Source organism: Myxococcus sp. CA051A (assembly GCF_013336705.1).
Lineage (GTDB): Bacteria > Myxococcota > Myxococcia > Myxococcales > Myxococcaceae > Myxococcus > Myxococcus llanfairpwllgwyngyllgogerychwyrndrobwllllantysiliogogogochensis.
The window spans coordinates 1-57,284 of sequence record NZ_JABUMS010000030.1 but is presented as its reverse complement, the minus strand read 5'-3'; the positions used below and the strand labels follow the sequence as shown (position 1 = coordinate 57,284).

General features: G+C 68.2%; 49 protein-coding genes and 1 pseudogene (1 of these 50 running past the window's edge). 30 read left to right on the top strand and 20 right to left on the bottom strand.

What is annotated here, in order from left to right; genetic code table 11:
- The 3 genes from HUA74_RS42880 to HUA74_RS42870 form a co-directional block, all read left to right on the top strand.
- A protein-coding gene (locus tag HUA74_RS42880) for a helix-turn-helix domain-containing protein (protein WP_174459197.1) crosses the window boundary here: on the top strand, positions 1-411 show its final stretch. It extends 1,308 nt beyond the left edge of the window; 411 of the gene's 1,719 nt are visible here — the last part of the coding sequence; the start codon falls outside the window, past its left edge; its stop codon occupies positions 409-411.
- Positions 412-495: 84 nt separating this feature from the next.
- Positions 496-759 (top strand): hypothetical protein, encoded by a 264-nt coding sequence (locus tag HUA74_RS42875; RefSeq protein ID WP_141647231.1) that lies wholly within the window; start codon positions 496-498, stop codon positions 757-759.
- Positions 760-769: 10 nt separating this feature from the next.
- Positions 770-1,810: an RluA family pseudouridine synthase gene (locus tag HUA74_RS42870; RefSeq protein ID WP_174459196.1), complete on the top strand. Its 1,041-nt coding sequence runs from the start codon at positions 770-772 to the stop codon at positions 1,808-1,810.
- On the opposite strand, the gene HUA74_RS42865 is transcribed toward HUA74_RS42870, so the two are convergent.
- Together HUA74_RS42865 and HUA74_RS42860 are read right to left on the bottom strand one after the other, a co-directional pair.
- Entirely contained in the window at positions 1,791-3,101 is a 1,311-nt protein-coding gene (locus tag HUA74_RS42865; RefSeq protein WP_141647229.1) for an HD-GYP domain-containing protein, read from the bottom strand. The two genes, HUA74_RS42870 and HUA74_RS42865, sit on opposite strands and share 20 nt — an antisense overlap.
- Positions 3,102-3,105: 4 nt before the next feature.
- Positions 3,106-4,869, bottom strand: coding sequence for a HEAT repeat domain-containing protein (locus HUA74_RS42860; protein ID WP_174459195.1), 1,764 nt, complete (start codon positions 4,867-4,869; stop codon positions 3,106-3,108).
- Positions 4,870-5,047: 178 nt separating this feature from the next.
- On the opposite strand from HUA74_RS42860, the gene HUA74_RS42855 reads away from it, so the two are divergent.
- From HUA74_RS42855 to HUA74_RS42840, 4 genes are all read left to right on the top strand, one after another.
- Positions 5,048-5,386, top strand: coding sequence for a hypothetical protein (locus tag HUA74_RS42855; RefSeq protein WP_141647227.1), 339 nt, complete (start codon positions 5,048-5,050; stop codon positions 5,384-5,386).
- A 79-nt stretch (positions 5,387-5,465) separates the two neighbouring features.
- Positions 5,466-5,864, top strand: coding sequence for a hypothetical protein (locus tag HUA74_RS42850; protein WP_141647226.1), 399 nt, complete (start codon positions 5,466-5,468; stop codon positions 5,862-5,864).
- 68 nt (positions 5,865-5,932) lie between these two features.
- Positions 5,933-6,436, top strand: a complete 504-nt coding sequence (locus HUA74_RS42845; protein ID WP_141647225.1) for a hypothetical protein — start codon at positions 5,933-5,935, stop codon at positions 6,434-6,436.
- 51 nt (positions 6,437-6,487) lie between these two features.
- Positions 6,488-6,916, top strand: a complete 429-nt coding sequence (locus HUA74_RS42840) for a hypothetical protein (RefSeq protein ID WP_174459194.1) — start codon at positions 6,488-6,490, stop codon at positions 6,914-6,916.
- Positions 6,917-6,995: 79 nt separating this feature from the next.
- Here HUA74_RS42840 and HUA74_RS42835 read toward each other — a convergent pair whose 3' ends face one another.
- The 7 genes from HUA74_RS42835 to HUA74_RS42805 form a co-directional block, all read right to left on the bottom strand.
- A complete protein-coding gene (locus HUA74_RS42835; protein ID WP_174459193.1) occupies positions 6,996-9,458 on the bottom strand; it encodes an OPT family oligopeptide transporter in 2,463 nt (820 codons plus the stop codon).
- Positions 9,459-9,616: 158 nt separating this feature from the next.
- Complete coding sequence (locus HUA74_RS42830; protein WP_141647222.1) at positions 9,617-10,504, bottom strand: RNA polymerase factor sigma-32; 888 nt, start codon at positions 10,502-10,504, stop codon at positions 9,617-9,619.
- Positions 10,505-10,963: 459 nt separating this feature from the next.
- Positions 10,964-13,018 carry a DUF3488 and transglutaminase-like domain-containing protein gene (locus HUA74_RS42825; RefSeq protein ID WP_174459192.1) on the bottom strand — a complete coding sequence of 685 codons (2,055 nt, stop codon included), beginning with the start codon at positions 13,016-13,018 and terminating at the stop codon, positions 10,964-10,966.
- On the bottom strand, positions 13,015-13,986 hold the full coding sequence (locus HUA74_RS42820; RefSeq protein WP_141647220.1) for a DUF58 domain-containing protein: 972 nt from the start codon (positions 13,984-13,986) through the stop codon (positions 13,015-13,017). The genes HUA74_RS42825 and HUA74_RS42820 overlap by 4 nt, the downstream gene beginning before the upstream one ends.
- Entirely contained in the window at positions 13,983-14,966 is a 984-nt protein-coding gene (locus tag HUA74_RS42815) for a MoxR family ATPase (RefSeq protein WP_141647219.1), read from the bottom strand. The genes HUA74_RS42820 and HUA74_RS42815 overlap by 4 nt, the downstream gene beginning before the upstream one ends.
- 84 nt (positions 14,967-15,050) lie before the next feature.
- Complete coding sequence (locus HUA74_RS42810; protein ID WP_141647218.1) at positions 15,051-15,371, bottom strand: STAS domain-containing protein; 321 nt, start codon at positions 15,369-15,371, stop codon at positions 15,051-15,053.
- A gap of 224 nt (positions 15,372-15,595) precedes the next feature.
- Positions 15,596-16,333 (bottom strand): lytic transglycosylase domain-containing protein, encoded by a 738-nt coding sequence (locus HUA74_RS42805; RefSeq protein ID WP_141647217.1) that lies wholly within the window; start codon positions 16,331-16,333, stop codon positions 15,596-15,598.
- A gap of 307 nt (positions 16,334-16,640) precedes the next feature.
- Between HUA74_RS42805 and HUA74_RS46525 the strand changes: the two genes are divergently transcribed.
- The 14 genes from HUA74_RS46525 to cglE all read left to right on the top strand — a co-directional run bounded on the left by HUA74_RS46525 (position 16,641) and on the right by cglE (position 33,448).
- Positions 16,641-16,799 carry a lmo0937 family membrane protein gene (locus HUA74_RS46525; RefSeq protein WP_141649494.1) on the top strand — a complete coding sequence of 53 codons (159 nt, stop codon included), beginning with the start codon at positions 16,641-16,643 and terminating at the stop codon, positions 16,797-16,799.
- Complete coding sequence (locus HUA74_RS42795; RefSeq protein WP_174459191.1) at positions 16,796-17,362, top strand: hypothetical protein; 567 nt, start codon at positions 16,796-16,798, stop codon at positions 17,360-17,362. Before HUA74_RS46525 ends, HUA74_RS42795 begins: the two co-directional genes overlap by 4 nt.
- A 49-nt stretch (positions 17,363-17,411) precedes the next feature.
- Positions 17,412-18,488: a HupE/UreJ family protein gene (locus tag HUA74_RS42790; RefSeq protein ID WP_174459190.1), complete on the top strand. Its 1,077-nt coding sequence runs from the start codon at positions 17,412-17,414 to the stop codon at positions 18,486-18,488.
- A 58-nt stretch (positions 18,489-18,546) separates the two neighbouring features.
- Positions 18,547-19,020: a hypothetical protein gene (locus HUA74_RS42785; protein WP_174459189.1), complete on the top strand. Its 474-nt coding sequence runs from the start codon at positions 18,547-18,549 to the stop codon at positions 19,018-19,020.
- A 65-nt stretch (positions 19,021-19,085) separates the two neighbouring features.
- Positions 19,086-19,856 carry a hypothetical protein gene (locus HUA74_RS42780; RefSeq protein ID WP_141646042.1) on the top strand — a complete coding sequence of 257 codons (771 nt, stop codon included), beginning with the start codon at positions 19,086-19,088 and terminating at the stop codon, positions 19,854-19,856.
- Between the two features lie 147 nt (positions 19,857-20,003).
- Entirely contained in the window at positions 20,004-20,678 is a 675-nt protein-coding gene (gene rplC / locus HUA74_RS42775; RefSeq protein ID WP_141646041.1) for a 50S ribosomal protein L3, read from the top strand.
- A gap of 385 nt (positions 20,679-21,063) precedes the next feature.
- Complete coding sequence (locus HUA74_RS42770) at positions 21,064-21,885, top strand: outer membrane beta-barrel domain-containing protein (protein ID WP_141646040.1); 822 nt, start codon at positions 21,064-21,066, stop codon at positions 21,883-21,885.
- Between the two features lie 15 nt (positions 21,886-21,900).
- Entirely contained in the window at positions 21,901-23,154 is a 1,254-nt protein-coding gene (locus HUA74_RS42765) for an outer membrane beta-barrel domain-containing protein (RefSeq protein ID WP_174459188.1), read from the top strand.
- A gap of 25 nt (positions 23,155-23,179) precedes the next feature.
- The gene (locus HUA74_RS42760) at positions 23,180-24,721 is read left to right on the top strand and encodes a tetratricopeptide repeat protein (protein ID WP_174459187.1); all 1,542 of its coding nucleotides are present in this window, start codon (positions 23,180-23,182) and stop codon (positions 24,719-24,721) included.
- Positions 24,722-24,946: 225 nt separating this feature from the next.
- Positions 24,947-28,609 (top strand): tetratricopeptide repeat protein, encoded by a 3,663-nt coding sequence (locus HUA74_RS42755; protein WP_174459186.1) that lies wholly within the window; start codon positions 24,947-24,949, stop codon positions 28,607-28,609.
- Positions 28,606-30,102: a lipopolysaccharide assembly protein LapB gene (locus tag HUA74_RS42750; protein WP_174459185.1), complete on the top strand. Its 1,497-nt coding sequence runs from the start codon at positions 28,606-28,608 to the stop codon at positions 30,100-30,102. The genes HUA74_RS42755 and HUA74_RS42750 overlap by 4 nt, the downstream gene beginning before the upstream one ends.
- A 181-nt stretch (positions 30,103-30,283) precedes the next feature.
- Positions 30,284-30,577: a hypothetical protein gene (locus tag HUA74_RS42745; protein WP_141646035.1), complete on the top strand. Its 294-nt coding sequence runs from the start codon at positions 30,284-30,286 to the stop codon at positions 30,575-30,577.
- Positions 30,578-30,628: 51 nt separating this feature from the next.
- On the top strand, positions 30,629-32,677 hold the full coding sequence (locus HUA74_RS42740; protein ID WP_174459184.1) for a TonB family protein: 2,049 nt from the start codon (positions 30,629-30,631) through the stop codon (positions 32,675-32,677).
- Positions 32,678-32,845: 168 nt separating this feature from the next.
- Complete coding sequence (gene cglE / locus HUA74_RS42735; RefSeq protein WP_174459183.1) at positions 32,846-33,448, top strand: adventurous gliding motility protein CglE; 603 nt, start codon at positions 32,846-32,848, stop codon at positions 33,446-33,448.
- Positions 33,449-33,460: 12 nt separating this feature from the next.
- Here cglE and HUA74_RS42730 read toward each other — a convergent pair whose 3' ends face one another.
- Together HUA74_RS42730 and HUA74_RS42725 are read right to left on the bottom strand one after the other, a co-directional pair.
- The gene (locus tag HUA74_RS42730; RefSeq protein ID WP_174459182.1) at positions 33,461-34,222 is read right to left on the bottom strand and encodes an SDR family NAD(P)-dependent oxidoreductase; all 762 of its coding nucleotides are present in this window, start codon (positions 34,220-34,222) and stop codon (positions 33,461-33,463) included.
- Positions 34,219-34,698, bottom strand: a complete 480-nt coding sequence (locus HUA74_RS42725) for a DUF1772 domain-containing protein (RefSeq protein WP_174459181.1) — start codon at positions 34,696-34,698, stop codon at positions 34,219-34,221. Before HUA74_RS42725 ends, HUA74_RS42730 begins: the two co-directional genes overlap by 4 nt.
- A 157-nt stretch (positions 34,699-34,855) precedes the next feature.
- Here HUA74_RS42725 and HUA74_RS42720 point away from each other — a divergent pair, with 157 nt between their 5' ends.
- Positions 34,856-35,311, top strand: a complete 456-nt coding sequence (locus tag HUA74_RS42720; RefSeq protein WP_174459180.1) for a MarR family winged helix-turn-helix transcriptional regulator — start codon at positions 34,856-34,858, stop codon at positions 35,309-35,311.
- A gap of 203 nt (positions 35,312-35,514) precedes the next feature.
- On the opposite strand, the gene typA is transcribed toward HUA74_RS42720, so the two are convergent.
- From typA to HUA74_RS42705, 3 genes are all read right to left on the bottom strand, one after another.
- Positions 35,515-37,362: a translational GTPase TypA gene (gene typA / locus HUA74_RS42715; protein ID WP_141646029.1), complete on the bottom strand. Its 1,848-nt coding sequence runs from the start codon at positions 37,360-37,362 to the stop codon at positions 35,515-35,517.
- A 213-nt stretch (positions 37,363-37,575) separates the two neighbouring features.
- Entirely contained in the window at positions 37,576-38,517 is a 942-nt protein-coding gene (locus tag HUA74_RS42710; RefSeq protein ID WP_174459179.1) for an alpha/beta fold hydrolase, read from the bottom strand.
- A complete protein-coding gene (locus tag HUA74_RS42705; protein ID WP_141646027.1) occupies positions 38,514-40,097 on the bottom strand; it encodes a sigma 54-interacting transcriptional regulator in 1,584 nt (527 codons plus the stop codon). The genes HUA74_RS42710 and HUA74_RS42705 overlap by 4 nt, the downstream gene beginning before the upstream one ends.
- 107 nt (positions 40,098-40,204) lie before the next feature.
- On the opposite strand from HUA74_RS42705, the gene HUA74_RS42700 reads away from it, so the two are divergent.
- The 5 genes from HUA74_RS42700 to HUA74_RS42680 all read left to right on the top strand — a co-directional run bounded on the left by HUA74_RS42700 (position 40,205) and on the right by HUA74_RS42680 (position 44,704).
- A complete protein-coding gene (locus tag HUA74_RS42700; protein ID WP_174459178.1) occupies positions 40,205-41,200 on the top strand; it encodes a cation diffusion facilitator family transporter in 996 nt (331 codons plus the stop codon).
- Positions 41,201-41,312: 112 nt separating this feature from the next.
- A complete protein-coding gene (locus tag HUA74_RS42695; protein ID WP_174459177.1) occupies positions 41,313-42,350 on the top strand; it encodes a hypothetical protein in 1,038 nt (345 codons plus the stop codon).
- 26 nt (positions 42,351-42,376) lie between these two features.
- A complete protein-coding gene (gene rsmD / locus HUA74_RS42690) occupies positions 42,377-42,934 on the top strand; it encodes a 16S rRNA (guanine(966)-N(2))-methyltransferase RsmD (protein ID WP_141646024.1) in 558 nt (185 codons plus the stop codon).
- 45 nt (positions 42,935-42,979) lie between these two features.
- Positions 42,980-43,462: a pantetheine-phosphate adenylyltransferase gene (gene coaD, locus HUA74_RS42685; RefSeq protein WP_141646023.1), complete on the top strand. Its 483-nt coding sequence runs from the start codon at positions 42,980-42,982 to the stop codon at positions 43,460-43,462.
- 51 nt (positions 43,463-43,513) lie between these two features.
- A complete protein-coding gene (locus tag HUA74_RS42680) occupies positions 43,514-44,704 on the top strand; it encodes a pyridoxal phosphate-dependent aminotransferase (protein ID WP_174459176.1) in 1,191 nt (396 codons plus the stop codon).
- 52 nt (positions 44,705-44,756) lie between these two features.
- On the opposite strand, the gene HUA74_RS42675 is transcribed toward HUA74_RS42680, so the two are convergent.
- Positions 44,757-45,599 (bottom strand): hypothetical protein, encoded by an 843-nt coding sequence (locus HUA74_RS42675; protein ID WP_174459175.1) that lies wholly within the window; start codon positions 45,597-45,599, stop codon positions 44,757-44,759.
- Positions 45,600-45,749: 150 nt separating this feature from the next.
- Here HUA74_RS42675 and carB point away from each other — a divergent pair, with 150 nt between their 5' ends.
- A complete protein-coding gene (gene carB / locus HUA74_RS42670; protein ID WP_141641247.1) occupies positions 45,750-49,004 on the top strand; it encodes a carbamoyl-phosphate synthase large subunit in 3,255 nt (1,084 codons plus the stop codon).
- A gap of 179 nt (positions 49,005-49,183) precedes the next feature.
- Here carB and HUA74_RS42665 read toward each other — a convergent pair whose 3' ends face one another.
- The 3 genes from HUA74_RS42665 to HUA74_RS42655 form a co-directional block, all read right to left on the bottom strand.
- Positions 49,184-49,582, bottom strand: a complete 399-nt coding sequence (locus tag HUA74_RS42665; protein ID WP_174459174.1) for a hypothetical protein — start codon at positions 49,580-49,582, stop codon at positions 49,184-49,186.
- A 302-nt stretch (positions 49,583-49,884) separates the two neighbouring features.
- The gene (locus tag HUA74_RS42660) at positions 49,885-51,681 is read right to left on the bottom strand and encodes an SIR2 family protein (RefSeq protein ID WP_174459173.1); all 1,797 of its coding nucleotides are present in this window, start codon (positions 51,679-51,681) and stop codon (positions 49,885-49,887) included.
- 23 nt (positions 51,682-51,704) lie between these two features.
- Entirely contained in the window at positions 51,705-52,922 is a 1,218-nt protein-coding gene (locus HUA74_RS42655; protein WP_174459172.1) for a type I restriction endonuclease, read from the bottom strand.
- Between the two features lie 323 nt (positions 52,923-53,245).
- Between HUA74_RS42655 and HUA74_RS42650 the strand changes: the two genes are divergently transcribed.
- Positions 53,246-54,403, top strand: coding sequence for a fatty acid desaturase (locus tag HUA74_RS42650; RefSeq protein WP_174459171.1), 1,158 nt, complete (start codon positions 53,246-53,248; stop codon positions 54,401-54,403).
- A gap of 19 nt (positions 54,404-54,422) precedes the next feature.
- Here HUA74_RS42650 and HUA74_RS42645 read toward each other — a convergent pair whose 3' ends face one another.
- On the bottom strand, positions 54,423-54,848 hold the full coding sequence (locus HUA74_RS42645) for a hypothetical protein (RefSeq protein ID WP_371746314.1): 426 nt from the start codon (positions 54,846-54,848) through the stop codon (positions 54,423-54,425).
- Between the two features lie 128 nt (positions 54,849-54,976).
- On the bottom strand, positions 54,977-55,921 hold the full coding sequence (locus HUA74_RS42640; RefSeq protein ID WP_254625510.1) for a TonB C-terminal domain-containing protein: 945 nt from the start codon (positions 55,919-55,921) through the stop codon (positions 54,977-54,979).
- Between the two features lie 869 nt (positions 55,922-56,790).
- Between HUA74_RS42640 and HUA74_RS42635 the strand changes: the two are divergent.
- A pseudogene (locus HUA74_RS42635) lies at positions 56,791-57,195 on the top strand (peptide deformylase); the annotation flags it as partial.
- Positions 57,196-57,284: the final 89 nt, after the last annotated feature.

Genomic DNA, 57,284 nt, shown 5'->3' with positions numbered 1-57,284 from the left:
GGGGCGTCCGCGCAGACCCGGGGCGGCTCGGGTCGTCAGTTGGGAGAGGCACAGGTGCTCTCCCAGGACTCGGCCATCGCCACGGCCGAAGCCGCCCTGGCCCAGGTCTCCGCCCGCGTGCGCGACGTCCGGCCGCGCCTCCCGGACATCCCCGCCGACGCCGAGTTCAACGGCGAGCTGCTGCGCAGGGTCCGGGAGACTCGGGGCTTCACGCTCCATCAGGTGGCGGATCGCACCCGTATCTCCTTGCGTCATCTGGAGAACGTGGAGGCGGACCGTTACACGCTGCTGCCCCCGCCCGTGTACCTGCGAGGAATCCTCATGAACCTGGCCCGCGAGCTGGGGTTGGATCCGCTCCAGGTGTCCAGGAGCTATCTGGGCTTGGCTTCTGAGAAGTCGGGCAAGAAGTGATGCTGACCTGGGGAGCTGCCAACCTGCGCTCGTACCACAAGGAAAGTTGACTCCCCTCCGAGCGGTGCCTATGTAGGGAGGACGATGACGGACGAGGAAAAGATCAAGGCGATGCGGCTCGCCCGTGCGATTGCCTCGGATATCTCGCTCTACAACGAGCAGAAGATCATCAAGGGTATCGAGCAGGACAACCTCTTCGAGGTCCTCAAGGAGGAACTGGAAGAGGGACGTGAGCTCTACAAGAGCCGCGTCAGCCAGGATGTCTACACGAACGCGAACTTCTTCGAGCGCGCCATCAACGACATCGTGTTGCGCTCCAAGGCGCACGTGAAGTCGAAGATCTGGTAGTCCGCTCCACGTGGCAGCGCCCGACACCCGAGATCATCGCGCCCCGCCGGCCTCACGCGGAGAGCGCATCGACCAGTACCTCGCCACCGTCTTCACCGACCTGACGCGTTCGCGCATCCGGGGCCTCATCGACGATGGGCACGTGCTCGTCGACGGCAGGCCCGTGAAGGCGGCGATGCGCCTGCGCGGTGGCGAGCTCCTCACCCTCCACGTTCCGGCCCCCGTGGCCGCCGCTCCTCAGGCCGAGGAGCTGCCCCTGTCCGTGTTGCATGAGGACAAGGACCTCGTCGTCGTCGACAAGGCGGCGGGCATGGTGGTGCACCCGGGCGCGGGACACGCGACGGGAACCCTGGTCAACGCGCTCTTGCATCGCGTGAAGGACCTGGCCGGCGTCGGCGGCGAGCTGCGCCCCGGCATCGTCCACCGCCTGGACAAGGACACCACGGGCTGTCTCGTCGTCGCCAAGAGCGAGCGGGCCCTCGTCGCGCTCCAGAAGTCCTTCAAGGGGCGCGAAGTCACCAAGACGTACCTGGCGCTGGTGCACGGCGTGCCCCCTGCGCAAGGGCGCATCGAGACGCTCTATGGCCGCCACCCGGTGAATCGTCAGCGCTTCACCGGGAAGGTGCGAGAGGGCAAGCCGGCCATCACCGTCTTCCGCGTGCTCGAGGCCTTCGACGGCGCCGCGCTGGTGGAGGTGGATCTGCTCACCGGCCGGACGCACCAGATTCGCGTGCACCTCACGGAGGCCGGTCACCCATTGCTCGGGGACACGCTGTACGGCTCCGGGCGCAAGCCGAAGGGTGAGTCCGCGGCCGCGCAGGAGCGGTTGGGACGCCAGGCCCTGCACGCGTGGAAGCTGGCCTTCGCGCACCCGCGCACGGGCAAGGCGCTCTCGCTGGAGGCGCCCCTTCCCGAGGACTTCACCGCCGCGCTCGAGCTGCTGCGGGGTCCCCAGGCGCCACCGGAGCCCGAGCCGAAGGCGAAGCCGAAGAAGGCTCCCGCCCGGAAGACGACGAAGAAGCGCGCGGCGGCTACAAGCCGGAAACGCTGAGTGACTGCTGTCGCTTGGACAGCACCTTCACGGGCTGGATGGCCATGACGCGCATGAAGACCTCGAGCAGCTCGGGGTCGAACTTGTTGCGCATCTCCGTCCACATCAGCATCAGCGCGACTTCCGGGCCGTACGCATCGCGGTAGGGGCGCTTGGAGGTGAGCGCGTCGTACGCGTCGCAGATGGCGATGATCTTCGCGTAGGCCCCGAGGTTCGTCTTCGGGATGATCATCTGGATGTTGCCGCGCGAGTCGCGCACTGCGGTACCGAAGTCCGTCTTGTGCTCGAAGGTCGTCACGACGCGCAGCAGGGTGGAGCGGCTGAAGCCCTTCTCCATGAGGATGTTGCGCACGGAGATGAGCGGCGCGCGCTGCACCGCCACGCGCTCCTCCGGCGTCAGCGCCCCGCGCTTGGTGGCCAGCTCCTCCGGCAGCGTCGTCATGCCCGCGTCGTGGAAGAGGGCGATGTAGCCCAGGTCTCGCAGCTGCGGCTTCGTGAGCCCCAGCTCCGCGCCGAAGACGATGCACATCAGGCACACGTTGACCTGGTGGTACACGAGGTAGTCGTCCTCGCGCCGCATCGTCGTCATGCCCAGGAAGTGGGTCTTCTGCTCGTAGCTGATGTCCACGAAGTCCTGCACCAGCCGCAGGGCCTTGGACGCGTTGATGGGTTTGCCCGCGCGCACCGACTCCAGGTACTTGCTGAGGAAGAACACCGAGCGGGCGTAGACGGTCATCGCGTACTTCTTGCGATCGACCTTCTGGTCGCCCACGTTGTTCATGTCCTTGTCGAGCTTCTCCTTGAGCTTGGAGAACTTGGCCACCCGCATGTTGAGCAGCTTGCGGCCGGCGAGTCCGTCCTCCTCGGAGGTGCTCGACTGCTCCTTGCTGAAGATCCAGATGAAGTTCTTCAGGTCCGGCACCGTCACCGGCTTGGTGAGCGTGAAGCCGCCGACGTCCTTGGCGCGCATCTCCGTCAGGAGATATCGCTGGTTCTCGATGGAGTTCAGGTCCACCTTCACCAGCATGCTGTTCAGGTAGAAGGAGTCCTTGACGCCCGCCAGCTCCAGTCGGCCTTCCTTGCCGATGATCTGGTTGATGATGTCCTGGAGTTGGTGCAGCGGCTTCTGGAAGACGCCGTTCTCCGGGTCATACATCTTCACGGAGCGCACCAGCATGTAGAGGCCGGCGACCATGGAGCGCGAGAGGGCCTGGAGCTTCTCGTTGTGCTCGCGGCCGAACTCGTTGGTGCTCTCGTCCTGGCTCTGGGTGATTTTGAGGTTCTCAGCCATGGGCTTATGCCTCCTCTGGGAGCGCCGAGTCACCGAACAGCGTCTTGCGCGTCTGGTACATCGCCTTGCGCGCCGCCGTGAGCAGTTCCACCGGCTGGGTGCGGTCCTCGACGATGGCCTGCATCATTTTGTAGCTCTGGATGGAGCAGGCGCCCTGGAGCCCGGCGACGGCCAGCATCTTGTCTTCCAGCACGCGCTTCTTGTTGAGCAACGAGGGCTTCACCGCCAGCAGTTGCTGCATGTGCGAGAGCGCGCCCGGCGTGCCCGTCGCACCGACGGCCGCGTAGAACGCGGTGCGCTCGTCGGGGGTCTTCTTGTCGAACGCGGGCTCTCGAATCAGGCGCATCAAGTCGGAGAACGCCTTGTCGCGATCAAACTCCGGCAGCATCCGGGCCGCCACCATGCGCACCTGGGAGACGGGGTCCGCGAGCGCCTCGAAGATGAGGCGGCGTGCCTCGCCCGTGCGCCCGCGCCCGATGATGTTGAGCACCTCCAGCTTCACCACCAGGTTGGGGCTCTTGAGCACCTGGCCGAACATCTTGATGCGCTCGGGGTGGTTGCTCTTCTCCAGCACGTACACCATGTCGCGCACCGTCTGCGGACGGTCTGAGACCAGCCGCGCCACGAAGGGCTCCGGCAGCTCTCGCGCGACGACGGCCAGCGCGTCACACAACAGCGCGCGGTTCTCCGGAATCTCCAACGTCTCCAGCACCGTGAGCAGGGGGATGACGGAGTCGCGGCCCAACGCCTGGAGGTAGCGCGTCACGTCCGCGGGGTGCTTGGGACGCGAGCCCTTGAGCGACTCGCCCAGGCGCATCAACCGCTGCTCCTCGCCCATCTTGTGCAGGAAGGACTCGAGCAGCTTCTCCAGCGGCGCGCCGCCTTCCTTCTGCGACAGCGCGCGCAGCTTGAGGACGATTTGATTGATGGTGCCGAAGTCGTCCTGGAGCAGCAGCATGTCCAGCAACTGCACGAAGATTTCCTCGAGCAGCGCGCCGTCCTCGACGCCGCCTTCCACCACCTGGAACACGGCGCTCACCAGCTTGGGGAACAGCCGCGCGCCTTCTTCCTCCGACACCTCGCGCTGGAGCTTCGCCTTCAGGTCATCCGACGCATGCCGCCCGCCGACGACGAGGCCGCGAATCTGCTCCACGCCGTCCAGCTTCGCGTCCAGGTCCTCCGCGGACACGCGAGCGAAACGCAGGTAGTCGTCCGAGTTCGTCTGGAGGCGCGCGTAGAGGTAACCCACCACCTTGTCCACCTCGACCTGCACCTCCTCCTCGCTGGCGTTCTCCATGGAGAAGCCTTCCACCACGACGTACTCGACGTGCTCCATGCCGGCGCGCCACAGCTGGGCCAGCACGTCCTCGGCGCCGCGCTCCGGCTCCGAAAGGGAAATCATCGTGAAGGTGACCAGCTCCTCCACGGCCAGGCCGGGACGGAAGATGAGCTGACGGATGCCGTCGCGGAAGAACTTGTACGGGAGCGGCGTGTCCTCGGTGAAGAGCGAGTCGTTGTGCAGCGTCAGGTTCTGCTGCTCGACCTTGAGCGACAGGGGCCCGTACTTCTCGGTGTACTGGGTGATGGACTCCAGCGCCTTGGCGAGGAACTCCGGGAAGCGCGCATCGTTGTGGCGGTACATGCCAATCTGCTTGATGCCCTTGAGCAGGTGGAACGCGAACGTGCGCGCCAGCTCCACCTTCTCGCGGACCTCCGGCGTCTGCTCCGGCTCCGTGCTCGCTTCCTGGGTCTTTTGGGGATGGGCCATGCGCGTGCAACTCTCCGCTCGGGCGGTATCACCAGCCTACCGCGAAATCCTCTGGGGCCCCAGCCGGCGGCGGTTGGAAGTTCGCGGACTTGGATGACATGGGTCTACCTCGACGCCGTCGCCCTGGAATTACCGGGTATCTTGCGTGGGCCGGCGTACCGGGAGGAGTGTCGAGCGCATGCTGCGAGTCATGGCCTGTGGGGTGTTGCTGCTGGGGCTGACGGGGTGCTTCCGGATGAGCGTGCGGACGGGCGCCCCGCGAGACGGGCTCCCGGAGGCGCGCACGGGCGTGAGCCTGGTGTACGGGCTGTCGACGGCCAACGTGTCGGCGGCGGAGTGTCGCCACGGGGTGTCGCGCGTGGACGTGTATTGGCCCTGGTGGGGCGCGCTCGTCTACGTGGGCACGGTGGGCTTCGTCACGCCGCTGCGCACGGAGTACGTATGCGCGGAGGGCACCACGTCCACGCAGGCGGCGCCCGAGCGGGAGCAGGTGCCGGATTCCATCGCGCCGCTCTGAAGTGGTGTGTCAGAGGCTCTTCGTAGAGTTCTTTTCAAGGGGCCAGAAACACCTGGCCTCCCTTGAGCAAGGAATTCACATGCATGATGTCTTGAAGCACGGAGCCTCGGCTTTCTGTGTCGCGACGCTGTTGGCCGCTCCCGCTGCCTTCGCTGGTTTCGAGACCGAGTCCGCGAACTGCTACAAGAACGCGGATGGCTCCGGTCGGTGCCACGGCAGTCTCCTTGGCTTTCGCAACCACGTCGGCGCCAGCACCCAGGCGTCCTTCACCCGGGTGAGCAACGCCGCGCCGTACTTCTCCGCGGCCCTCACCTCGGGCGCGACGACGACGTACTTCAACTGCACGGCCAATACGGCGACGGCGGCGCAGTGGAGCAAGGCCATGAACCACGGGGGCTTCTTCTCCATCTACTGGTCGGCCGCGGGTGAGTGCTATTCGCTGTTCCTGATCAACGGCAGCCAGTACTCGCATTTCTGATCCACTCCATGACAACCCAGGTGTTGCGTGGCTGGCTTCCAAGCCTGACCACAGCGGTGGGGTGCGCCGTGGGGTGCTGGCTCGCGGTGAGCCAGGCACAGCAATCCCAGGCGCAGCGAATGGAGCAGCTCACCGACGAAGTGGGTTCGCTGCGCCGGGCGCTGGAGTCCAGCTCCCACGCGACTGGAGCGAGCCCGGTGGGCACCGCCACCATCCTCGCTCCGCGGGAGAGTCGTCTCTCCGTCGAGGACCAGGAGGCCATGGCCTTGCGGGTGGCCACCTTGCTGAAGGAGTCGGGAGGGCCCGTCGCGGGCTCTTCCGAGCCGGAGGCTCCCGTTCCCACCGCGCCAGAGCCGTCTTCGGAGCAGCGCGAGGCCGTGGCGCGTGCGGGCATGATGGTGGACCGGGTGGTCTCCAGCGGGCGCATGACAGCCGAGGACGTTCTCGAGATTCGACGTGAACTCGTCCACCTTCGAGGTCGCCCCGAGGCGGACGCGCTCCGCAAGCAACTCGTCGTCGCCATCAACCAGGACCGGCTCGTCCCCGCGCCGGGTTTCGATGGCCTGCCGTAAGTCTCACTTCCCTTTGAGCAGTCGAACGACGCAAGGCTCAGGAGTCACAACATGAAGCAGCTCTCTTTTTCGCAGCCCCTTCTCCGCGGAGTTCTGTTCCCTGGGGTGGCGCTCGCTGTCCTGGGGCTCGCTCCCGTCGCGTGGGGAGGACTCCAATCACAGACAGTCTTCTGCCAGAAGAACGCGGATGGCTCGGGACTCTGCTACGGCAATTTCGTCGGCTTCCGTGAGGACGCGACGTCGACCTCGTCCGCGTCCTTCCGTGAAGACCTGATGACCGGCACGCGCAGCTTCGACTCGTGGTCCACCCCGCCAGGTGGCACCAGCCCGGTTGTCTACACCTGCATCCCCAACGCCGCCGTCTCCGCGCTCTGGGAGCAGGCCCTGAGCAATCGGGGCTTCTTCCGGGTGAGCTGGGACGCGAGCGGCACCTGCGACTACCTCAGGCTCGTCAACAGCTCGCAGAACACGAACTTCTAAGGCCGCCAGCCGTTTCGGATTTCAACGGTGTCTGGAGGGACGGCGCTCCCAGCCAAGGGAGCGCCGTCACCTCACAGGCCTACTTACCGGGCGGCGGTGACACCGCGGCGCTGGTGCCCTTGAGGGCGGAGCGCAGCAGGAACAGCGTCAGGCCGGCGAAGAAGAGCAGGCCCCACAGGTTGGACCAGAGGGGACTCGCCAGCTCGCTCTCGCCCACCGCGTTGAGGAAGCCACCGAAGGCGCCCTCGTGGCCGAACACGGCCGGCAGGTTGATGGCGCGTGAGCCCGCGCCATCCGTGGCGATTTCGAGGAAGGCGATGAGCACTCCGGCAATCGAGCCACCGGCGATGTAGCCGGAGGAGAGCAGGGTGCCCGGCGAGAAGTCGGACTCGCTGCCACCGCGCAGGCGGTCCACGAGGTAGCGCACCATGCCGCCGACGAAGAGCGGCGCGCTGCTGCTGATGGGCAGGTACACGCCCACCGCGAAGGGCAGCGAGGACACGCCGCACAGCTCCAGCATCAGCGCGATGAACACGCCCAGCAGCACCAGGTCCCACGGCAGCCGCTGCGTGAGGATGCCGTCGATGATGAGCGAGAACAGCTGCGCCTTGGGCGCGGCGTAGCGGGTGAGGGCCTGCCCCTCGTAGGAGCTGATACGGCCGCCAATGCCCGGGTCCACCACGTACTGGATGCTGCCGCCGTCATCCACCAGGTACTTGCCCGCGGGCACCGGAGTGTCCGCGCCGCGCACGTAGCCTTCCTTGAAGGTGCGCTGGGGGCCCTCGGTGATGGCGCCGAGCTCCGACACCTTCACCTGCGAGCCGCCCGTGGGGCTCAGCGTCACGCCGCTGACGTCCTGCGCGCTCACCTGCCGCCAACTGCGCAGCTCCATCGCTCCGCCCTGCGAGGCCAGGTCATAGCCCTGCGCCCAGGCCGCCTTGCGCAGCGCGGCCTCGTCCAGCCCGCGCGACGTCAGGGACTGCGCGGACACGGCCCACGGGAAGGTGTACTGCGTGCGCGTCTCCTGGGTCATCTCCGTGACCTGCACGCCGGGGTGCGGCTCCGGAATCGTCACGGTGGCGCCCTTGTTCAGCGTCACCAGCACCAGGCCGATGAACATGGCGCTGGTCAGCACGCCCACGAAGAGGGCGATCTGCTGCTTCTTGGGGGTGCCGCCCACCAGGTAGGCCGTCTTCAAGTCCTGCGCGGTGGTGCCGCCGTTGGAGGCGGCGATGCCGACGATGGCCGCCGTGGTGAGGGCCATGAAGCGGTCCTCGGAGCTGGTCCACCCGAGCAGCAGGTACACGAGGCAGGTGACGAGCAGCGTGGCCACCACCATGCCGGAGATGGGGTTGGAGGAGCTGCCAATCTCACCGGTGATTCGCGCGCTCACCGTCACGAAGAAGAAGCCGAAGACGATGATGAGGATGGCGGAGATGAAGTTCACCTCCAGTGGCGGCGCCAGCCAGATGAGGAGCACCAGGGCCACGCTGCCCACCAGCACCACGGTGATGGGGAGGTCCTGCTCGGTGCGAAGCAGCTGCGGTCCGCCGCCTTGCCCGCGCGAAGCCTTGAGTGACTCCACGCCGCGCTTGAACGCGCCGATGATGGTCGGCAGCGAGCGGATGAGGCTGATGAGGCCGCCCGTCGCCACGGCGCCCGCGCCGATGTAGAGCACGTAGGCGTTGCGAATCTGGTCCGGGGACATGTCCCGGATGAGGGCGCCGTTGTGCACCAACAGCGGCTGGTCCAGCCCCGCGCCGAAGAAGGAGATTGCGGGGATGAGGATGAGGTAGCTCAGCACGCCACCGGCGAAGGTGATGGCCGCCACGCGCGGGCCGATGATGTAGCCCACGCCGAGCAGCTCGGGGCTCACCTCGGTGGACAGCGTCGCGCTCTTGAGGCCCTTGAGCGGCGTGCTCAGCACCTCGCGGAACAGCTTCATGCCGGAGTAGGCGAACTTGTAGATGCCGCCCACCAGGAACCCGATGATGACCGTGCGCGCGTTGGTGCCGCCCTGCTCACCGACGATGAGCACGTCCGCGCTGGCGGTCCCTTCAGGGTAGGGCAGCTTGCCGTGCTCCTGGACGATGAGGCCCTGGCGCAGCGGAATCATCATCAGCACGCCGAGCACACCGCCCAGCGCCGCCACGAGGAAGGCATGCGTCAGGCTGATGTCGTAGCCCAGGAGCAGCAGGGCGGGCAGCGCCGCGGCGACGCCGAAGGCCAGCGACTCACCCGCCGAGCCCGTCGTCTGGACGATGGTGTTCTCCAGGATGTTCGACTTGCCCAGCGCCCGGAAGATGGCGATGGAGAGCACCGCCACCGGAATCGACGCCGACACCGTGAGGCCGACCTTGATGGCCAGGTACACGGACGAGGCGGCGAACACGATGCCCAGGACCGAGCCGAGCACCAGGGCTCGAATCGTCATCTCCGTGGGCGACTGTTCGGGTGGGACGTACGGGATGTGCAGGTGTGGCGCGTGCGATTGAGCGATCGGGACGCGCTCGTCGACGACCGGCGGGGTACCGTGGGCCAAGCGAAAGGCTCCTTACGAGGGAATCCGGCCCCTTCTAGCAGGGCCCCGCCCGCCAGCGAAGTGATGGCCCACAAATGACAAGCGCCCCCACCCCGAGTGGGGAGGAGGCGCCTGGCGTCCCGCACTCAGCGGGACCGACCTGCCGCGTCAGACACGGCTCACTGCTGCATCGCCGCGGCGTCCGGATCCACCTCCGCCATCAGCGCCGCCAGCTCCGCCTTCAGCTTGTCCTTGGCGCGAATCTCCAGCTGACGGGCACGCTCCCGGGAGAACCCGAAATGCTCGCCCAGCTCCTTGAGCGTCATCGGGCGCTCGTTCATCACCCGCTGCTCGATGATGAAGCGCTCGCGGGGGTCCAACCGCATCAGCGCGGTGCGGACGCGGGCGTTGATGAGGCCCGCCTCTTCCTTGTCCGCGAACTCGTCGTCCTGTGGCGCGGCGGCGCTGACCACGAAGTCCACGTGGCTGTTGCCACCGTCCTCGCCCATGGGCGCGTCCAGGGACAAATCCCGGCCGCCCATGCGCTGCTCCATCTCCCGCACCTCGCCCGGCTTCACGTGCAGGCGGCGGGCAATCTCCTCCACGTTCACCACGGCCTCGCCGTTGCCAAACTTCTCCAGCTCGCGGCGCGTGCGCGCCAGACTGAAGAACAGCTTCCGCTGAGCCTGCGTGGTGCCGAGCTTCACCAGCGACCAGCTCTTGAGGATGTAGTTCTGGATGTACGCGCGAATCCACCACACCGCGTAGGAGATGAGGCGGATGCCCTTGTCCGGGTCGAACTTCTGCACGGCCTTCATCAGGCCGATGTTCCCCTCCTGGATGAGGTCCGACATCTTGATGCCGTAGGAGCGGTACTCGTAGGCGACCTTCACCACGAAGCGCAGGTTGGAGGTGACCAACCGGTGGCCGGCGGCCAGCTCGCCGCGGATGAAGCTGCGTGCAAGTGCCTGCTCCTCCTCCACGGTGAGGAGGTTGTAGTGGTTGATCTCCGAGAGGTACATCGCCAGGGAGCCGGAGTTGGACGACTGCTCGGTGGACGCCTGCATGGATGGTTTCTCCCGACGTGGGGCCCCGCTGACGAGGCCGCTAGGTTTTCGGACCGCTTGACGACTGAACGAAGGCTGTCAGGAGCAACCGCGGTGCCAGCGCGAAGTCCCACACCTTCCCCAATGTCTGCGGGGGGTTGGCGGATGCTGCGCTCATGTACAAAGAAGGAGGGCTGTAACGGTTACGGCCGCTCTGGGAACTCGCCGCGACTTCTCGGCTGTAGAATGTGCCCGTCTGTGCACGACACGCCTCCTCAAGAGGAGCGCCAGGGCCCTTCGGCCGTTGACGCGAAGCGAGCGAGGGGCGCCCAGCAGCCAGGCAAGGGGACCCCTGGCGACAGGGCCGCCTGGGCCGCTGTCGTCTTCCCGTGAAGAACGGCTAACGACGGCGCCGGATGCTGGCCGGGAGCATTTTCCGCGCGCGAAGGGACGCCCGAGGGGCATCCGGACTCGCGAGCGTTAGGACGCGCGGGCCCGGGGCTCCGACGCGCGGGCCCGTTGGGCCTCCAGCTTCACGTGGGCCGCGACGGATTGCTGGAGCGCGCGCAGCAACTGGTCCGCTTCGCCCTGGCGCAGGGGGCGTCCACCGAAGCGTGCTTCCAGGTAGCGGCGGGTGACGGGTGCCAGCGCGAGCGCCAGCGGATGTCCCTCGCGAGCCAGCCGCGCATCCAGGTCCTCGAGCGTCTCGCCCTCGCCACGCACCAGTCGCGCCGGGACGAGCATCGCCTCCACCGCGTCGACGAAGCGCGTGGCCGCGTGCGGGCGAGGCCGCCCCGCCAGCCGCGTCACCAGTCGCCACGCCGCATAGACGACCATGCCCGCCACCAGGGCGGCGCCCCAGGCCCGGGCAGGAGGCAGGCGGCTCCTCGTGGTGTTCTCGGCGCCCTTCGGCGGGCGCACCAGCGCGCGCGCCACGTCCACCTGGTCCCGGAAGGAGTAGTCGACGACGGAGTTGCGCCACCGCGACTCCAGCGCTTCATACAGCCCGAGCAGCCGCTGGAGCAGCCGTGAGCCCTGGCTGGGGCGGTGGGCCGGCGGTGTCGCGTCCACGGTGACGAAGCCTCGCTCGGGCACCAGCACGTGGGTCCACGCGTGCGCGTCGCCGGCCCGCAGGACGTAGCCGTCATTGACGCGCTCTCCGCCGAAGAAGCCCGTGGCCAGCCGCGCGCGGATGCCCTGGGTGCGCAGCATCAGCGTGAGCGCGGTGGCGAAGTGCTCGCAGTGTCCGGCCTTGCGGTCGAAGAGGAAGTCCGCCAGCGGATCCTCCCGCTCGCCATTCTGCTCCAGCGTGTACGCGTGCTCGCGCTGGAGCCACGTGGCCAGCTTCTGCGCCGCGGCCAGGGGCTCTCGCTCGCCATTGAGCACGCGCGCCGCCGTCTGCGCGACGCGAGGATCCAACGCCTCCGGCAGCGCCAGCAGCGCGTCCTGCTCCTCGGAGGGCAGCTTCCGGAAGGAGTCGCCGCTGCCGCCCGGAGGCAGGCTGTAGGCCTCGTATGCGTAGGAGACGCCCGCCTCCAGGAAACGCGCTTCGCCGCCCGCAAGCTCCTGGAGGGAGGTGCGCCGGCTGCCGGTGCTGCCATTGGCCACCGCGTTGCCCAGCCGCGACGGCGTCTCCAGGGCGATGAGCGTGCGGGCGCCGTACGCGGGAAGCAGCTCCACGCGCTGGTGGATGAGGTTGTCCCCGCCGGGGCGCAGCGTGAGGAGCGGCTCGCGCTCGCGACGCACGCCTCCCGCGTTCGTCCACTCCATCCCGTCGAAGATGTCGTAGGTGCGGCCCACCCAGTAGGAGCCGAGCGCGTCCACGCCGGGGTCCGGGCTCAGCGTCGCGCGCAGGACGATGCGCGGGTTGTCCTTGATGGTGCCCGCGCCGCCCAGCCGCACGGTGTTGGAGAAGCCCGCGGTCGCGGGACCCAACCCCGGCGCGGCGCGCGGGCCCGTCATGTTCCAGTTCAGACGGGGGAAGAGGATGAAGAAGGCCATCGCCCCCGCCACCGCGAAGGTGACACCCGTGCCCAGGGGGCGGAGCACGGCGCGCACCGGGATGGGCTCGCCCTCCGGCACGGCGGCTTCCACCACGCCCAGCGCCATCGACACGCTGGACAGCACGCTGAAGGCCACCAGGAACAGGCCGTACACCAGCTCGCCCGACAGCGCCGCGCCACCGGCCACCATCAGAAGCCCGGACAGGTGCACCTGCCCATCCGTGGCCGGGTCCGGCGCGGACAGCAGCCGATGCGCGGAGATGAGGCCGGCGAAGGCACAGGCCGCGACCACCAGGTTCAGGGCCCCGGACGTGACATTCACCGCCAGCACGGCCGCCACGCCCAGCAGCAGCAGCGCGGTGAGCTTCGCGCGCCGGGCGAAGAGGCGCTTGCCGAACAGGGCCGCCACCAGCGCGAAGGCGAAGAGGCCCAGCGTCCACAATGGGAGCTGGCCCGATACGGCCATCGAAGCGAAGGCGCACCCGGAGGCCACGTCCCGCAGCACCAGTCGCAGCCGGGTGCCCCGCGTCATGCCGCCTCCTCTTCTTCTTCGCGAAGCCCCTCGAAGCCCAGCCACGCCAGGGCCCGGAGGATGCGTTTCTCCTGAGCGGAGCCCGCACCGGAGCGCAGCCGCTGGTCGGTGGTGTTGAGCCCCACCTCATGGCCCTCCTCGAGCAGCCGGTGGGCCAGCGCGGCCACTTCCTCGCAGCGGCGCTCCAGCGCCGCGCCCTCGAGTCCCGGCTCCACGGCGAGCACCCAGGTGCGGCGCTCCTCGCGCTCGCGCTCCACGCGCAGCAGCTTCCCCGCAGACGCGCTCTTGAGCCAGTGGATGCGGCGCGCGTCCTCACCCTCGGCCAGCTCCCGCAGGCCCGTCACGTCTCCGCTGCCGTCGTTGCGGCGGGGGTTGCCCGCGTCGCCCGCGGGCCCGCGCTCCGCGTCCCCCGGCTCCTGGCACGCATAGGCGCGCCGGGGGTAGACGAGCAGCAGGCCTTCGAGCGGGAGCACGCGCGTCTTGGCGAACAGGCCCAGGGGCCACGTCGTCGTGACGCGCACGCCTGTCAGCCGCACCGGCCCCCGTCGAGGCGCGGTGAGGTCGGCCCGCACCACGTGCTCCACATTCGCTGGCAGGTAGCCCACGCCACCCCCGCCCACCAGCGGGGAGTCCGCTTCAGAGAACGTGAGGGCGAAGGCATGGCCCTGCTTGCGGGACACGGCCCAGCGGAAGGCGAAGGGCTCGGCGGCGAAGGCCGCGTCCGTGCCCACGCGCCGCACGGAGATGTCCCGGATGCACCGCTCCGACAACACGCCGGACACCACCACCATGCTCAAAAGCAGGCCCAACAGCAGGTACAGCAGGTTGTTGCCGGTGTTGAGCGCGCCCAGGCCCACGCCGAACGTCACCACCAGATAGGTGCGACCGATGCGCGTCACCTTGAGGGTGCGCGGGGGCCGCAGCCAGACGCGAAGGCGCGCCCAGCGTTGCTTCAGGCGGAGCTTCACCGCGGCGCCGGCACCTTTCGGGTGAGCTCCTCCAGCAGGTGTGCCGCTTCGTCCCGCGCCGCCACGCCCTGCACGGCGCTGCGCAAGAGCACGCGGTGCGCCCAGCACGGCACCAGCACCGCCCGCACGTCCCCCGGCGTCACGAAGTCACGCGCCTCCCACAGCGCCTGCGTCCGAGCCGCCGCGCCCAACGCCAGCACCGCGCGGGTGGAGGCGCCTCGCTCGATGTCTCCGTGCTCACGCGTGGCCCGCGCCAGTCGCACCACGTAGTCGGCCACCGTGCCATCCAGCCGCAGCTCCGCGGAGAGCTCTCGCAGCTGGGCCACTTCCTCGGGGCTGGACACCGTCTGCACGGCATCCAGGGGCGGCGCGCGCCCTCGGGTGGCCAGAAGCTTCGCCTCCACGTCCGGTGCGGGGTGGCCCAGCGACAGGCGCAGCATGAAGCGGTCCAGCTGGGAGTCCGGCAGGGGATAGGTGCCGGAGAAGTCCACCGGGTTCTGCGTGGCCACCACCGTGAAGGGCGAGGGCAGCGCGTGGGTGCTCCCATCCAGCGACACCTGACCCTGCGCCATGGCCTCCAGCAGCGCGGACTGCGTGCGGGGCGGGGCGCGGTTCAGCTCATCCGCGAGCACCAACTGGCGGAAGAGGGGACCGGGGCGGAACTGGAAGGTGGCCGTCTGCGCGTGGAAGATCTGCGCGCCCAGGATGTCGGCCGGCATCAGGTCCGCGGTGAACTGGACCCGCGCGAAGCTCAGCCCGCACGCGCGGGCCAGGGCCTCCGCCAACGTGGTCTTCCCGACACCCGGCACGTCCTCCAGCAACAGGTGCCCACCAGAGACCAGGCACGTCGCCACCAGCCGGGCCTGGGCTTCCTTGCCCTGGACGGCCCGGCCAAGCTCGGCGGCGATGCGTTCCATCGCCGTGCGCGCGGTTGCGGGGGAGGGGGCGGCGGCGGCGAGAACGCGGGCGGGCTGGTTCATCTGCCGCCACTCTAGCCGACTCCTCCGGGTGCCAACACGCCAGACTCCGGGGTGCCCTCCAGGGACGCCCGCTCCCTTGTCGGCTCAGAGGGAGAGCACGTCCTCGGGGGTGTAGTATGGCCGCCGTGGCGCGACGCTGGCGCCCACCCCGAAGTAGCGGAACATCCGCTCGTGATGCGTGGCCAGCCCGCGCAGCTTCACCGAGTTCGCCATGTTCCGCGTCAACACCCCCACCGCGCTGTCCTTGAACTCGCGCAGATGGGTGAAGTCCAGCACCACCTCACACCCCTTCAGCCCCTCCAGAGACGTCTGGACCTCCTGGGCCGTCTTCCCGTCCAGTATCCCTTCCAAACGAAGGGTGACGTGACCTGCGACGTCCTCGCGGTGGATCTGCAAACCCGCCATTGCTGTGCTCTCCCTTGGATGCCGTGTGCGCGCTGTGCCAACGAATTGGGCACGGCGGCAGGAGCACATTCCGGGCCAGTCCAGCGACCGGAAAACCCATGGAAAATCCATGGGGTGCACCGCCGGGCGCGAACACTGCACTGGAACGGGAAGGAATTTCAGCTCTGGGTTGGCAACTTCTACGCGACTGTCAGGTGACGGGCGCCCGGGGTGTTGCCTGGCGATCAACCCTGGCGGTCAATCGTCTTCTGCTGATCGGCCAGGGTGAGCTGACGCTCCTGGTGGGCCTTCAGCTTCCGGAACTCCTTCACCACCTTGGTGGGGTAGCCGGCCATGAACTTCGTGCGCGCTTCCTTCTTCGCGAGGATGCGCCGGGCCAGTCCGGGGCCCGCGTTGTAGGCGACCAATGCCTTCTCCACGGAGCCGAAGCGCTCGATGAGGTTGGCCAGGTACGCGGTGCCCAGCGCCACGTTCGTCTCGGCGTCGAACAGGTTGGTGCTGCGGCCCAGCCGGAAGCCGGCCTTGTCCGCCAGCCACGTGCCCGTGTCCGGCATCACCTGCATCAGCCCCATGGCGCCCACGTGGGACACCGCGTAGTTGTTGAAGGAACTCTCGCACTTGATGACGGCCACCACGAGGAGCGGGTCCACGTTGTTGCGCTGGGCCTCGCGGACGATGGCCACCGACAGCCTGCGCTGCTGGTGCACTGGCAGGCCCGACGCCTTCACCAGTTCCACCACGCCCAGCCGCTCCGCCTCCGCGTGGAGCGCCTCGTCCTCGTACGCCTGCAGCTTCGCCAGCGCCGTCTTCAGCTCCAGCTCCCGCTGCTCCAGCCGGGTGCGCAGCTGCGTCACCTCCGCGGGCTCACCCTGCGGACCTGAAGGCACCTGCACCGGAAAGGCCTGGGCACCCGTTCCCACCAGCATCGCAGCCGTCGTCACCGCCACCGTCCAACCCCTCATCCCACCCTCCCCAGCAACCCGTGCCACAGCGCTCACGGAGTCACTCACTCGCGTTGACTCCGACGGGGAGACACCCAAGCAGGCGCCATGCCAGCGTCCTTGGCGGGGGTTGCGCGCCTCTATCTCCTTTAGATCTCTTGGAACTCCGACGGCCTCACGGGGTGAGCGGCTTCTCACCGGTCGGAAAAAATGCCCGGACAGGGAACTTTGCTTCCTGTGAAAAGGACGGGAGGCGGCCCTGGGTTGCCGGTGGGCATTCGCGTTCCTAGCTTGCGCCGGTCCGGGTAGGGGACAGGGGAGGTGCCGCGTGTACTGGACGATAGGGATGATCCTGATGGTGCTGTGGGGGCTGGGGCTCACCGCGGGTTCCACCGAGGGGTACTGGGTGCACCTGTTCCTGCTCTTCGCGCTGCTCGCCTTCGTGGTGGGCGTGGTGTCGCGGGGCCGGCGGACGGCGCTGTCATGAGCGGCCAGGGCCTGGAGGCGGAGGGCGTGGAGCTGCCTCGGGACACCGCGGGCTTCACGCGCCGCGAGTGCCCCAGCTGCATGCGCCCGTTCAAGACGCGGCCAGGCCCGCATGACGCCCGCGCGCTGCTGCACAAGCTGCAGGCGTTCTTCGCGCTGGAGAACGCGCACGAGAGCGAGGAGGGGCTGCCCGTGTGGCGCTGCCCCTACTGTGGCCATCGCGCGGAGGCGGACGGCTTCCTCACCCCGGCGCAGCAGACACATCTGGAGTCGGTGGCGCGCGCGTGGGCCAATCACGTCCGCTACGAGCAGCTCGCGCACGTCTCGCGCACGCTGTCGCTCAACCCCAGTCCCACGTTCGTCGCGGTGGCGCCGGAGTCACTGCCGGGCCCCATGGAGCCGGAGCCGGACGAGCTGCTGCGCGTGATTCCCATGCTGTGCTGTGGGGAGGACGTGAAGCTGCTCTGGGAGTGGGATCAGCTCATCTTCTGTCCCCGCTGCGGCGCGCGGCATGGCGGCCTGAGTGGTCGGCAGCAGGTCCAGCTGGAGATCATCCCGGAATAGACCGGGGTGCGGTGGACGCGGGCGCGCCGGGGCGGCAGGCTCGCGCGCCATGACGAAGTTTCCCTGGGGAGCGCTGCTCGCGGGCCTGTTGCTGCTTCCGAGCGGCGCCTCCGCCCACGACGCCGACATCCTCTACACCCAGGTGCGTCGCGCCGGGCCCGCCGAGGCCGAGGTGCGCCAGGTCGTCACCCTCACCGCGGGCACGCTGGGCCTGCTCGTCCCGGCCGACGCGGACGGGGACGGCACGGTGTCCCAGGCGGATCTCGACGCCCGCAGGCCCTCGCTGGAGGTCGGCGTGTGGGACGCGATGCCGCTCACCGCCGGCGGCCAGCCCTGCGCGCGCACGTCCCACGCGGCGCTCCTCCGGCAGACCTTCGTGGAGCTGTCGGCGATTTTCACGTGTCCGGAGGGGCCGCTCCAGCAGCGCTATGCCGTGCTGTCGGTGCTGCCCGCGGGCTACCGGGTCATCCTCGGCAGCGCGGTGGAGGGGGAAATGCCCGGGGCGCTCTTCGCGGACGCCGCGCAGCCGTCGCTGGCCATTCCCGGGCCGGGGCAGGGGGCCTCGTCGGCCGTCAGCGGGTTTGGCGGCTGGGTGGGGCTGGGCCTGCGCCACATCTTCGAGGGCGTGGACCACCTCGCCTTCCTGCTCGCGGTGCTGCTGGTGGGAGGCGGGCTCAAGCGGGTGCTGCTCCTGGTGACGTCCTTCACCGTGGCGCACTCGATCACGCTGGGGGCCACCGCGCTCGGCTGGGTGGTGCTCGACGGAGATCGGGTGCGCTGGGTGGAGGCCGCCATCGCCGCGTCCATCATCTATGTGGCGGTGGAGAACCTGGTGCTACGCGAGCACCGCCACCGGGCGCTCATCACCTTCCTCTTCGGGCTGGTGCATGGCTTCGGCTTCGCGAGCGTGCTGGCGGGCTATGGCCTGGGGGACTCGGTGGTGAAGGGGCTGGTGGGCTTCAACCTGGGCGTGGAGCTGGGGCAGGCCCTGGTCGTCGTGGTGCTGCTGCCACCTCTTCGCATGCTCCAGCGCAGGCCCGCGGTGCACCGCGGGGCGGTGCGAGTGTTGTCCGTGTGCATCCTCGCCGCTGGTGGGTACTGGATGGTCGAGCGCGCACTCGGTTGAATCCGGCGGCACCCATCCCTACGTTGGGCTCGAAGTGGGTAGGGATCGGGGGACGTAGATGGGTGCGAGGCATACCCGGCTGGCCGCGGCACTGGCGGCCGCGTGGGAGGCGGAGGTCGTCTCCGCCCGGCGGATGACGATGCTCGCCGAGCGGATCATGGACGCCAGGGTCCGCGCGAGGCTGATGGTGCTCGCCGCGTTCTGCCGGGCGCACGCCTCGCGGCTGCTCGCGCGACTGGCGGCGCTGGGACGGGGGCCCCTGCCGGTGCCCCCCGAGGAAATCGAGCTGGACGCGGACACGCTCCTGGAGCTGCGGCGGGAGGGCGCCTTCGCCCGAGCGTCCGCCGCGCGCTACGAGACGACCGCCGAGCTGGCCCGGCAGCAGGCGGACCTGTCCTCGGCGTGGGTCTGCGAGCTCAACCGCACCGAGGAGCAGGACCGTGCCCGGGAGCTGCTCGCCCTGGCCGAAGGAGCCCTGGCCGCGTCCACCATGGCCAGCTCCACCGCCGCCGCCGCGCCCGCCGACTCCTGAAAACGCGCGTCGGGCGCTCGCTCTCCCGGTGACAGTCCCCGCGTGTTGGGCGTAGAAATCCGCCCATGGCGAAGGAGAGCTACGACGATCTCATCTTTCAGCTCGGCGACCTCGCCCGGGACAGGCTCCCGGGCAAGCCGAACTGCCCCCGCTCCATGGACCGTGTCTACAAGGCGGAGGAAGCGGTGGTGGCGCGCCGTGACGAACTGGCGGCGCTCGAGCAGGAGATGAACGACGAGGACGCCGCCTATCAGGCGTTCCTTGACGAGCAGGAAGCGGAGAAGGTCGGCCACCAGGCCATCGTCCGCAAATGGAAGAAGGCGGTGGACGCCATCGACGGCAAGGTCAACGACCTGCGCAAGACGCTCGCCACCCGGCGCGCGGAGCTGCGCTACGCCGCCGATGGCCTCATCAAGCTGGAGAAGAAGATCGCCGACATGGAGCTGACGCGACAGGACGTCGCCCGCATCGACGTCGCGCGCACCAACCTCAAGAAGAACCGCCTCACCCAGATGCGGCTCGGCCGGGAAGTCGAGGACCTGGACCTCCGGCTGTCCACCGCCCTCACCCCGGAGCCCGGTCAGCCCGGCGCCCCCGGCATCCTGGCGCACAAGCGCCTGTTGGAGATGGAGGACGAGGCCGAGGCCCGGCTGGCCGAGCACGACCAGCGCATGGCGGAAGTGGATCAAACCATCGCCACGTTGGAGGAACAGGTGAAGGCGGCCGAGGATTATCTGGATCAAGCGCTGTTCCTGCTGGGCGAGGACGTGTACGCTCAGCGCATCGCTGACGCGCAGCTCGCGGCCTTCTACCCAAGGCTTGATCGCGCTCAGTGAGGTACCCCCCCGCCCGTAGTGCTTGACGTGGGGGGTATGTCTGCTACATTGCGCCGCTTCCTGGGGACCGCAGTGTAGTTCGCGGGCCAGATCATTGATTTTATTGGGTTTTTCCGCGCCTACGCGCGCTGGCAGTGTGAGGACGACGTGAAGGGTCTGATTGGCAAGAAAATCGGGATGACCCAGGTGTTCAATGACGAGGGCAACCTCGTTCCCGTGACGGTCATCGACGTGAGCACCTGCCAGGTCGTGGGCAAGCGTACCCCGGAGAAGGATCAGTACTCCGCGGTCACCCTGGGCTTTGGTGAGATTCGCGAGAAGATTCTGAACAAGTGCGAGCGGGGCTTCTTCAAGAAGGCCAACGTCCCGTATCGCCGCCACGTGAAGGAGTTCCGCGTCACGGTGGAGGAGGCCACCTCCTTCAACGTCGGCGACGCCGTCAAGGCGGACCTCTTCTCCAAGGGTCAGCTCGTGGATGTCACGGGTGTGACCAAGGGTCGTGGCTTCTCCGGCGTCATGCGCCGCTGGAGCTTCAAGGGTTCGCAGACCAAGACGCACGGTACGCACGAGTATCAGCGTCACCCGGGCGCCATCGGTCAGCGTAAGACGCCGGGCCGCGTGTACCCCAACAAGAAGATGCCGGGTCACTACGGCGTGGAGCAGGTCACCACGCAGAACCTGACCGTCGTCGAAGTGGATCTGGAGAAGGGCCTTGTGCTGGTCAAGGGCGCCGTCCCCGGCCACAACAACGCCATCGTCTTCCTGCGCCCCAGCATCAAGGTGGCGATGCGCGAGCAGCACAAGGCCGCGCGCCGCGGTTGATCCGCTGCTGAGCGTCTTCTTCTGAAGCGCTCCTGACGCCCCGCTTCCGGGCCCGATTCGTCGGGCATCCGGGCGGGGCGTTTTCTTTTGCGGGCTTCGCTGAGGCCGGAGGGGCACGGGGGTGCTCCCGGTGGGAAGCCGTGGCCTGTGTCGTGCCCAGGCGTGGGCGTTTCTCCGCCCCGAAACGTTGACCGGTGGGCGGCGCGGTTGCCCGAGGGTGAAAATAATTCCGCCCCGTGGGTTCCGTGGCTTGTCGTGAGTGGAAGCCGTGCGCACATGGATGCGCCACGAAGGCACCTGGCGTCGGGTGACGCAGGCGCCCTGGATGGGGGAGGCTTTGGACTCCCGCACACGGCGGCCCATCCCCTTGGGCCGGGCAGGAACCATGAACGCACGCACGCTCCGCGTCTTTGCTCCACTGCTGATCTGGCTGGCGGCCACTGGGGCCGCCGCGCAGGATGACGAGGCCGTCCTCGACAACGTCGTTGTCCGCAATCGGCTGTACGAGCCGGGCGGACACCTGGAGGCGTCGCTGGGGGTGGGGTTGCCCCTCCAGACGCATCTGACGGCGCACTACTTCTTCTCCGCTGGAGTCGCCTACAACCTCTTCAACACGTTCGCCGTGGAGGCGCGCGCCGGTTATGCGGCCAGCCGCCACACGGGACTGGCGCGCTCCATCTCCGAGAGCTTCCTGGCGCGCGAGGACAAGCGCGTCACCGACGAGCTGGAGGACCTCTGGGAGATGAACTTCCACGGGGTGGCCGGCGTCCGGTGGGCGCCCATCTACGGAAAGCTGAGCCTGGTGTCCGACCTGCCCGCGCACTTCCAGGCGTACGTCTGGGCGGGCGGCGGGGTGGGCAGCTTCCAGCGCAACTCCGTCATCCAGTGCTCGCAGGTGGTGGATCGGGATCTGGGCGTCTGTGACAACCGCACCTCGTTGGACGACCGGGGCTCCGCTTCGGAGAACTACTGGGTGCGCGAGACGCGCGTGGCGCCGGTGGTGTCCGCGGCGGTGGGCTTCCGCTTCTTCATCCTCGAAAAGCACGGCGTGCGGCTGGAGCTGCGCGACTGGGTGTTCCGCGACAACTACCGCGTCAACCTGGTCCGCGACGACTGGGAGGCGGGGCGGGTGACGGGTGATGTCGCCTCCAGTCCCGGCCTCACGCACCTGGTGCAGTTCGACCTCGGCTACACCTTTTCCTTCTAGGGCCTCCTGAAAACCATGCGACCGATTCTGTCCCTCGCGCTCCTCGTCGCGGCGGCGGCCCAGGCCGCCCCTCCGCGCTTCCCGACGCCCGCTGTCGTGCTCGCCCAGGCGGAAGAGGCTCCGTCCGTGCCCGGGCCGGGCGCGGAGACGTCCGTGCCTCCGCCTCCCGCGCGGCCCCCGGAGCCGAAGCCGGAGGTGCCTCGCGCACCGACGTCACGTCCGGAGCCCACCGTGCCCATGGAGGCCGCCGAGGCGCCGAAGGTCGAGCCCGCGCTCGCGCCCATGGATGAGGCACAGGACGAGCAGCCCGTGCTGTCCGAGCCCGAGCGCGCGCGCGATGTCGACGCGCCGGTGACGCCGGAAGACGCGCCGGTGCTGGCCTCGTCGGACGAGGCGCCGCGCACCACGGACGTCCAGCAGCAGCGGCTGGTGAATGGCGCGCCGCTCTACAACCCGAACGTGTCGCTGCACATCGTCCAGAAGAAGCGCTTCGCGGACGAGAGCAAGCACGAGCTGGCGCTGTACCCGGCCGTCGTCCAGGTGAACGGCAAGTACACCAACCACGCGGGCACGGCGCTGCACTACAGCTACCACCTGCAGGAGAACTTCGCGCTCCAGGTGACGGGCCAGTACAACTGGCACACCAACGAGAGCGACTTCAACCTGGAACTCATCGACAAGGTGCGCGAGCAAGCCCAGGCCGCCTCGTCGCTGCTGCTCGTCTGGGGCGCGCAGGCGGGCGTGGAGGTGACGCCGCTGTACGGGAAGTTCGCGTTCCTCGACGACAAGCTGGCGCAGTTCAGCCTGGTGCTGAGCGGCGGCGCGGGCGTGGGCTCCACGCGGCACCTCATCCGACCGGAGGTCTCCAACGAGGTCGACGGGCAGCGCTACAACGTGCCGGCGCGCTTCGGTGACACGGGCAACAAGTTCCTCGGCTCGGTGGGCGGTGGGTTCCGGCTCCAGTTCGGCGAGTCGTACGCGCTGCGCCTGGAGGTGAGGGACCTCATCTACACGGCGCGCGTGGACAAGGTGGACGGCTGCAACCTGGCGGACTTCGAGACGCTGGAGGCCGCGCGCGCTGGTGGCCAGGAGTTCAGCTCGCTGCAGCTCAGTGGCAGCTGCAAGTACGAGAAGTTCGACGGCGTGGACCCGAAGACGAAGAAGAACTACCGCGAGGACATCATCCTTGGCCGGGATTTGGTGGCCGAGCCGTCCTCCGACGTCCTCAACAACATCAGCTTCTACGCAGGCTTCTCGTTCCTCTTCTGATTTCGCCATGAAGGCACGACTCGCCATGAAACGACTGCTCCACATCCTCGTCGTCCTGGCGCCGTTCGCGGTGGCCGCCCAGCAGGACTCGGGTGGCTACAACCGCGCGCTGGCCGCCTTCAATGCCGGTGACTTCGACACCGCCGCGCCGCTCTTCTTCCAGGCCTCGGAGTCCGGTGGTGACGCGGACACGAAGGGCAAGGCGGAGTTCTTCCTCGCGCAGTCGCTGGCGAAGAAGGGCCTGCCCGTCTCGGCCTTCATCTCCTACGCGGCCATCGTCAACGCCGGGCCCTCGCACCCCTCGTACCTCAAGGCGGTGGAGGGGCTGGTGGACATGCAGCAGCAGTTGGACGAGCAGAACCTCATCCCCAGCATCCTCAACCAGGCGTACTCGGAGGAGGTGCGGGACAAGTGGGTGACGCTGCCGAAGGAAGTGCTCGCCCGCATCAACTACCTGGTGGGCACGGTGAGCCAGCGCCGCATGCGCTTCGAGGAGGCGCGCTCGCTGCTGGAGGCGGTGCCGAAGGACAGCCGCGTCTACGCGAAGGCTCGCTACCTGCTGGGCGTGGTGCTCGCGGACCCGCGCTTCCCGGGCCGTCCCGGTGAGGGCGAGGCGCTGGACAAGGAGGCGCTGGCCGCCTTCAACGCCTCGCTGTCGTCGAAGGAACCGCAGGTGGAGCTGAAGGCGACGCAGCACCTGGCCCTCATCGGCCTGGGCCGGCTGCACTACCGCCGTGGCGAGTACGCCGACGCCACCGTCGCCTACGAGAAGGTGCCGCGCTACACGCGCTATTGGGACCAGTCCCTCTTCGAGAACGGCTTCGCGCGCTTCCAGAACGAGGACTTCGGTGGTGCGCTCGGCAGCCTCCAGGCGCTGCATGCGCCGCAGTTCGCCGGGGCCTTCCAGCCGGAGTCGTGGATCCTCAAGTCGACCGTCTATTACTACTCGTGCCTCTACGACGAGGTGAAGACGACGCTGGCGGCCTTTGACGAGCTTTATGGCCCCATGGCCAAACAGCTGGAGCCCTTCACCGCCGAGGACGGCGACCTGGTGCAGGCCTACAACCTGGTGGCCGCGGAGAACCGCCGGCTGCCGCGTCCGGTGTACCTGTGGCTGCGCAACAACGAGCGCATCCGCGAGGTGATGCGCGTGCTGGCGAAGCTGGATGAGGAGAAGCGGGACTTGAGCGGTGGCCCGTGGCGCGGCACGCCCCTGGCGACGCAGACGGTGGCCTCACTGGAGGACGTGCGCGGCACGCTGCTCCAGGTGGGCGGCACGCTGGCGCGCAGCCGCATTCGCGAGGCGGCGGACAACCTGCGGACCTTCTCCGACCAGGCCGAAATCATCCGCGTGCAGACGGCGCTGGACGAGAAGGACTTGCTGCAGGCGGGCGTGGACCAGAAGGCGCTGCTCACGCGCCAGTCGCTGTACCGCCCGAAGATGCCGGGCGCGGCGTGGAACTACTGGAAGTTCCAGGGCGAGTTCTGGATCGACGAGATTGGCTACTACCAGTACACGCTGAAGCGTGGCTGCCCGGCGAAGACAGCCGAGCAACAACAGCCGTGACGCCATGGGCCACGGTTGCCCAGACATCGTCCACGAGGGGACCTCCTTGGCGCACATCAGGTGCCGGGGTGGTCCCCTTCGGCGTTGTTGGTGCGCTGCATGCCATCGCAAGAGGCGTTCCACGCCACTTCTCATTCGTGGAGTGCGCGTCTACTTTCGTTCGTCCCTCGTGCCCGGGCGAACGGCTGCTCGGTGGTCGGGGCGGCTTCACAGTCGGGAGCTCGCATGAAGGTGGTGCTTCGTTTCGGTGCGCTGGCGGTGGGCGTGGCGCTCGCTACTGGCGGCGGGGTGGGAGAGGCGGCGGAAGCGCCAGCGCGCAAGGCGATGAAGAAGCCCGCGGCGTCGTCGGCGTCGAAGACTTCCGGTGCGGCGGGCGCGGCGAAGAAGGGCGCCCAGGCGAAGAAGGCGGAGGAGAAGGCGGCGCCACCGCCGGGTGTCGCGCCGGAGGACGTGCGGCGCGGTCCGGCGCGCGTGAAGCCCGCCACCGCCAAGTTCGCCGACATTCCTCGCATCGCGGACTCGCGCAAGAACGCGCTGGCGGACAAGAAGCGCGACGAGGCGATTGAAGCCTTCAAGCGCCTCATACCCAAACTCCAGGACGGCAATCAGCAGAAGGCGGAGATGCTCTACCGCCTGTCGGAGCTGTACTGGGAGAAGTCCAAGTACCTCTACCAGCTGGAGATGGACCGCTTCCTCGCGGAGGAGAAGAAGTTCGACGCGGCCCAGGCGCGGGGCGAGAAGCTGGAGGCCCCCAAGCAGGACCATCGCGAGAGCGAGCGCTACCGCACGGAGACGATGGGCATCTACGAGGACATCCTCCGGGGATACCCGCAGTACCCGCAGCGCGACGAGGTCCTCTTCTCCATGGGCTACAACCTCTACGAGCTGGGCCGGCGTGACGACGCCGTGGCCCGCTACGAGGAACTCATCAAGGACTTCCCTCGTTCGCAGTTCGTGCCGGACGCGTACATCCAGCTCGGCAATCACTACTTCGAGTCGAACAAGCTCATCCCCGCCAAGGCCAACTACGAGAAGGCCCGCGACTCCGGAGTGCCGAAGATCTACGGCTACGCCGTCTACAAGCTGTCCTGGTGCGACTACAACACTGGCGACTACGACGCGGGCCTGAAGAAGCTGCACGAAGTCGTGGACTACGCCGCGAAGCAGCCGGAGCTGGGTGACCTGCGCACCGAGGCGCTCAATGACCTGACGGTCTTCTACGTCCAGTTGGATCAGCCCAAGCAGGCCGTCTCCTACTTCCGCGAGAAGGCGCCGGCGAAGCGCCAGGGCCGGCTCATCGCCAAGACGGCCGCGGGCCTGGTGGACGCGGGTCACTTCGACAGCGCCATCCTGCTCTACCGCACGCTCATCGACGACGAGCCCATGGGCGTCAGCGCGCCCGAGTACCAGCAGGCCGTCGTCCGCGCCTTCGAGGGTCTGCGCCAGCGGCAACAGGTCCGCAAGGAGATGAAGCGGATGGTGGACCTCTACAGCCCGGGTGGCGAGTGGTGGAAGTCCAACGAGGGCAAGGCCCCCGTGCTGCGCAACGCCTTCAACGTCACGGAAGAGGCGATGCGGGTGATGGTGACGGAGTACCACCAGGAGGCGCAGAAGACGCGCCAGGTGGAGACGTACCGGCTCGCGCGCGACATCTACAAGCAGTACGTGGAGGCGTTCGCCTCCAGCTCCAACCCGGAGTACGTGGCGGACTCCGCCTTCAACCTCCGCTTCTTCTACGCGGAAATCCTCTGGGCGCTCGAGGAGTGGCAGGCCGCCGCGGCCGAGTACGACGCGGTGGTGGCGTTCAAGATTCCGGACCGCGACTCCGCGCGAGAGGTCTCCAGCGAGAGCTACCGCAAGAGCGCCGCGTTCAACGCCATCCTCGCCTACGACAAGCTGGTCAAAATCGAGCGCGGTCAGCTCGCGAAGAGCGACCTCAAGGACGGCCAGAAGGTCGACGAGAAGAAGGACAAGGGCGACGTCGCGCGGCAGAAGATCGTCAAGCGCGACGCGAAGGAGAAGGAAGAGGAGTCCCTCACGAAGTTCGAGGAGCGGCTGGTCTCCGCGTGCGACACGTACGTGAAGCTCTACCCGGACACGCAGGACGAAATCGACCTGCGCTACCAGGCGGCCGTCATCCTCTATGACCGCAGCCACTTCGTGGACGCGGCGCGGCGCTTCGGCGAAATCATCGAGAAGTTCCCCGAGGAGCGTCGCTCGCGTGACGCCGCGGACCTCACCATGTACGTGCTGGAGAGCCGCCAGGAGTGGCTGGAGCTCGCCACGCTGTCGCGCAAGTTCCTCGACAACAAGAAGCTGGCCAAGCCCGGCTCCGACTTCGCGCTTCGCGTGGGCCGCGTGGTGGAGGGCAGCCACTACAAGTGGGTGGACGAGGTCGTCTACAAGCAGGAGAAGAACCCGAAGAAGGCCGCCGAGGAGTTCCTCAAGTTCGTGAAGGAGTTCCCCAGGTCGGAGAACGCCGACCGCGCGCTCGTCTACGCCATGTCCATTGCCCAGGAGGCCGGCGAGCTGGACCGGGGCATCGAGGCGGGTGAGCGCGTCCTGGCCGAGTACCCGCGCAGTCCCTTCGAGCTGAAGGCGCGCTACACGCTGGCGGGCCTCTACGAGAAGGTCGCCGACTACCGCAAGGCGGCGACGCTGGCCGAGTCCTTCGTGGCCCAGTACGACGCCGCGCTCAAGGCCGGCGAGGCCGACGGGAAGAAGTCGAAGGACGCTCGCGCCAAGACGATGGCGAAGAAGAGCGACACGCCGGGAGGCGAGGAGGACGCGGACTCTCGCCGCTCGCAGAAGGCGGCCGAGCGCAAGGCGCTGGTGGCCGAGGCCGGGGCCTGGGTGGCGGATGCCCAGTTCAACGCGGGCGTGTGGTGGGAGGGCGCCGGTGAGGCCCAGAAGGCCGTGGCCGCCTACAACGCCTACGTGACGCGCTTCCGTGAGCGCAAGGACGTGCCTCAGGTGGCCTACTCGGCCGCGCTCGTCTGGGAGAAGGAGCGCAAGTGGAGCGAGGCGGCCCGTGCGTTCGGCGCCTTCGCGGACGGCTACGGACGGGACTCGCGTGCGTCGCCCGCGCAGCTCTATCTGGCGCGCTACCACGAGCTGCTCGCGTGGCAGCAGCTCAAGAACGCGCGCGAGCAGGAGCGCGTGCAGGCGGAGTTGGTGCGCGCGTACGGTCGGCTGCCCGAGGCGGTGCGCAAGGAGGACGCGCCGCTCAACGCGTACGCCCACGCGCGCTTCCTGGCGCTGGAGCCCACGTGGAAGCGCTACTCGGACATCCGCTTCACGCGGGTGAGCACCATCCGCAGGGACCTGGCCGCCAAGCAGCGCGAAATCCAGCGCATCGAGAAGGAGTACCTCGCGGTGCTCTCCACGGGCTCGGGTGAGTGGGGCATCGCCTCGCTGACGCGCATCGGCCTGGCCTACGCGGACTTCGCTCGCAACATCATGGACTCGCCGGACCCGACGGGGCTCGATGAGGACCAGCTCGGCATGTACCGCGCGGAGCTGGAGAATCTCGCGCTGCCCCTCGAGGACAAGGCCAACGAGGCGCTGGAGAAGGCGCTGGAGAAGTCCTACGAGCTGGGGCTCTACGGCCCCTGGACGCTGGCCGCGCAGGACCAGGTGAACCGCTTCCACCCGGGCGCCTATGCGCAGGTGAGGCAGGTGGGCTACCGCAGCAGCGACACGCTCGCGACGGCCGACCTCGCGAAGGAGCCCGGAGGGGCCGCGGGCGCCACCGCCACGCCGGCACCGCCCCCGGACTCGAATGCCCCCACGGCTCCCGCCGAGCCGAAGGGCGGCGCTCCGAAGCCGCCAGCCTCCGAGGACAGAACGCAGGCACCCACGGCCGCGGTGCAGGAGGTGCGGCCATGACTCGCGACACGTCGAAGACTTCCACGGGAATGATGCCGATGAAATGGTTCCGCTCGCTCGTCGTCGGCTCGCTGGCCTTCACTGCCGGGTGCGCTTCGGGTCCTCAGCAGAAGCCCTCCGCGCTGCCGACGAAGCAGGCGCCCTCCGCGCCGGCCTCCTCGACGACGCCCTCCCAGCTCGCGCGGCCGGAGGCGAAGGAGGCCAGCGCCTCCGACCACTTCACCCAGGCCCTCCAGGCCTATGAGGCCGGAGACCTGGACGCTGCCCGTCAGGGCTTCGAGAAGGTGCTGGCGAAGTCGCCGCAGAGCCTCAACTCGCAGTTCAACCTGGGCGTCATCGCCGAGCGCCAGGGCCGCGTGGACGACGCGCGCAACGCCTACGAGAAGGTGCTCCTGCTGGAGCCGGCGCACACGCCCTCGGTGGTCAACCTGGCCAGCGTCTACCGCAAGCAGGAGCGGGGGGATGATGCGATTGCCCTCTTCGAGAAGGCGCTGAAGGCACCCGGTCACGCGCACGACGCGGCGCTGCTCAACGGCCTCTCCGCGACCTACCGACAGCTGGGCAAGCTGGACCAGTCCGAGCTCACCGCGCGCCGCGTGCTGGAGCGCAACAAGGACCACCCGGACGCGTACAAGAACCTGGCGTACGTGGCCTACGCTCGCGAGAAGTACCGGCTCGCGGAGCTGCTCGTGGGCACCGCGCGCAAGCACGCGGAGAAGGACCCGTCCCTCTACAACCTGCTGGGCATGGTCTACCTGAAGCTCGACGAGCGGCCGCGCGCGCTCGCGCAGTTCCAGAAGGCCGTGTCGCTCGACGAGAAGTACGCCCCGGGCCACCTCAACCTCGGTGCCCTGGCGCTCAGCTACCGCGACTACGCGGGCGCCGAGCGGGCCTTCACCCGCGCGCTCGAACTGGAGCCGGACTCCACGGAGGCGCGCCTGTCGCTGGCCTGGGCGCTGGATGGACAGAAGGGGCGCGACTCGAAGAAGGGCATCGCGGCGGGCGAGGCCTTCGAGAAGGTGCTCGCCAATCGCGCGGACCTGCCCGAGGCCGTGTGCGGCGCGGGCTGGGCTTTCGCCTCGGACCGCACGGGCTGGGAGCGCGCCGTGGCCTTCCTGGACCGCTGCAAGTCACTGGAGTCCACCACTGAACAAGAGCGGCAGATGATCACCGCCAAGGTCCAGGGCCTCCAGAACATGCTCAAGGCCCCACCGCCCGAGGCCGCCACCGCCGGCGCGGAAGGCGAGAAGAAGGACGAAGCCACCGGTGGCGCGGGCTCCATGCTGAACCAGCTGCCGCAGGACGCGAACGCGCCCACGGAGGCCACGCCTCCCCCCGCGGAAGGCGCCGGGGCAGTCGAAGGGGCGACGACGCCCGAGGCAACCGAGAGCGCTCCAGCGGAGGCCGCGCAGCCGAGCGGTGAGGGCACGGGCACGTCTGCTCCCGCGCCGGTGCCGGCGCCCCAGGGTGCGAGCGCTCCGCCCACGAAGTAGGACGGCAGGGATGACAGGGTCTGGGGGAAGTTTTTTCCATCCTCCAGGCCCCCACGTGGAAGGCGGCGAGCGAGTTCCATAGGATTCAGGGACTTGGATTTGGATCGCCCCGTGCAAGGACTCGCGGGTACCTCTTCGAGAACCCGCTGTCACACCCGAGGAAGCAACAGGAGGGCTGGGTATGAGGCGTCTGGCATCGACGGTGACGGTGGTGGGGCTGCTGTTCAGTGCGCCAGTGGCGATGGCGCAGGAGCAGGGTCAATCGAAGGACACGGTGAAGATCGTCCAGGAGGAGGACCGCACGGTCTTCCGGAAGAAGACGGTGATCGATTTCACCGATGTCGCGGTGGAGGGCGAGCTGACGAAGCCGGAAGGCTCATACGTGCTCCACCGCAAGAAGACGGACTTCCAGAGTCTCATCAAGGTCCGGGAGAACTTCGACCCGGAGCTTCAGAAGTCCGTCGACAACCTCTAGCGGCGGCGGTCAGGCGTTTTCGGGAGCGGAAGGGAAGAAGGAAGAATCCTCATGGCGGCGGCGAAGAACAACGGCTTGACCCTTCGAATCACGGGGCCTGATGGCTCCACGGTGGAAACCGTGTCGGAGGCGGAGAGCGTTATCGTGGGGTCGGGCGCCCAAGCGGCGGTGAAGATTCAGGATCCGCGGGTCTCCAATCTCCATGTGATGCTCAAGGTAGACAAGGACGGCTCGGTCACGGCCATCGACCTCGGGAGCGAGGGCGGCACGGAGGTGAGTGGCCAGAAGCTGGTCATCCCCACGGCGCTCAAACCCGGGGACGTGCTTCGCGTGGGCGGCACGCGGGTGGAGGTCCTCTTCGGAGGCGACCCACCCGAGCGCCAGGCTCCCGCGGGAGCCAAGGTGTCCGGACCGCGCTTCCAGGGCTCGGTGACGCAGCGGGCGCCGACACCGGTGCCCATGGCGATACCGCAGGTGGTGACACCGCCCTCGGCGGGAGCAGGCCAGACGCGCGGAGGGTTCGTCTTCACGAGCCCTCGCTCGGAGCCTGCCCAGTCCGTGGGTGGACTGCGCACCGAGCGGGTGGCACCTCCCGCGGTGAATCGCGTGGGGCCTCCACCTCCGCCTCCAGCGGCCCGGGTGGAACGGCCTGCTCCGGTGCCACCCGTCGCCGCGGCGCCCAGGCGCGCGGTGCTTCCCCACCTGCAGGAGCAGCTCCCGCTCGAGGCGATGCCCACGGCCCGGGAAAAGGTACTCCAGGTGTCGATGCTGTGGGGCGACACGCTGTTGCAGGTACAACACTTCAAAGACGGCGTCCCCGTCACCATCGGCGAAGGGAAGAAGAACTTCTTCAACGTCTATGTGCCCTCGGTGGGCAAGCGGTACGAGCTGGCGGTGAGCCGGGGGGACGTGCTGGAAGTGCACGTGCCGGCGGGCTCGGGTGCCATCGTCACCGAGCGTGGGAACGTGAAGTCGAAGGACGCGCTGCGCGCGGCGGGGCAGCTCACCGGGACGGCGGAGGACAAGGAGCAGGTCTTCAAGCTGGGCCTGCATGACCGGGTGGAGGTGTCGCTCGGCACGGTGGCCTTCGTGGCGCGGTACGTGAAACCGTCGCCGGTCATCGCGGCCAACGCGTTGGTGGAGGCGGACTACACGTTCTTCAAGATCGCCACCATCTGCCTGATGGCGGGCGTGGCGGTGGTGCTGGCGATGGCGCTGACACCGCGCGCGGAGCGGGCGCCGCACGACGACATCTTCGAGTCCCAGCAGCGCGTGGCGAAGTTCCTCGTCACGCCGGAGAAGAAGCTCGAGCAGAAGAAGCTCCAGCTCACCGGCGTGGAGGAGGGCGTGAAGGCGAAGGACGAGGAGGGCAAGTTCGGCAAGGAGGACGCGAAGCAGGCGGAAGCGGCTCCGTCCAAGCCCGGCACGCCCGTCGTCGACAAGACGAAGAAGGAGAAGGACCGCCAGGTGGTGGGCAAGGTCGGCCTGCTGGGCGCGTTCAAGGGCATGAAGGGCGGCGCCTCGGACGTGTTCGGCCCGGGTGGCTTCGGCACCGGCCTGAACAACGCGCTGGGTGGTCTCAAGGGCGGCGCGGCCATGGGTGACGCGCAGGGCGTGGGGGGCCTGGGCTCTCGTGGCGGAGGCACCGGTGGTGGCGGCACGGCCATGGGCATCGGTGGCCTGGGCACGAAGGGGGACGGACGTGGCGCGGGTGGCTCGGGCGGCATCGACCTGGGCGGCCGTGGCAAGTCCATCACCAAGGTCATCCCCGGCAAGACGACCGTGGTCGGCGGCCTGGACAAGGACGTCATCGCCAAGGTCATCCGGCGGCACCAGAACGAGATCAAGTACTGCTACGAGTCGGAGCTGAACAAGGAGCCGAGTCTGGCGGGCAAGGTCGCGGTGGCGTTCACCATCGACCCGACGGGCGCGGTCTCCGACGCCACCGTCTCCGAGTCGACGCTGGGCAACTCCCGCGCGGAGCAGTGCATGATTTCCCGCATCCGTCGCTGGAAGTTCCCGGAGCCCAAGGGCGGCGGCGTGGTGGCGGTGACGTATCCGTGGATGTTCTCGCCCGCCGGTTCCGAGGGCGAGGGCTGATAGCGGACGCGAGCGCTGTCGGGACGCCCTGAGCGTCCCTCAAGTGGCGTGGACGGAACGGTCCACGCCACTTTCATTTCAGCCCCTCATTGCCGAAGTGAGGGGGGCGTCACTAACGTCCGGCGCCGCTTCCGGTTGGACCGGGAGGGCACCGCGTGGGGAGGACCCGTGAAGAAGTCCCAGCTGGTTGCCGCGCTTGCGCTGCTGTCGACTCCGGCCCTCGCGGCCACGCCCCCGGAAGGGGTGGACTTTCAGCCGCGCCGCGGCTTCTACACCGACACCAACATCGGCGTGTTCTTCACCGTGGGCGGTGAGAACGCGTACTCGAACGCGCAGACCTACCTGCAGCTCGGGGTGGGCTATGACCTGACGGAGCGCATCTCGCTGGGCGCGCACTTCGGCATGGGCTCGTCCGCGCAGAACTGCTTCGCGGGCTATCTGCCGGGCACGGAGACGTGCGCGCTCTCCGACAACTTCACCATGCAGTTCCTGGACGTCTCGGCCGCGTACCACGTGCGGCTGATGGACCGGCTGTACCTGACGCCCAAGCTCGTCGCTGGCTACACGCGGATGGACCCCGCGCCGGTGGACCCGGACGAGGGAAACCCAGGCCGGGCCATCAGCTCGCCCAACGCGGGCGTGGGCGTGGGGCTGGAGTACGCCACGGGCATGGACCACTTCTCCGTGGGCGCGGACCTGCTGGCCCGCTACGTCATCGGCCCCAACATCACCTCCTTCGCCTTCTTCCCGAAGGTGAAGTACACGTTCTGAGCCCCACCGCGCTCAGGCGCCCGCGAGCCTGCCTCCGTCGACAGCGAGCGTCGTTCCCGTGACGAACGACGCCGCGTCCGAGCACAGCCAGGTCACGGCCCGAGCGACCTCTTCCGGCGTTCCGATGCGTCCCATGGGCACCGCGCGGACGATGGGTGCCCGGCGCTCCTCGGGGAGCTGCTGGATGCGGCCGGTGAGGATGGGCCCCGGGGCGACGACGTTGAGCCGGATGCCCTGGTCCGCGTAGTCGAGCGCGGCGGAGCGCGTGAGCCCGATGATGGCGTGTTTGGTCGCGCTGTAGCCGCCCATGCCCCGGACGCCCTGGAGCCCCGCGGTGGATGCCATGTTGACGATGGCGCCTCCGCCGGACGCGAGCATCGCGGTGAGTTGATGCTTCATGGCGAGGAAGAAGCCTCGCACGTTGATGCGCCAGGCGCGGTCCAGGTCCTCGACGGAGAGCTTCGCCAGGGGCGCGGGCATGTGCCCATCCGCGGCGTTGTTGAAGGCCGCGTCCAGCCGACCGAACCGCGCGACGGTGGTGCGGACCAGGGCTTCGATGGACTCCTCGTCGCCCAGGTCCGTGGGGACGGGGAGGGCGGTGCCTCCCTGCGCCTGGATGTCATCGGCGAGCGCGCGCAGGGCGTCCTCGGAACGCGCTGCCAGCACCACGGTGGCGCCCGCGTCCGCGAAACTCCGGGCCGTCACCGCGCCGATGCCCCGGCTGGCGCCGAGGACGATGGCGACCTTGCCGCTCAACGAACCGTGGCTCGTCATGACGCCGCCTCCCACTTCGAGATGGCGCCGCCCACCAGGACCCAGCCCAGCGCGAGCACGACATGGCGGCTCCAGGAGAGCTGGAGCCAGCGTTGTCCCCGCGCCGCCAGCTCCCCGTCGTAGGGCCCCTGCGCCCCCGCGGAGGCCAGGGCGTTGATCTCCGGGGCGAAGATCGCCCCCGACAGGACCCAGACCAGGACGTAGGCACCCAGGGCTCCCGCGAGCAGCTTGCGGCGAACCGGTGAGCGCCAGTTGAGCACGAGCGATGCGACGAGCGTCCCGAGCAACGCCGCCTGGAGGGGCAGCCAGAAGGCCATCGCGCTCCCGGCCCGCTCACCAATCAGCAGCAGGGACGTGGGGGGCGCCTGGAACCAGGCCGGCATCACGAACAGGGCTTCGTTGATGCCCGCGCCGAGCACCAGCCCGAACAACAAGCTGCAGTACAGCAGGATGTAGAGCGACCGCTTCTTCCCCATGGTGACCTCCGTCGGGCCCGGCGTCGGCGAAGACCGAATCCCCGGCCCTTCGTTACCGGGATGATTGGGAGAAGGTTGAAGTCATTCAACTATTGAATCCGTTAAATTATGTGAAGGAGGCCTCGCAATCGAGGTGGGTGCGAGGCACATTCGGTCCATGGCTGGGGACGGCTCGAAACGGAAGGAAGCGCTGGCGGAAGAGGTCTGGCGCCGCTGCTTCGACTTCTTCATGCGCACGCGCGCCCAGAGAGACCGGGTGTTGGAGCGGCTGGGCCTCACGCCCAACGATGCGCGCGCGCTTTCCAGCCTCGAGGTCGGAGCGGGGAAGGTGATGCGCGCGTTGGCGGAGGAGTGGGGGTGTGATGCCTCCAATGCGACCTGGATGGTCGACCGGCTGGAGGCGCGAGGGCTGGCCGCGAGGACGGCGGACCCGAAGGACCGGCGGGTGAAGCGCGTGGCGCTGACCACGCGTGGCGCGAAGGCCCGGCGTCAGCTCCAGGAGGGGATGTACGAGCCACCGCCCGAGCTGCTCCAGCTCGACGTGGCGGAGCTGGAGCAACTGCGCGGCATCTTCGAGCGATTGGCACCCCCTCGAGGAACCGGCGACCGCTGACCCGGGCCACGGCGGCCCCGCACGGGTGCGCTCCACCACGGGAGCCTCGGTGCGCGCACCTTCGCGTGTCACCGGAGTGCGAGGGGTTGGACGTGGACCCGACGCCGTCGCGGCGCCCCCCTGAGCCTGGACGCACGAAGGGCCCGCCCCCGAAATCGGGAACGGGCCCTGGGTGCTACACCGGCCTGGGGCCGGCGTCGGGACTACTCGGCGTCGGCCGCGCGCTCTTCACGCTTGCGGTCGCGCTCGGCGCGGTAGCGCTCGCCCACGGCCAGCGACTTCTTGCGCATGCGCACGGACTTGGGCGTCACTTCCACGAGCTCGTCGTCGGCGATCCACTCCAGGGCCTTCTCCAGCCCCATCTCGCGGGGCGGGACGAGGATGACGTTCTCGTCGCGGCCAGCGGCGCGGATGTTGGTGAGCTTCTTCTCGCGGCAGCAGTTGACGTTCAGCTCGGACGGGTGAGCGTGCTCGCCGATGATCATCCCCTCGTACACGGTGATGCCGGCGGGGACGAACAGGTAGCCGCGCTCCTGGATGCTGAACAGCGCGTAGGGCACGGTGTCGCCCAGGCGGTCCGACACGATGGCGCCGTTCTGCCGCTTCGGGATGTAGCCGAACCACGGCTCGAAGCCGTCGAACTGGCTGCTCATGATGCCCTCACCACGCGTAATCGTGAGGAACTCCGAGCGGAACCCGATGAGGCCGCGAGCGGGGATGCGGAACTGGAGGCGGGTGCGGCCCGAGCCCAGCGGCGCCATGTCCGACATGCGGCCCTTGCGAGGCCCCATGCGCTCCGTCACCACGCCGACGCTGGTCTCCGGCACGTCGCAGAACACCAACTCCATCGGCTCGTGCAGCACGCCGTCGATGTGCTTGGTGATCGGCTCCGGGTTGGAGGCGGTCAGCTCGTAGCCCTCGCGGCGCATGTTCTCGATGATGACGGCCAGCGCGAGTTCGCCACGGCCGACGACGCGGAACGCGTCAGGCGTCTCCGTGTCCTCCACGCGCACGGCCACGTTGCGGTAGGCCTCGCGGTACAGGCGCTCACGCAGGTTGCGGGAGGTGACGAACTTGCCTTCCTTGCCCGCCAGCGGCCCGTCGTTGACCTTGAAGATCATCATCATCGTGGGCTCATCCACGGTGATGCGCGGCAGCGCCACGGGCTTCTCCGGGTCGCCGAACGTGTCGCCGATGGACACGTCCTCGATGCCGGCGATGGAGACGATTTCACCGGGGCCCGCGTCCTGGATTTCGACGCGCTTCAGGCCGGAGAAGCCGAACAGCTTGACGATCTTCCCCTGCTCGACCTTGCCACCCTCGCGCACGACGGAGACGGGCATGTTCGGCGTGAAGCGACCGGCCTGCACGCGACCCACCGCGAGGCGGCCGACGTAGTCGTCGTAGTCCAGGTTCGCCACCAGCAGCTGCGGCGTCTTCTCTTCCGACGCGGACGGGGGCGGGATGTGCTTGATGATGGCGTCGTACAAGGGCTCCAGCGTCTTGCCGGGCACCTCGAGCGACGTGGACGCCTGACCCTGACGGGCCACGGTGTACAGGACGGGCATCTCCAGCTGCTTATCGTCCGCGCCCAGGTCGATGTAGAGCGAGTAGACCAGATCCAACACTTCGGGAGCGCGAGCGTCCTGACGGTCGATCTTGTTGATGACCAGCACCGTCTTCAGGCCCATGGCGAGCGCCTTGGTGAGCACGAAGCGCGTCTGGGGCAGGGGACCTTCGGCCGCGTCCACCAGCAGGATGACGCCATCGACGAGGCGCAGACCGCGCTCCACCTCACCACCGAAGTCGGCGTGGCCCGGGGTGTCGATGATGTTGATCTGCATGCCCTTGTAGCTGACCGCGGTGTTCTTCGCGAGGATGGTGATGCCCTTCTCGCGCTCGAGGTCGTTGGAGTCCATCACCCGTTCGGCGACGTGCTCGTTGCTACGGAAAGTGCCCGCCTGCCGCAGCAGGTGATCGACGAGCGTGGTCTTGCCATGGTCGACGTGGGCGACGATGGCGACGTTACGGATGTTTTCGCGAGGAATCATACGAACCAAACTGAGGTGAATGGCGGGGGGGAAGCCGCGTTGTGGACAGGTCTCCCGATCCCCACCGGAACCCGGAAGGCGGGGGCTTATATGCCGTGAGTGCGGCTCCTGCAATGAGCGCGGATGCTCCCCGGACGTTCAGCCAGGGGGTACACCCCGCCCGACAGGGTAAAGGCCGGGTATCCGGGGCATCTCGTCACCCGGGCGTCACCCTCAGGAACCCACTGGGGAGGAATTCCAGGCCTTGCCGCCCAGGGAGCCGGGGGTGGAAGGCATGCCCAGCCGCTCGCGGAGGAAGCGTTCGATGCGGACCTCGACCAGCCCCGGGGCCTCCAGGGGGGCGGTGTGGGTGCCGTCGGGGATGAGGACCAGCTCGGCGTCGGGAATCCGGGCGGCCATCTTCCGGGACAACCAGCCGGGGGTGAACTTGTCGCGCTCGCCGGCGACGACGAGGGATGGGACGTCCACGTGCAGCAGGTGGTCCCAGGCGGAGTGCTCGGACAGCGAGTCGAGCGTCCGCACGAAGACGACGGGGTCCATGCGGGCCAGGTGCTCGAAGTACGGCGCCAGGTCGTTCCGGGCGATGCGCTCGCGATTCATCTCCAGGGAGATGGCGAGCTGCACCGCCAGCTCCGTGCGCAGCGCCGCGTGGATGAGCCGGGCGGACTGCTCGGGGAAGCGCTCCACCACCCGGCGAAGGGTGGGGAACATCTTCTTGAGGACGGTGGAGTCGTGGAAGGTGTCCAGTGGGTTGCCGTAGCTGCCACACAACAGCACCAGGCCCTGCACGCGGCTGGCGTAGCGGCGGTGGAACTCCAGCGCCACCTGCACCCCCATGGAGTGGCCGAAGAGGACGGCGCGCTCCATCCCCGCCGCGTCCATCACCCGCTGCAAATCATCGCAGGTGTACAGCATCCCGATGCGCTCGCGGTCCTCGGGGATGCCGGAGCGGCCGTGGCCTCGGTAGTGCCAGCGCAGCACTCGGTGGCGCCGTGAGAGGTAGGGCGCCAGGTACTTCCAGGCGAAGCCGTCACAGCCCAGCCCGTCGCACAGCACCACGCCCGGCTCACCGTCGCCGGTGACCTGGTAGTACAGCTCCGCGCCGTCCGGGACGTGCAGGAAGTCCTGATGGAAGTAGACGGCCTGCGCGCTCATGCCTCCGCCTCCGCCTCGTCGTCCTCGGGCAGGCCCCTGTCCAAGCCGTAGCGGGCGATCTTCAAGATGAGGTTGGAGCGGCTGATGCCCAGCTCCCGCGCCAGGCGGCTCTTGTTGTTGCGCGTGCGCAACAGGCCCTGGTGAATCATCTCCCGCTCCAGCGCCTCCACCGCCTCGTGCAGCCGGCCGTGGGCGCGCGGGGGGATGAACGGCCCTCCGCCGGGGACGACGGCGTCGCGGATGCGGCTGGACAAGAGCTCCGCGGGCAGCATCTCCAGGTCTCCGCCGAGCACGAGCAGCCGCTCGATTTCGTTCTCCAGCTCGCGGATGTTCCCCGGCCACGCGTAGGCGCCGAGGATGGCCAGGGCCTCGGTGGACAGCCCTCGGGTGCGCTGGCCCTCGCGGTGGTGCTTGCGCAGGAAGTGGTCGATGAGGACGGGCAGGTCATCGCGGCGCTCGCGCAGCGGCGGGAGCTGCAGGCGGATGACGTTGATGCGGTAGAAGAGGTCCTCGCGGAACTCGCCCCGCTTCACCAGCTCGCCCAGGTCCTTGTGCGTGGCGGCGACGACGCGGACGTTGACCTCCTTGTGGTGCGTGCCACCCACGGGCAGGAAGGTGCCTTCCTGGAGCACGCGCAAGAGCTTCACCTGGAGGGCGGGGGACATGTCGCCCACTTCATCCAGGAAGAAGGTGCCGCCGTCGGCCACCTCGAACAGGCCCTTCTTGTCGCGCAGCGCGCCGGTGAAGGCGCCGCGCGTGTGGCCGAAGAGGGCGCTCTCCAGCAGGTTGTCGTTGAAGGCCGAGCAGTTCTGCACCACGAACGGCTGGTCCTTGCGCGGACCGTTGTGATGGATGGCCCGCGCCACCAGCTCCTTGCCCGTGCCCGACTCGCCGTTGATGAGGACGGTGGAGTCGGAGTTGGCCACCTTCTCCATCAGCCGGAAGATCTCCATCATCGGCCCGGAGCGGCCGATGATCTTCTCGAAGCGGTAGCGCTCCAGCGCCTCGGGGGACGGGGGCGGGGCCTGCTCCTCGCGCCGCGCCAGCTCCGACTCGTGGGTGGCGATCTCCTGCGCCGCGAACTCCAGCAGGTCCGACAGCTTCGCCAGCTCCGAGCCGTCCAGGACGGGCACGCGCTCGTCGGCGCGGTCCAGGTCGGAGAACGGCGGCGCGAACTGGAGCAGCCGCGAGCGCAGCACCTCCACGTCGCGCGCGTTGAGCATCTGCCGGGCGAAGCCCTCCACGAAGAGACAGCCCGCGTACTCGTTGTCCACGTAGAGCGGCGCGCCCACGATGCTGAAGTTGAGGTGGCAGTCGTGGAAGAGCGAGCGGCGCACCTTCTTGTTGCCCCGGAACTTCTCGTGCAGCACCCGGACCGACTGGCTGCAGCGCCGCAGGCCTTCCTTCGAGAAGAGGGAGATTCGGCAGAACGGATTGGGGGGCGGGGCAATGTCCCCACGCTGCCACTCGTGCACCACGCCATGCCGATCCGCGAAGGAGAGCTCCATCTGCCACCACTTGCGGATGACATCTCTCAGCATGATGATGGTGTGCAGGCTCTGGTGCTTCTCGAAGTCCATCCCTACCTCCGTCCGGCCCGCGCACCGGGGAGGGAACCGGGCCGTCGGAATCGCGTTTCTCACTTCTCATACCTCAGGACCGGGCTGTATCCGCACTTCTCTCTCCCGTGACTACCTCCACTCACACTCGCGGCGGGGCAGGGCATGGGCATGACCACGACCACGGGCATGACCACGGTCATCATCACCATGGGCACGGGCATGGGCACGGCCCCCGGAAGGGTGGGGTGGCGGAGGAGCGACGCAAGGACCGCACGCGGCTCATCTTCGCGCTCGTCCTGACGGCGACCATCGCCCTGGCGGAGGCGGTGGGGGGCTGGTTGACGCAGTCGCTGGCCCTGATGTCGGACGCGGGCCACATGCTGACGGACGTGTCCGCGCTGGGGCTGAGCCTCGTCGCCCTGTGGTTCGCGGGCAAGCCGGCGGACGTGAAGAAGACGTACGGCTACTACCGGATGGAGATTTTGAGCGCGCTGCTCAACGGCGTGCTGCTCCTGGGCATCACCGGCTTCATCCTCTTCGAGGCCTGGGAGCGTTTCCAGACGCCCACGCCGGTGAAGCTGGGGCCCATGGCGGTGGTGGCCACGGTGGGCCTCTTCGCGAACCTGGGCGCGCTGGGCTTCCTGCACCGCACGCATTCGATGAATGTCCGGGGGGCGTTCCTGCACGTGCTCGGGGACACGCTGTCCTCGGTGGGCGTGCTGATTGGCGCGGGCATCATGGCGCTGACCGGCTGGTTCGTGGTGGACGCCATCATCTCCGCGGTCATCTCGGTGGTCATCGTGGTGGGCGCGGTGCGGCTGGTGCGCGACGCGGTGGACGTGCTGATGGAGGCGGTGCCCTCGCACGTGGACATGCCGCAGGTGAAGGAGTTGCTCCTGCGCGTGCCCGGCGTGACGGCGGTGCATGACCTGCACGTGTGGACCATCTCCAGCGGCGTGTACGCGCTGTCCGCGCACCTGGTGGTGCTGGACCCCATGGTCTGCAACAACGACGAGATTCTCTCGGCGGTGAAGCATGACCTGTTCGACAGGTTCGGCATCGACCACACCACCATCCAGATAGAGAGCGAGACCTACGCCCATCTGGGCGAGGTGCATTGAGAGCGGGCGCTCGCCGACCTGCCCTCGTGGGTGGGGGCCGCGTAGCGCAACGGACGCTCCCTCAAGCTTCACCTTGCGCTGGGCCCAGCGGGCGGACGATTCTCCGCGCCCCATGAGCGTGCTGGACAAGGTGCTGTCATTGCGACCCGGCAACACGGTGGCCCGAGTGGGCCCGGGCTCTCGCATTCCGCTGCTCAACCCGCGTGAGCCTCTGCGCGCGCTGGAGCGCGTCCCCGTGGCGCTGCCCTGCCTGCCGGTGCAGGCGAAGGGCGCCCTGCCCGGACTGCTGCGCGCGGCGCGCTCCGAGGACGCGGTGCTCGGACTGGCGTGTCCCCACCCCACGGCGGACCGGGGCGCGGCGGAGCGCTTCGTCGCCGCGGTACACGAGGCCGCGATGGAGGCGGAGCACTCGCGGCCCCTGTTCCTCCAGGCGGGCCCCGTGCGGGTGACGACGGCGGACGAGGACTCGCTCGGTCCGCTGCGCGAGGGCATCTTCCGGGTGGTGGACGCGGGCTTCTCGCTGGTGTCGCTGGACCTGTCGCGGCTGGACTCCTACGCCGCCGTGGAGGCCGTCAACGCTCTGGTGGGCCCCGTGACGGAGCGCGAGCTGTCCCTGGAGCTGAGCGCCCCGGCCCCGGCGAATGGCGGCCTCCTGGACGCGTACCGCACGCTCTTGGAGGGGCTCAAGCAGTGGAAGGTGCCGGTGCGCTTCGTGCGAGTCTCGGAGCGGGACCTGGGCGGCGGCGAGCCGGACGTGGGCATGCTGCGCTCCGTGGTGGACCTGGCCGCGGAGTACGGCGCGGCGGTCTGCGTGGGCGACGTGCGCGAGGGCTTCCCCCGGACGCTGCCGACGTATGTCGCGGCCGGTGCTCGCAAGGTGGACTGCGTGGGCCCCTTCGAGCGGCTCGCGCTGGGCTCCTGGTCCGCGGACATCCGCGCGAGCGTGGAGGAGAAGTCGGCGGCCTCGGGTGTGGCGGCCGGAGAGCTGCTGAGCGTGCTGGAGGACAGCCTGCCGCCCCTGGAGCCGAAGGCGAGGGAGCGACTGGAGGCGCTGTCGTTCGCGGAGGCGTCGGAGGTCTTCGCCGCGCTGGGCGCGGTGGGCACGGGCGGCTCCGTCATGCGCTTCCTCGCGGAGAACCGGGGCGAGTAGCCGCCGCGCGGTGTAGAAGGGCCGCCATGCGAATCGTCTCAGGCTCCGCGAAGGGCCGGGCCATTGCCGGCCCCAAGTCCACATCGCTTCACATCCGCCCCACGGCGGACCGTGTCCGGGAGACCATCTTCAACGTGCTGGGCCAGTTCCTGGACGGGCAGAAAGTCCTGGACCTGTACGCGGGTACCGGCGCGCTGGGCCTGGAGGCCCTGTCCCGGGGCGCGGGGAACGTGGTGCTGGTGGACCAGGACCGGGAGGCCCAGGCCCTCTGTCGGCAGAACACGGACGGGCTGGGCTTCACGAGCCAGGTGGAGCTGCTCGCCCAGCCGGTGGTCCGGGCGCTCGCGTTCCTGCAGCGGCGCAACGAGCGCTTCGAGCTCATCTTCGCGGACCCGCCCTATGCCGCGCGCGTCGTCGAGACGGTGCTGGACGGGGTGACGGGGGCGGCGCTGCTTTCGCCGGGCGGAATGCTCGTGGTGGAGCACGACAAGCGGGAGAATGCCCCGGATGCCCATGCGGGGTTGACCCTGGAGGACCAGCGTCGGTTCGGGGACACCCTGGTGAGCTTCTACCGGGCGCCCTGACCATTGCTTGACCGGCATCCGGGGCCGTTCGAGACTCCCTGTCACATGCCGGTCGCCATCTACCCAGGTTCGTTCGATCCGCTCACCAACGGGCACCTGAGCCTCATTCAGCGCAGCCTGAAGATGTTCGACAAGGTCATTGTCGCCATCGCGGTGAACCCGAAGAAGACCCCGCTCTTCACCGAGGACGAGCGACGCGACTTGATTCGCGACGCCGTGAAGGACCCGAGGGTGGAGGTCGACGCCTTCCACGGTCTCCTGGTGGACTACGTCAAGCGCCGGGGGGTGAGCGTCATCGTCCGGGGGCTCCGGGCGGTGTCGGACTTCGAATACGAGTTCCAGCTCGCCAACATGAACCGCAAGCTGGCGCCCACGGTGGAGACTGTCTTCATGATGACCGGGGAGGACTACTTCTACATCTCCTCCCAGCTCGTGCGGGAAGTCGCCTCTTTCAACGGTGACGTCACGGGGCTGGTTCCGCCCAACGTGCACGAGGCCCTGAAGGCGAAGTTCGCGCGGAAGACGTAGCCCCCTTCGCGGCACTTGTCGGGCCGGCGCCGCCGCGCTACGCATTCGCGCATGAAACTCGCCCGTCGGCTCCAGGCCATCAAGCCGTCTCCAACGCTCGCTCTCAACTCCCGCGCCAAGGCGCTCGCGGCTCAAGGCGTGGACGTGGTGGCCCTGGCGGCCGGCGAGCCGGACTTCGACACCCCGGACTACATCAAGCAGGCGGCCATCGACGCGCTGAAGGCCGGCTTCACGAAGTACACGGCCACGGCGGGAATCCCCGAGCTGCGCGAGGCCATCTGCCGCAAGCTGGAGCGCGACAACGGGCTGCGCTTCACGCCGGAGCAGGTGCTCGTCACGTCCGGTGGCAAGCAGGCGCTCTACAACTTCTGCCAGGCGGTGCTGGACGAGGGCGATGAGGTCCTCATCTTTTCGCCGTACTGGGTCAGCTATCCGGACATGGTGCGGCTGGCGGGTGCCACGCCCGTCATCGTCGCCACGCGCGAGGAGGACGGCTTCGCGCCGGACCCGGACGCCATCCGCCGCGCGCTCACGCCGCGCACGCGCGCCGTCATCATCAACAGCCCGGGCAACCCCACGGGCGCGGTGTACTCGCGCGCGGCGCTGGAGGGCATCGCCGACGCCGTGCGCGGCCATGACTGCCTCATCGTCACGGACGACATCTACGAGAAGCTCCTCTACACAGGCGAGCGGCTGGGCATCAGTGATGTGGCGCCGGACCTGGTGCCCCGGCTGGTGGTCGTCAACGGGATGAGCAAGGCGTACTCCATGACGGGCTGGCGCATGGGCTACGCGGCGGGGCCCCGGCCGGTACTGTCCGCGATGCAGCTGGTGCAGGACCAGTCCACCTCCAACGCTTCGTCCATTGGCCAGAAGGCCGCGCTGGCGGCGCTGCAGGGGCCGCCGGACACCATCGCGATGATGGTGACGGAGTACCGCGCGCGCCGGGACTTCTTCGTGGGCGGCCTCAACGCGCTGGACGGGGTGCGGTGCCGGATGCCGGAGGGCGCCTTCTACGCGCTCGCGGACGTCCGGGGTCTCTACGGGCGGCCCTACAAGGGCAAGGCCGTGACTGGCTCCCTGCAGCTGTCGGAGATCCTCCTCGACGACTTCCGCGTGGCCGCCGTGCCGGGAGACCCGTTCGGCGCGGAGGGGTACATCCGCATGAGCTTCGCCACCTCGCGCGAGGTGCTCGGCAAGGGGCTTACGCGGCTGGGCGAGCTGGTCCAGGCGCTGCGCTGAAACCCCGGCTTCGAGCCCCGGCGTCCCCCAGAGGGTGTCGCCGGGGTGAGGCTCAGTCCGTGTAGGCGAAGGCGCGGTGCTCGTCGCCGTACGGCTTGTAGACGAAGACACCGGCGCGGCCGGAGAGATTGCCCACGGCGACCCAGATGTCCTTCATGTTGCGCAGGTCCAGCCCGAGCCGGGCGGGGGCCTTGCCGTACTTCTTCTCCATCGCCTCCAGCGTCATCACCTCCACGTCGAAGAGGGTGACCAGGTCCGTGCGCTTGAGGCGCAGCTGCTTCACCCATGCGGCCACCAGCTCCTCGGGTGTGCCGAAGCGCTTCTCCTCGAGCTGGAACGGGTAGAACAGCTCGTTGGCGGTGCTGCGCACGTCGCCCGTCAGCAGGCACTGGAAGAGAAAGCGCGCGCTCGTCTGGATGTCGCGCATCTTCACTTCTGTCGCCGACACCGGTCCCTCATCCGGAACGGGCGGGGGCAGCGCGAGGTCGGCCTTGGGCTGGGCTTGCGGTGGCAGGGCGGCCGTCGTGGGCGGCGCCATGGGCTGGGCGGGTGGCGGCGTGGCCGCTGCCGCGGGCTTGGGCGCGGGGGCCTTCTCCGCGGTGGGCCTGGGCGCGGGAGGCGTCGTCTCCGCGGCGGGCTTGGGGGCAGGAGCCTTCTCCACGGCGGGCTTGGGCGCGGGGGGAGGCGTCGTCTCGGCGGCGGGCTGGGACGGGGTGGGCGCGGCCTCGACGGGCTTGGGGGTCGGGGCGGGAGGGGGCTCGGCCTTCACGGGGGCCGAGGAGGCGGGCGCCTGGGCGGGCGGCGCGGCGGCGGGCTCGGGAGTCTCCGGCGCCTGGGCGAGCGCGAGCGCGGGCGCGGAGAGGGAGAGGATGAGGGCCAGGGACCAGCGACGCATGCGACCTCCGAGGACGGGCGGAGCGTAGCAGAGCCTGGGCACCGGGCGTCTGGGAGTCGGCTGTGGAAACCGGGCGTCCGGGCGGACGGACGTCACGTGCCACATAACATCCGTGCATGCGGAGTCAGACGTTGGTATTGGGGCGCCCCGATGCCTAAGCGTACCGATATCCGCAAGGTTCTGGTGATTGGCTCGGGCCCGATTGTCATCGGCCAGGCCGTCGAGTTCGACTACTCCGGTACTCAAGCCATCAAGGCTCTCCGGGATGAAGGCGTGGAGGTGGTGCTGCTCAACAGCAACCCCGCCACGGTGATGACCGACCCAGAATTCGCCTTTCGCACCTACATCGAGCCCATCACCGTGGAAGTGGCGGAGCGCATCCTCGCCGCCGAGCGGCCGGACTCGCTGCTGCCGACGATGGGAGGTCAGACGGCGCTCAACCTGGCCAAGGCCCTGGCCGAGCAGGGCATCCTGGAGAAGTACGGGGTGCGCCTGATTGGCGCCTCGCTGGAGGCCATCAACAAGGCGGAGGACCGGAAGCTCTTCAAGGCGGCCATGCAGAAGATTGGCGTGGCGCTGCCGAAGAGCGGCTACGCGACGACGCTGACGGAGGCGATGGCGCTGGTGGAGGAGATTGGCTTCCCGGCCATCATCCGTCCCTCGTTCACGCTCGGCGGCACCGGCGGTGGCATCGCCTACAACCGCGAGGAGTTCGAGAGCATCTGCCGCTCGGGCCTGAAGGCGAGCCCCAACTCCACCATCCTCGTGGAGGAGAGCGTGCTCGGCTGGAAGGAGTACGAGCTGGAGGTGGTCCGCGACACGGCGGACAACGTCATCATCGTCTGCTCGATTGAGAACCTGGACCCGATGGGCGTGCACACGGGTGACTCCATCACCGTGGCGCCCGCGCAGACGCTGACGGACCGCGAGTACCAGCGGATGCGGCAGGCGTCGCTGGCCATCATCCGGGAGATTGGCGTCGAGACGGGTGGCTCGAACATCCAGTTCGGCATCCATCCGAAAGATGGCCGCATGGTGGTCATCGAGATGAACCCGCGCGTGTCGCGCTCCAGCGCGCTGGCGTCGAAGGCGACGGGGTATCCCATCGCGAAGATCGCCGCGAAGCTGGCGCTGGGCTACACGCTGGACGAGCTGCGCAACGACATCACCCGTGACACGCCGGCCTCGTTCGAGCCGACGCTGGACTACGTGGTGGTGAAGATTCCGCGCTTCAACTTCGAGAAGTTCCCGCACGCGGACCGGACGCTGACCACGAGCATGCGCTCGGTGGGCGAGGTGATGGCCATTGGCCGGACCTTCCCCGAGGCGTACATGAAGGCGCTGCGCTCCATGGAGTTGGGGCGGGTGGGGCTGGAGCCGCCCGAGCTGCCCGTGGAGAAGGAGGAGCGCGAGAAGGTGCTGCGCGAGGCGCTGCGGATTCCGCGCCCGGAGCGGCCCTGGTTCGTGGCCCAGGCGTTCCGCGAGGGCCTGACGGTGGAGGACGTGAACGCGCTGTCCAACATCGACCCGTGGTTCCTGCGCTACATCGAGATGCTGGTTCGCGAGGGCCAGTCCATCCAGGAGTACGGCCGGTTGGATCAGCTCCCGGACGAGGTGCTCCGGCAGGCGAAGGCGCACGGCTTCTCCGACAAGTACCTGGGCAAGCTGCTCGGCTACCCGGAGGAGGAGGTGCGGGCGCACCGGCACGCGCGCAACATCCGTCCCGTGTTCAAGCGGGTGGACACGTGCGCCGCGGAGTTCGAGGCCTTCACGCCGTACCTGTACTCGACCTACGAGGAAGAGGACGAGGCGCCGCCGACGGACCGCCAGAAGGTGCTCATCCTGGGCAGCGGGCCCATCCGCATCGGTCAGGGCATCGAGTTCGACTACGCGTGCGTGCACGCGGCCTTCGCGCTGCGCGAGGCCGGGTACGAGACGGTGATGGTCAACTGCAACCCGGAGACGGTGTCCACGGACTACGACACGTCGGACCGGCTCTACTTCGAGCCGCTGACGATTGAAGACGTGCTGGAGGTCTCGCAGCGCGAGAAGCCGGTGGGCGCCATCGTCCAGTTCGGCGGCCAGACGCCGTTGCGCATCTCCGTGCCGCTGGAGAAGGCGGGCCTGCCGATTCTCGGCACGTCGCCGGACGCCATCGACCGGGCGGAGGACCGCGAGCGCTTCAGCACGCTCATCGAGAAGCTGGGGCTGACGCAGCCGGAGAACGGGGTGGCGCGCAGCCACGCGGAGGCGTTCAAGGTGGCCGAGCGCATCGGCTACCCGGTGATGGTGCGTCCCTCGTACGTGCTGGGTGGGCGCGCGATGGAGACGGTGTACGACGCGTCCAGCCTGGAGCGGTACATGCGCGAGGCGGTGAGTGCGTCTCCCGAGCATCCGGTGCTGATTGATCGCTTCCTGAAGGACGCGATTGAGGTGGACCTGGACCTGGTCGCGGACCGGACGGGTGCGGTGATGATTGGCGGGGTGCTGGAGCACATCCAGGAGGCGGGTGTGCACTCGGGTGACGCGGCGGCGACGCTGCCGCCGCACTCGCTGCCGCCGGACCTGGTGGAGCGGATGAAGGACCAGGCCATCGCGCTCGCGCGGGAGTTGGGCGTGGTGGGCCTGATGAACGTGCAGTTCGCCATCCAGGGGAAGACCATCTACATCCTGGAAGTGAACCCGCGTGCGAGCCGCACGGTGCCGTTCATCTCGAAGGCCACGGGCGTGGCGATGGCGAAGATCGCCGCGCTGTGCATGGTGGGCAAGACGCTGAAGGAGCTCAACGCGACGCAGGAGCCGGAGATGCGGCACGTGGCGGTGAAGGAGAGCGTGTTCCCCTTCGCGCGCTTCGCGGGCGTGGACGTGATTCTCGGGCCCGAGATGAAGTCCACGGGCGAGGTGATGGGGCTGGCGCAGGACTACGCGACGGCCTTCGCCAAGAGCCAGTTGGCGGCGGGGGTGAAGCTGCCCAAGAGCGGCAAGGTGTTCATCTCGGTCAAGGATGACGACAAGCCGGCGGTGGTGGACCTGGCGCGGCGGCTGCGGTCCATGGGCTTCTCGCTCATCGTGACGGCGGGGACGCACAAGTACCTGGCGACGAAGGGAATCGACGCGCAGGTGGTGCAGAAGGTGAAGGAGGGCCGGCCGAACATCGTCGACAAGATTGTCGATGGGGAGATTGTGTTGGTCATCAACACGACCTTCGGCAAGCAGGAGATCTCCGACAGCTTCTCCATCCGCCGTGAGGCATTGATGCACTCGGTGCCGTATTACACGACGGTGCAGGCGGCGCGCATGGCGGTGGGCGCGCTGGAGGCACTCAAGCGCACGGACCTGGATGTGAAGCCGCTGCAGGAGTACCTGGGCATCACCAGCACGGTGCCGGGCAAGACTCGGCGGTAGGACGCGCTTCGGGATGTTCCGAACGGCCCCGTTCCCCCGTGGGAGCGGGGCCGTTTGCGTTGATGCCTCCGCGCATCGGCTCTCCCATGCGGGTTTTAGAGGCAGAGTCCGTCTAGCGGAGTTTGGCGGGCTGAAAGACAATCGTGGGGTATGCGGCGCTGAGGGCCGTGGAGTTCGGCTCAACGCGCCCGTGTGAAGGTCAGTGTCAGCGAGTTGATGGCAGGAGACATGGACACGGAGATCGTTCCTACCTTGAGCTCTTCGCGCGTCAGGGTATGGCTGAGCGTCGCGACCTCGTCGTCGAACAGGGTGTCGATGTCGAAGACCTTGATTTCAATGGGGTGGGTGAGCAGCAGCTCCGCCGACACGCTGCAGCCGCCCGTGGTCCACTGAGGAGTCAGGCTGGAGATCTCGGGTGTGCGAGTGACCAGCGGTTCGCCGCCAGGATTCGGACAGCGAAGCTCGACGACAACGTCGGGGACGGAGCCGTCCAGGTCCCAGTCGCTGTCGTCAGTCGGGTCTCGGGGAGAGAGGACTGCCTGGGTGGGTTGGATGGCGATGAGAGCGGCGGAGTCCACCTCACACTCACGGCGCTCGACATTGCAGATGGTCAGGCCGAGGCATGCCGAGCAGAAGACACCACTGTTTCCGCATGCGCTCGTGGCGGTGCCCGCGATGCAGGTGGTGCCCTGGCAGCATCCCGTGCATGAGTCGGGTGTGCATTCCACCAGGGGAAGTGGCACGGGGTCGGAGGAGTCTCCGCAACCGCCTTCGTCTGCTCCGATGAGTAGCGTTGCCAGGACGACGACGACCAGGGTTCTGTACATGGATGGATTTGAAGAGGAAGAGCTTCGTTGAAAGTTTGAGAATTGGTGGGACGTCAGGGCCCCCAAATCGCCTGACGGCCGCTCTCCTCGAGATTGAGGAGCAGGACCCTTCGTCCATTGTCTGTCCTGGATTCGATGGTGACGATTCGCTTGAAGGGGATGCTGACGACCTGATTTCTGTCCGCAGTGGCCCTGGGCGACATGACGACATTGACCGGACGGCCCATGTCCAGCGCCTTGGCAGTGGTCGGTTGCACGTAGCCCACCAGGCAGAACGCGTCGCCCTGGAGGTGATGAATCTCGAACGCCTCCGCCGAGGACTTCTCGAGGATTCTGGCCGAGCGCAGCAGATAGGCTTGGTCCAGGGACACGAATGCGTAGCTTCTGTCGGGCATCTCCGACGTTCGGATTCCCTGGGGACTTCGCACCAGGAGCCTGACTCGATTCTGCGTTCGCAATGCCTCCAGGGTAGCGGGCGGACCGAAGGGGACTGGGGCGAGAGTGATGGGGCTCTCGGTACGTGGCGGAGGTGCGACCCTGGCGGGCTGCCGGACGACAGGGTCGAGCCCGGTCCCAGGCCGGTCTCCTTGAGGGCTTCGTTCAGGGGCACGCGTCACCCACTCATGGCCCAGGGTTCCCACCACCCCGACCAGTGCCAGACTCGCCAGGAGCCAGGCTGTGTGTGGCCGGGACTCAGGAGGAGGCGTCGCGTCTTTGGCTGCCTTGACCGAGCGCGCCTTGCGGGGACGCTTCACCGTAGCTTCAGGCGCGGGGCTGGGCACGGAGGGCGCATGGGGAGGCGCGGGCAGAACGGCTCCCCGGTCGCCTATCGTCGGGCTGGACGGGGCAGGTGGTGCTGAAGCGACGATGGGGAGGGCGGGCCGAGTCGAGACGCCCACGCGACGGTCCATGGCGTCATGTAGGGCCTTGAAAAGCACGTGGCAGTTGATGCCTCCGTACTCGCGAAACCACCCGCGGCCATAGAGCGAGCTTATGCTTGAGAAGAGCCGCTTGTATCGATGTTGTATCTCTTCCGGTTTTGACTCGTAGAAAGCCCAGACGATGTCGACATTCGCGAGGGTGTCGTAACCACACTCCGCGAGGGCGCGAGTGATGATGTCGTCCCATCCTCCGTACCCGACGACGAGGAGCGTGTACTCGCGAAGGAGCGTGTGGATGGAGGCTTTGAGGTGGTTTCGCTCCTGGGTCAACTGAGCCTTGGTGTGGAGCGTATCCGCGCCGTTCCAGTATCCGTGCAGGTGCACGATAGCGTGGTCATCGCTTTCGGTTCTGACCGCATCCAGGCGCCCGTCCGCATGAAGGATGGTCTGGGAGACTCGGCCGCCGGCCTGGCGAATGGCGATGGTGAGCAGTGGGTCGAAGTTCGTGGTCAGGATGGGCCCGAAGCGGTCGCGATGTGCGACGACCAGCCTGCCGAGATCCCGCGTTGCCGCTGGAGGGGCCCATCCGGGCGTGTCCCGATCAAGCTCCTGATCGGGCCGTACGCCGCTGGCGGCTGGGTCGAGCCGCGATTGAAGCACGGCCTCGCGGACGACCTGGTTGACGGTCTGCTGATCATGCCACTTCAGCAGGAATCGCATGGCATGCTGGTACTTCTGGGTGCCGTCATCCTGGGCGATGGCGGCCTCGAACTTCGCCTGGAGTTCGGTGCCGACTGCCCGTTGGGCGACCTTGAGCATCTCGGTGGTGCCGGGGACTCCAGGGGCCCCGGGCTTGTCTGCCATGGACAGGGCAGATCCCACGAGAAGCGCGATCTTCTTGCGCCCCATGCTCAACGCGTGGACGAGCGCATCAAGCGATTCCAGTCGTTCAGTGGATTCTGCTGACATGTGCGGTGCGCTGCTCCGACGCTTCAGGCTCCGGAAGCGGATTCGGAGGTGGAGCCACCTCCGTCGACGGGGGAGCTGCTCTGGCGCCGTGCCTCTTCTTCATAGGCGACCAGGACCAAGGAGCGGAGCTTCTCGATGTCTGTGGCCGCATTGAAGTAGACGCGGCTCTTGCCGATGCCATCCGGCGCCGACTCGACCTCGAAGCCAGGGGACAGCATCGCGGCCTGCTCCAGCGGGAGTCTCGTCACCAGGGACTTCTTCTTCCCGTTGGTGAAGGCACGCAGGAACCAGGACGTCACCTTGCCCAGGTTGATGCCGAAGTAGGTCGTCGAATCCTTGTAGCTGATGGATTGCCTGAGCGCGGATTCGGAACACATGCGCTGGACGATCCGGAAGATCTCCAGTTCCACCTCGGTCGTCTCGACCTGGGCGACGCCGGGTGCTTCGCTGGCCTCCGCGGCGCGCTGGAGGGCTTCCGCCGGAATCGCCGTGACGGTCGGCGGGGGAGGCGAGTTCTGGGCGATCTCCTGCTGGATGGACTTCGTCATCATGTCCAGCAGGGTCGTCTGGATGGACTTCTTGACGATGGGAACGAACCGCTCGACGACGCTGCGCGTGACGCGCCCCGAGACCAGCTCGACCTCGGCCAGTAGGAACCGGACGAAGCTCTCCGAAGGGTTTCGGAGCAGCTCGTTGATGAGTGCCGTCACCTTGCCCACGAAGATGATTTCCTCCGCGTGGCCCTGGATGGATGTCGCGTCGAAGAACTCCTTGGTGAAAGGACGGAGCAGCTCCACGTCCCGGTCGGTGAACGCGAGGACGTTGAACTCCAGGAAGGGCACCGCATCCATCACATTGGGAGACTGAAGGTCGGTGAAGAACCGGTAGCGAATGCCATTCGTCACCACCCCGATGCGCACGGAAGGCGTGGCATTGAAGTAGCGGGCGAGCTGGCCATCATGGTCTTCCGGAGCGGCATCCGTGGCCTTGCACTCGATGAACTGGGCCGGCTGCCCTTTCAGGTGCAGTGCGTAGTCGACCTTCTCCATGACGCCCCCGCGCTTCTTGGCGAAGTCAGCGACGTATTCGGGCTGCGTCTCCGTGGGGTCGTAGATGTCGTAGCCGAGCGCTTGAATGAAGGGGAGGATGAGGGCTTGTTTCGTGGCCTCTTCGCCCTTGATGAACGCCTGACGCTTCCGGACCTGCTCCGAGAGAAGTCGCAAATCCTCACCAAGGCCCATGTCATTCCCCCAGAGTCCGCGTGGCGGGTCGCCACGGGACGCTGACGCTAACGCAGCGCGCTCCCGATTCCCAAACACCAGGCATCCACAATGTCTGGCGTCAAGGTCGGCATTGACACCGCATTGGGATTTGACCCTGCCGGGCAGGGAGTTTCGCTGGGGCCCGAGGAGTCCTGCCTTCTGGCCGTGGGGCCAGGCCCCACATGGTAGGTGCAGGCTAGGGCAGGGTGGTCGGAAACGCTTCCCGGGCCCCTCTCTGGCGGCTACCCTTTGACGCGTTGCTCCGTCCCCCCGTCTGACGCCTCGTCCGAGGAGCCCGCCGCATGTCGTCGTCCTTGCCCCCCGCCTTCAATCCCGCGACCGTGGACGTGGAGGGTTTCCACCGAGAGCTGAAGGCGTTGCGGAAGGAACTCGACGCGAACCTGGGGGAAGCGGACGCGAAGCACCTTCGTAAAATCGAGCGCTGGGGCCGTGTGGGCACGCTGCTCGGCATCGCCACCTGCTGGCTCGCCCCCAATCCCTTCAGCGCCGCCGCGCTCAGCCTGGGCCGCTCCACGCGCTGGCTCCTCATGCACCACGTGGGACACCGAGGCTATGACCGCGTCCCGGGGCTGCCCGCGTCACGCACTGGCAAGGGCTTCGCCAAGGGCGGCCGGCGCTACCTCGACTGGCTCGACTGGATGCTGCCCGAGGCCTGGGTCTTCGAGCACAACGTCCTGCACCACTCGCACACCGGTGAGGACGCGGACCCGGACCTCCTGGAGCGCAACGCCGAAGGCACGCTGCGCAACCCGTCCCGGCCGCTAGCGCTGCGCTACATCCAGCTCACGCTGCTGGCGCTCACCTGGCGCGCCTCGTACTACGCCCCCGAGACGCTGAGCGCCCTGCGCCGCAAGGGCCGCCGTGACGGTGGGGCCCTCACGGGCGCCGAGTGGAAGGAACTCCTGCTCCAGTGCTACCTGCCGTATGCCGCCGTCCAGTTCGTGCTCTTCCCCGCGCTGTTCCTCGTCATCGGCCCGTGGGCCGCGTTCAGCGCGTTCTGCAACTCGTTGCTGGCGGACGTGCTTACCAGCGTCCACACCTTCCTGGTGGTCGGTCCCAACCACACCGGCGAGGACCTGTACCGCTTCGACGACAAGCCCGCGAACAAGGGCGAGCGCTACGTGCAGCAGGTCATCGGCAGCGCGAACTACCGGACGGGCGGAGACCTGAACGACTTCGCGCACCTGTGGCTCAACTACCAGATTGAACACCACATCTGGCCCGACCTGCCGATGCTCAAGTACCGCGAGGCGCAACCGAAGGTCCGAGCCCTCTGCGAGAAGTACGGCATCCCCTACGTGCAGGAGAGTGTCTGGACGCGCGTGCGGAAGATGATCGACGTGGTGGTGGGCAAGGCCTCCATGCGGAAGCTCGCGCCTCGTGAGCGCTCGGAAGCGCCTATTGACGCCGAGGAAGTGCTCCAGGCCCATGTGGCCTGAGTGCCGTGCCCGCCGCGTTTCAGCCCGGTGATGCGCGGCGCTGCCTGGGGAGCGCGCGCCGGACCAGGGTCTTCTCCGGGACGCTCTCTTTGTCCTCTCGGCTGAGGACCTCGACGTCGACGACTCGTGCGCCATCCGCGGAGGCAGGGGGGCCGAGTGTCACCACCAACACTCGGTACGCCTCCTCCAGCCGCTTGTGCAGCTTGATGAAGTTCACCTGCGCGGTGCCGGGCATGTCCTCGGTGTACGTGAAGTACCAGCGCAGCTCGTCCAGGTTGCTGTAGTACCGGTCGATGACGGCCTGTTCCTGCTCCGGAAGGTGGATGAGCTGTTCGAACGCGCCGTCGGCGTAGCGCGAGGCGATGGTGTCGAGCAGCGGCTCTCGACTGCGCAGGCGCGAGAAGAGGGCGAACATCTCGTCACGCCGAGCTTCCAGCCGGCGCATGATGCCGGCGGCGTCCATTGCAAGCAGGTTGCGGACGCGATCGGCTATCTCATCAGCCTTCTTGCGGCGAGCCATGGCCGCACAGCCTAGTCCCCCCGCCCGAGTCGAGCCAATGGGGGGCCGCTGGGTCAGTAGACCCGCAGGAGCCTGGGCTGACAGACGAAGCGCGGGTTGCGGAAGTCGATGACCTCGATTTCGCCCGTGGTCTCCTCGAAGCGGCCCGCCAGGAGGCCCGCGGCCACGGCTGAGGCGACGTAGAGGCTGTCCTGTCCCTTGAGCTCCTTGAGCTTGCGGAAGTAGACGACGCGCCCCTCGACGGACCAGAGCGTGTGGATGCCAGTGGCTTTCACGCCTCGCGCCCCATCGGGAGGAGCACCGAGCTTCGCGAGCGAGGAGGGCACGCCATTCAGTACGAAGGCGTCGTAGGCCGGATTGCCGCTCAGCGTCACGAGCTTCGCGTCACGCAAGGTGCCATCCGAGTCCTGATGCAACTCAAGGGTGACGATGAGCTTCGCCCCTCCACCGCCCGCGAGTTTCTGCATCTCGTCGCCCGCCTGGACGCGACCGCGCAGGCCCTCCATCGAATAGTCGCCGGAGGAGTCGCCCAAGCGATTCTGGAGGGCCTGGAGTTGCTCTGACCCGGTAGGGGCGTTGGGGGTGGGGCCGCCCGGGTTGCCCGTGGCTCCGTAGTTCTTCGATTGCGAGGCCCAGGAGGTCTTGGCCTGATGGAGCAGGCTCGTGCCCGGGAACACCGGAGCGTCCTCGAGGCCCTTCTCGAGCGCCTTGCGCAGTCGACTGAAGTACGGGTCGATCAACCCGTTCGCCACGCGCAGGGTGGCCTGTTGGTCGTCGATGACGCCTTGTACTCGGCCACTGACACGTCCGCGTTCCTCGGCGGCGAGGGCTTCGCGCGACGGGCCTGCGTCTCCGGGGCGCAGGGTGCGCCCACTCTGAATGGGGATGCCCGAGGGCCTGGAATCTCCTCCGGGCATGAGCGTGGAGGGCAGGGGAAAGAGCTGGTCCGCAGGACGACGTGGACCGCGAGGAGCGGTCTCTCCGGCGAGCAAACCCATGGGAGTGTCCGCGTGCCGAAATTCGGGCTCTTCGCGCGCGGCGACAGGAGGCGGGGTGTTGTGTGGAGACGCACTGGCCTCCGTGGGGCCCATCGCGAGAGGACGTGTCTCGGGTCGCGCATCGAGGGAGCCCTCGGATGGTGCTGTCGTCGGGGAGTCACGTGCAGCGGTCGGGTGGGACAGCGCGTCTGGAGATACGGCCTCGGGGGCCTGTTCTTGCCCCTCGGTCACGGCATCGGGCGGTGTTCCGGGCCGCGAGGCGACGCTGTTGGAGGCCGCTTCTGGGGGCTGGGCTGAGGCTTCAGCGTTCTCGCGAGCAGGAGGAGGGGGCTCGGCGGGCGGAGGCTTGATGGGGGGAAGGGAGGGCCGCTGTGGCGTCGTCGATGGGGGTTGGTTCGCGGGTGCGGGAGGCTTGGCTCGCGGTGCGGTGATGACCTCCACGAACAGGGGAGGCGGGCGCGAGGGAGCCGGTGTGGGACGCACAGGCGGCGTCTCGTCCCAAAGCAGGGCGAGCAGGGCCGCGTGGATGACGAGTGAGACCAGGGCGGCCCACCCGAAGCGCCGAAACCGCTGCATCGCGACTCCCACATTCCCTGGCAAGGTCCACGGGTTGCCGCCGTGGGGTCTTCCAGAGCCGGCCCTCTGTCCTCGAAAGTCTACCCGGCTTCAATTCCCGGGTCGCGAGCCCTACGGAAGAGAGGCTTCGGGATTGCGTGACCACGCCTCCCGCGGATGGGAGTCGTGTGATGCAGAATGCTTCCTGGCGTGACGCGTGGCTGTTCGGGCGTGCGGGAATCGTGGCGGGTTGATGGCCGACAGGTCGCGCTTTCGATTGAGGTCGTCGTGAGGGGCCCTGCTACGCTTGCGTCATGGTGCTCAAGATCGTCCAGGCAGGAGAACCCGTGCTTCGGCAGAAGGCGCGAGACCTGACGCCGGAGGAGATTGGCAGTCCCGAGATTCAGCGGCTCATCGTGTTGATGCGCGACACGATGCGAGATGCGCCAGGAGTAGGACTCGCTGCGCCGCAGGTCGGTGTGGGCCTGAGGCTGGTGGTTGTCGAGGACCGGGCCGAGTATCAGGCCGGCGTGTCGCCCTCGGACCTGGCGGACCGGGAGCGGACGCCGGTGCCATTCCACGTGCTCATCAACCCGAGGTTGACGGTGGAAGACGCGACGCCCGCCGAGTTTCATGAGGGCTGCCTGAGTGTCGCGGGCTTCGCGGCGCTCGTGGCGCGGGGGTCGTGTCCCTATAAGTGTGTAGTCGGCGAGCAGGGATGAGCGTGAAAGAGGGAAGCTCCTCGGTGAAACCAACCGAGACGGTCTCCCCCTGGCAGGGGAGCCGAGGAGTTCCCGCCGTGGACGAT

Bases quoted from the DNA above. Each gene is read 5' to 3' on its own strand.
- HUA74_RS42755 (WP_174459186.1), top strand. From the start codon at position 24,947: ATGAAGGTGGTGCTTCGTTTCGGTGCGCTGGCGGTGGGCGTGGCGCTC.
- HUA74_RS42760 (WP_174459187.1), top strand. From the start codon at position 23,180: ATGAAACGACTGCTCCACATCCTCGTCGTCCTGGCGCCGTTCGCGGTG.
- HUA74_RS42695 (WP_174459177.1), top strand. From the start codon at position 41,313: ATGAGCGTGCTGGACAAGGTGCTGTCATTGCGACCCGGCAACACGGTG.
- HUA74_RS42645 (WP_371746314.1), bottom strand. From the start codon at position 54,848: ATGCGCCGGCTGGAAGCTCGGCGTGACGAGATGTTCGCCCTCTTCTCG.
- HUA74_RS42815 (WP_141647219.1), bottom strand. From the start codon at position 14,966: ATGAACCAGCCCGCCCGCGTTCTCGCCGCCGCCGCCCCCTCCCCCGCA.
- HUA74_RS42705 (WP_141646027.1), bottom strand. From the start codon at position 40,097: ATGGACTTCGAGAAGCACCAGAGCCTGCACACCATCATCATGCTGAGA.
- rsmD (WP_141646024.1), top strand. From the start codon at position 42,377: ATGCGAATCGTCTCAGGCTCCGCGAAGGGCCGGGCCATTGCCGGCCCC.
- HUA74_RS42850 (WP_141647226.1), top strand. From the start codon at position 5,466: ATGCATGATGTCTTGAAGCACGGAGCCTCGGCTTTCTGTGTCGCGACG.
- HUA74_RS42855 (WP_141647227.1), top strand. From the start codon at position 5,048: ATGCTGCGAGTCATGGCCTGTGGGGTGTTGCTGCTGGGGCTGACGGGG.
- HUA74_RS42785 (WP_174459189.1), top strand. From the start codon at position 18,547: ATGGGTGCGAGGCATACCCGGCTGGCCGCGGCACTGGCGGCCGCGTGG.
- carB (WP_141641247.1), top strand. From the start codon at position 45,750: ATGCCTAAGCGTACCGATATCCGCAAGGTTCTGGTGATTGGCTCGGGC.
- HUA74_RS42875 (WP_141647231.1), top strand. From the start codon at position 496: ATGACGGACGAGGAAAAGATCAAGGCGATGCGGCTCGCCCGTGCGATT.
- HUA74_RS42840 (WP_174459194.1), top strand. From the start codon at position 6,488: ATGAAGCAGCTCTCTTTTTCGCAGCCCCTTCTCCGCGGAGTTCTGTTC.
- HUA74_RS42725 (WP_174459181.1), bottom strand. From the start codon at position 34,698: ATGGGGAAGAAGCGGTCGCTCTACATCCTGCTGTACTGCAGCTTGTTG.
- HUA74_RS42720 (WP_174459180.1), top strand. From the start codon at position 34,856: ATGGCTGGGGACGGCTCGAAACGGAAGGAAGCGCTGGCGGAAGAGGTC.
- HUA74_RS42860 (WP_174459195.1), bottom strand. From the start codon at position 4,869: ATGGCCCATCCCCAAAAGACCCAGGAAGCGAGCACGGAGCCGGAGCAG.
- HUA74_RS42740 (WP_174459184.1), top strand. From the start codon at position 30,629: ATGGCGGCGGCGAAGAACAACGGCTTGACCCTTCGAATCACGGGGCCT.
- HUA74_RS42750 (WP_174459185.1), top strand. From the start codon at position 28,606: ATGACTCGCGACACGTCGAAGACTTCCACGGGAATGATGCCGATGAAA.
- HUA74_RS42640 (WP_254625510.1), bottom strand. From the start codon at position 55,921: ATGGGTTTGCTCGCCGGAGAGACCGCTCCTCGCGGTCCACGTCGTCCT.
- HUA74_RS42780 (WP_141646042.1), top strand. From the start codon at position 19,086: ATGGCGAAGGAGAGCTACGACGATCTCATCTTTCAGCTCGGCGACCTC.
- coaD (WP_141646023.1), top strand. From the start codon at position 42,980: ATGCCGGTCGCCATCTACCCAGGTTCGTTCGATCCGCTCACCAACGGG.
- HUA74_RS42745 (WP_141646035.1), top strand. From the start codon at position 30,284: ATGAGGCGTCTGGCATCGACGGTGACGGTGGTGGGGCTGCTGTTCAGT.
- HUA74_RS42825 (WP_174459192.1), bottom strand. From the start codon at position 13,018: ATGACGCGGGGCACCCGGCTGCGACTGGTGCTGCGGGACGTGGCCTCC.
- HUA74_RS42805 (WP_141647217.1), bottom strand. From the start codon at position 16,333: ATGAGGGGTTGGACGGTGGCGGTGACGACGGCTGCGATGCTGGTGGGA.
- HUA74_RS42680 (WP_174459176.1), top strand. From the start codon at position 43,514: ATGAAACTCGCCCGTCGGCTCCAGGCCATCAAGCCGTCTCCAACGCTC.
- HUA74_RS42655 (WP_174459172.1), bottom strand. From the start codon at position 52,922: ATGGGCCTTGGTGAGGATTTGCGACTTCTCTCGGAGCAGGTCCGGAAG.
- HUA74_RS42650 (WP_174459171.1), top strand. From the start codon at position 53,246: ATGTCGTCGTCCTTGCCCCCCGCCTTCAATCCCGCGACCGTGGACGTG.
- HUA74_RS42795 (WP_174459191.1), top strand. From the start codon at position 16,796: ATGAGCGGCCAGGGCCTGGAGGCGGAGGGCGTGGAGCTGCCTCGGGAC.
- HUA74_RS42765 (WP_174459188.1), top strand. From the start codon at position 21,901: ATGCGACCGATTCTGTCCCTCGCGCTCCTCGTCGCGGCGGCGGCCCAG.
- HUA74_RS42675 (WP_174459175.1), bottom strand. From the start codon at position 45,599: ATGCGTCGCTGGTCCCTGGCCCTCATCCTCTCCCTCTCCGCGCCCGCG.
- HUA74_RS42830 (WP_141647222.1), bottom strand. From the start codon at position 10,504: ATGCAGGCGTCCACCGAGCAGTCGTCCAACTCCGGCTCCCTGGCGATG.
- typA (WP_141646029.1), bottom strand. From the start codon at position 37,362: ATGATTCCTCGCGAAAACATCCGTAACGTCGCCATCGTCGCCCACGTC.
- HUA74_RS42660 (WP_174459173.1), bottom strand. From the start codon at position 51,681: ATGTCAGCAGAATCCACTGAACGACTGGAATCGCTTGATGCGCTCGTC.
- HUA74_RS42790 (WP_174459190.1), top strand. From the start codon at position 17,412: ATGACGAAGTTTCCCTGGGGAGCGCTGCTCGCGGGCCTGTTGCTGCTT.
- HUA74_RS42770 (WP_141646040.1), top strand. From the start codon at position 21,064: ATGAACGCACGCACGCTCCGCGTCTTTGCTCCACTGCTGATCTGGCTG.
- HUA74_RS42810 (WP_141647218.1), bottom strand. From the start codon at position 15,371: ATGGCGGGTTTGCAGATCCACCGCGAGGACGTCGCAGGTCACGTCACC.
- HUA74_RS42865 (WP_141647229.1), bottom strand. From the start codon at position 3,101: ATGGCTGAGAACCTCAAAATCACCCAGAGCCAGGACGAGAGCACCAAC.
- HUA74_RS42730 (WP_174459182.1), bottom strand. From the start codon at position 34,222: ATGACGAGCCACGGTTCGTTGAGCGGCAAGGTCGCCATCGTCCTCGGC.
- HUA74_RS42710 (WP_174459179.1), bottom strand. From the start codon at position 38,517: ATGAGCGCGCAGGCCGTCTACTTCCATCAGGACTTCCTGCACGTCCCG.